Annotated in this window: 52 protein-coding genes (1 of these 52 running past the window's edge); 25 read left to right on the top strand and 27 right to left on the bottom strand. The window is 60.1% G+C overall.

What is annotated here, in order from left to right:
• Positions 1 to 839: the 5' portion of a plasmid partitioning protein RepA gene (gene repA / locus VL202_RS24710; protein ID WP_325466703.1), read on the bottom strand. 361 nt of this gene lie to the left of the window's left edge; only the first 839 of its 1,200 coding nucleotides appear in the window; its start codon is at positions 837 to 839; its stop codon lies off the left edge, out of view.
• A 198-nt stretch (positions 840 to 1,037) separates the two neighbouring features.
• A complete protein-coding gene (locus VL202_RS24705; protein WP_325466702.1) occupies positions 1,038 to 1,382 on the bottom strand; it encodes a WGR domain-containing protein in 345 nt (114 codons plus the stop codon).
• Positions 1,383 to 1,509: 127 nt separating this feature from the next.
• Here VL202_RS24705 and VL202_RS24700 point away from each other — a divergent pair, with 127 nt between their 5' ends.
• The 10 genes from VL202_RS24700 to VL202_RS24655 all read left to right on the top strand — a co-directional run bounded on the left by VL202_RS24700 (position 1,510) and on the right by VL202_RS24655 (position 12,098).
• Positions 1,510 to 1,740 carry a hypothetical protein gene (locus VL202_RS24700; RefSeq protein WP_325466701.1) on the top strand — a complete coding sequence of 77 codons (231 nt, stop codon included), beginning with the start codon at positions 1,510 to 1,512 and terminating at the stop codon, positions 1,738 to 1,740.
• A 372-nt stretch (positions 1,741 to 2,112) separates the two neighbouring features.
• Positions 2,113 to 3,465, top strand: a complete 1,353-nt coding sequence (locus VL202_RS24695) for a sugar ABC transporter substrate-binding protein (protein ID WP_325466700.1) — start codon at positions 2,113 to 2,115, stop codon at positions 3,463 to 3,465.
• Positions 3,466 to 3,635: 170 nt separating this feature from the next.
• Complete coding sequence (locus VL202_RS24690) at positions 3,636 to 4,862, top strand: mandelate racemase/muconate lactonizing enzyme family protein (protein ID WP_414692944.1); 1,227 nt, start codon at positions 3,636 to 3,638, stop codon at positions 4,860 to 4,862.
• Between the two features lie 42 nt (positions 4,863 to 4,904).
• Complete coding sequence (locus tag VL202_RS24685; RefSeq protein WP_325466698.1) at positions 4,905 to 6,503, top strand: GMC family oxidoreductase; 1,599 nt, start codon at positions 4,905 to 4,907, stop codon at positions 6,501 to 6,503.
• Between the two features lie 7 nt (positions 6,504 to 6,510).
• Entirely contained in the window at positions 6,511 to 6,963 is a 453-nt protein-coding gene (locus VL202_RS24680; RefSeq protein ID WP_325466697.1) for a hypothetical protein, read from the top strand.
• Between the two features lie 21 nt (positions 6,964 to 6,984).
• Positions 6,985 to 7,929, top strand: a complete 945-nt coding sequence (locus tag VL202_RS24675; RefSeq protein ID WP_325466696.1) for a sugar ABC transporter permease — start codon at positions 6,985 to 6,987, stop codon at positions 7,927 to 7,929.
• Positions 7,926 to 8,783: a carbohydrate ABC transporter permease gene (locus tag VL202_RS24670; protein ID WP_325466695.1), complete on the top strand. Its 858-nt coding sequence runs from the start codon at positions 7,926 to 7,928 to the stop codon at positions 8,781 to 8,783. The genes VL202_RS24675 and VL202_RS24670 overlap by 4 nt, the downstream gene beginning before the upstream one ends.
• Before the next feature lie 32 nt (positions 8,784 to 8,815).
• Positions 8,816 to 9,499, top strand: a complete 684-nt coding sequence (locus VL202_RS24665; protein WP_325466694.1) for a GntR family transcriptional regulator — start codon at positions 8,816 to 8,818, stop codon at positions 9,497 to 9,499.
• A gap of 69 nt (positions 9,500 to 9,568) precedes the next feature.
• Positions 9,569 to 10,639, top strand: a complete 1,071-nt coding sequence (locus VL202_RS24660; protein WP_325466693.1) for a sn-glycerol-3-phosphate ABC transporter ATP-binding protein UgpC — start codon at positions 9,569 to 9,571, stop codon at positions 10,637 to 10,639.
• 22 nt (positions 10,640 to 10,661) lie between these two features.
• Entirely contained in the window at positions 10,662 to 12,098 is a 1,437-nt protein-coding gene (locus VL202_RS24655; RefSeq protein WP_325466692.1) for an aldehyde dehydrogenase family protein, read from the top strand.
• A gap of 84 nt (positions 12,099 to 12,182) precedes the next feature.
• Here VL202_RS24655 and VL202_RS24650 read toward each other — a convergent pair whose 3' ends face one another.
• From VL202_RS24650 to lysA, 7 genes are all read right to left on the bottom strand, one after another.
• A complete protein-coding gene (locus tag VL202_RS24650) occupies positions 12,183 to 13,676 on the bottom strand; it encodes a M81 family metallopeptidase (RefSeq protein WP_325466691.1) in 1,494 nt (497 codons plus the stop codon).
• Positions 13,677 to 13,680: 4 nt separating this feature from the next.
• Complete coding sequence (locus VL202_RS24645; RefSeq protein WP_325466690.1) at positions 13,681 to 15,708, bottom strand: ABC transporter ATP-binding protein; 2,028 nt, start codon at positions 15,706 to 15,708, stop codon at positions 13,681 to 13,683.
• Between the two features lie 5 nt (positions 15,709 to 15,713).
• Positions 15,714 to 16,583 (bottom strand): ABC transporter permease subunit, encoded by an 870-nt coding sequence (locus tag VL202_RS24640; protein WP_325466689.1) that lies wholly within the window; start codon positions 16,581 to 16,583, stop codon positions 15,714 to 15,716.
• Positions 16,583 to 17,599: an ABC transporter permease gene (locus VL202_RS24635; protein ID WP_325466688.1), complete on the bottom strand. Its 1,017-nt coding sequence runs from the start codon at positions 17,597 to 17,599 to the stop codon at positions 16,583 to 16,585. The genes VL202_RS24640 and VL202_RS24635 overlap by 1 nt, the downstream gene beginning before the upstream one ends.
• Positions 17,600 to 17,694: 95 nt before the next feature.
• On the bottom strand, positions 17,695 to 19,266 hold the full coding sequence (locus tag VL202_RS24630; protein ID WP_325466687.1) for an ABC transporter substrate-binding protein: 1,572 nt from the start codon (positions 19,264 to 19,266) through the stop codon (positions 17,695 to 17,697).
• A gap of 150 nt (positions 19,267 to 19,416) precedes the next feature.
• Positions 19,417 to 20,301, bottom strand: coding sequence for a diaminopimelate epimerase (gene dapF, locus VL202_RS24625; protein WP_325466686.1), 885 nt, complete (start codon positions 20,299 to 20,301; stop codon positions 19,417 to 19,419).
• Complete coding sequence (gene lysA / locus VL202_RS24620) at positions 20,301 to 21,593, bottom strand: diaminopimelate decarboxylase (RefSeq protein WP_325466685.1); 1,293 nt, start codon at positions 21,591 to 21,593, stop codon at positions 20,301 to 20,303. The genes dapF and lysA overlap by 1 nt, the downstream gene beginning before the upstream one ends.
• A 143-nt stretch (positions 21,594 to 21,736) precedes the next feature.
• Here lysA and VL202_RS24615 point away from each other — a divergent pair, with 143 nt between their 5' ends.
• Positions 21,737 to 22,663: a LysR substrate-binding domain-containing protein gene (locus VL202_RS24615; RefSeq protein WP_325466684.1), complete on the top strand. Its 927-nt coding sequence runs from the start codon at positions 21,737 to 21,739 to the stop codon at positions 22,661 to 22,663.
• A 152-nt stretch (positions 22,664 to 22,815) separates the two neighbouring features.
• On the opposite strand, the gene VL202_RS24610 is transcribed toward VL202_RS24615, so the two are convergent.
• The 8 genes from VL202_RS24610 to VL202_RS24575 all read right to left on the bottom strand — a co-directional run bounded on the left by VL202_RS24610 (position 22,816) and on the right by VL202_RS24575 (position 30,855).
• The gene (locus tag VL202_RS24610; RefSeq protein ID WP_325466683.1) at positions 22,816 to 24,036 is read right to left on the bottom strand and encodes an NAD(P)/FAD-dependent oxidoreductase; all 1,221 of its coding nucleotides are present in this window, start codon (positions 24,034 to 24,036) and stop codon (positions 22,816 to 22,818) included.
• Between the two features lies 1 nt (position 24,037).
• Complete coding sequence (locus tag VL202_RS24605) at positions 24,038 to 24,955, bottom strand: DMT family transporter (protein WP_325466682.1); 918 nt, start codon at positions 24,953 to 24,955, stop codon at positions 24,038 to 24,040.
• A gap of 21 nt (positions 24,956 to 24,976) precedes the next feature.
• Positions 24,977 to 26,281, bottom strand: coding sequence for an FAD-binding oxidoreductase (locus tag VL202_RS24600; RefSeq protein WP_325466681.1), 1,305 nt, complete (start codon positions 26,279 to 26,281; stop codon positions 24,977 to 24,979).
• Between the two features lie 42 nt (positions 26,282 to 26,323).
• The gene (locus VL202_RS24595) at positions 26,324 to 26,677 is read right to left on the bottom strand and encodes a cupin domain-containing protein (protein ID WP_325466680.1); all 354 of its coding nucleotides are present in this window, start codon (positions 26,675 to 26,677) and stop codon (positions 26,324 to 26,326) included.
• A gap of 17 nt (positions 26,678 to 26,694) precedes the next feature.
• The gene (locus VL202_RS24590) at positions 26,695 to 27,747 is read right to left on the bottom strand and encodes an ABC transporter ATP-binding protein (RefSeq protein ID WP_325466679.1); all 1,053 of its coding nucleotides are present in this window, start codon (positions 27,745 to 27,747) and stop codon (positions 26,695 to 26,697) included.
• Positions 27,748 to 27,772: 25 nt separating this feature from the next.
• Complete coding sequence (locus VL202_RS24585) at positions 27,773 to 28,555, bottom strand: ABC transporter permease (protein ID WP_325466678.1); 783 nt, start codon at positions 28,553 to 28,555, stop codon at positions 27,773 to 27,775.
• Positions 28,555 to 29,733 carry an ABC transporter permease gene (locus VL202_RS24580; RefSeq protein WP_325466677.1) on the bottom strand — a complete coding sequence of 393 codons (1,179 nt, stop codon included), beginning with the start codon at positions 29,731 to 29,733 and terminating at the stop codon, positions 28,555 to 28,557. Before VL202_RS24580 ends, VL202_RS24585 begins: the two co-directional genes overlap by 1 nt.
• Before the next feature lie 87 nt (positions 29,734 to 29,820).
• On the bottom strand, positions 29,821 to 30,855 hold the full coding sequence (locus VL202_RS24575) for an ABC transporter substrate-binding protein (protein ID WP_325466676.1): 1,035 nt from the start codon (positions 30,853 to 30,855) through the stop codon (positions 29,821 to 29,823).
• Between the two features lie 350 nt (positions 30,856 to 31,205).
• Between VL202_RS24575 and VL202_RS24570 the strand changes: the two genes are divergently transcribed.
• On the top strand, positions 31,206 to 31,844 hold the full coding sequence (locus VL202_RS24570) for a helix-turn-helix domain-containing protein (RefSeq protein WP_325466675.1): 639 nt from the start codon (positions 31,206 to 31,208) through the stop codon (positions 31,842 to 31,844).
• A gap of 9 nt (positions 31,845 to 31,853) precedes the next feature.
• Here VL202_RS24570 and VL202_RS24565 read toward each other — a convergent pair whose 3' ends face one another.
• Positions 31,854 to 33,329, bottom strand: coding sequence for a serine hydrolase domain-containing protein (locus VL202_RS24565; RefSeq protein WP_325466674.1), 1,476 nt, complete (start codon positions 33,327 to 33,329; stop codon positions 31,854 to 31,856).
• Positions 33,330 to 33,920: 591 nt separating this feature from the next.
• On the opposite strand from VL202_RS24565, the gene VL202_RS24560 reads away from it, so the two are divergent.
• Genes VL202_RS24560 through VL202_RS24550 form a run of 3 tightly spaced genes read left to right on the top strand, consistent with a single transcriptional unit; the run spans position 33,921 to position 36,634 of the window.
• A complete protein-coding gene (locus tag VL202_RS24560; RefSeq protein ID WP_325466673.1) occupies positions 33,921 to 34,772 on the top strand; it encodes a D-amino-acid transaminase in 852 nt (283 codons plus the stop codon).
• Between the two features lie 27 nt (positions 34,773 to 34,799).
• Positions 34,800 to 35,837, top strand: a complete 1,038-nt coding sequence (locus VL202_RS24555; RefSeq protein ID WP_325466672.1) for a P1 family peptidase — start codon at positions 34,800 to 34,802, stop codon at positions 35,835 to 35,837.
• On the top strand, positions 35,834 to 36,634 hold the full coding sequence (locus VL202_RS24550) for a M55 family metallopeptidase (protein ID WP_325466671.1): 801 nt from the start codon (positions 35,834 to 35,836) through the stop codon (positions 36,632 to 36,634). Before VL202_RS24555 ends, VL202_RS24550 begins: the two co-directional genes overlap by 4 nt.
• On the opposite strand, the gene VL202_RS24545 is transcribed toward VL202_RS24550, so the two are convergent.
• Positions 36,635 to 37,579 (bottom strand): LysR family transcriptional regulator, encoded by a 945-nt coding sequence (locus VL202_RS24545; protein WP_325466670.1) that lies wholly within the window; start codon positions 37,577 to 37,579, stop codon positions 36,635 to 36,637. It lies immediately after the preceding gene.
• A 185-nt stretch (positions 37,580 to 37,764) separates the two neighbouring features.
• Between VL202_RS24545 and VL202_RS24540 the strand changes: the two genes are divergently transcribed.
• The 7 genes from VL202_RS24540 to VL202_RS24510 all read left to right on the top strand — a co-directional run bounded on the left by VL202_RS24540 (position 37,765) and on the right by VL202_RS24510 (position 45,565).
• Positions 37,765 to 39,390: an amidohydrolase gene (locus VL202_RS24540; RefSeq protein WP_325466669.1), complete on the top strand. Its 1,626-nt coding sequence runs from the start codon at positions 37,765 to 37,767 to the stop codon at positions 39,388 to 39,390.
• Between the two features lie 55 nt (positions 39,391 to 39,445).
• Positions 39,446 to 41,035, top strand: coding sequence for an ABC transporter substrate-binding protein (locus tag VL202_RS24535; protein WP_325466668.1), 1,590 nt, complete (start codon positions 39,446 to 39,448; stop codon positions 41,033 to 41,035).
• 90 nt (positions 41,036 to 41,125) lie between these two features.
• Positions 41,126 to 42,061, top strand: coding sequence for an ABC transporter permease (locus VL202_RS24530; RefSeq protein WP_325466667.1), 936 nt, complete (start codon positions 41,126 to 41,128; stop codon positions 42,059 to 42,061).
• A 5-nt stretch (positions 42,062 to 42,066) separates the two neighbouring features.
• On the top strand, positions 42,067 to 42,888 hold the full coding sequence (locus tag VL202_RS24525; protein WP_325466666.1) for an ABC transporter permease: 822 nt from the start codon (positions 42,067 to 42,069) through the stop codon (positions 42,886 to 42,888).
• A complete protein-coding gene (locus tag VL202_RS24520; protein ID WP_325466665.1) occupies positions 42,885 to 43,793 on the top strand; it encodes an ABC transporter ATP-binding protein in 909 nt (302 codons plus the stop codon). The genes VL202_RS24525 and VL202_RS24520 overlap by 4 nt, the downstream gene beginning before the upstream one ends.
• Positions 43,790 to 44,752: an ATP-binding cassette domain-containing protein gene (locus VL202_RS24515; protein ID WP_325466664.1), complete on the top strand. Its 963-nt coding sequence runs from the start codon at positions 43,790 to 43,792 to the stop codon at positions 44,750 to 44,752. Before VL202_RS24520 ends, VL202_RS24515 begins: the two co-directional genes overlap by 4 nt.
• Positions 44,753 to 44,869: 117 nt before the next feature.
• A complete protein-coding gene (locus VL202_RS24510; protein ID WP_325466663.1) occupies positions 44,870 to 45,565 on the top strand; it encodes a gamma-glutamyl-gamma-aminobutyrate hydrolase family protein in 696 nt (231 codons plus the stop codon).
• Positions 45,566 to 46,112: 547 nt separating this feature from the next.
• On the opposite strand, the gene dhaL is transcribed toward VL202_RS24510, so the two are convergent.
• The 8 genes from dhaL to VL202_RS24470 all read right to left on the bottom strand — a co-directional run bounded on the left by dhaL (position 46,113) and on the right by VL202_RS24470 (position 55,275).
• Positions 46,113 to 47,918: a dihydroxyacetone kinase subunit DhaL gene (gene dhaL, locus VL202_RS24505; protein WP_325466662.1), complete on the bottom strand. Its 1,806-nt coding sequence runs from the start codon at positions 47,916 to 47,918 to the stop codon at positions 46,113 to 46,115.
• A 72-nt stretch (positions 47,919 to 47,990) separates the two neighbouring features.
• Positions 47,991 to 48,875, bottom strand: a complete 885-nt coding sequence (locus tag VL202_RS24500; RefSeq protein ID WP_325466661.1) for a sugar phosphate isomerase/epimerase family protein — start codon at positions 48,873 to 48,875, stop codon at positions 47,991 to 47,993.
• Positions 48,876 to 48,973: 98 nt separating this feature from the next.
• A complete protein-coding gene (locus VL202_RS24495; RefSeq protein ID WP_325466660.1) occupies positions 48,974 to 49,936 on the bottom strand; it encodes an ABC transporter permease in 963 nt (320 codons plus the stop codon).
• Positions 49,926 to 51,434 (bottom strand): sugar ABC transporter ATP-binding protein, encoded by a 1,509-nt coding sequence (locus VL202_RS24490; RefSeq protein WP_325466659.1) that lies wholly within the window; start codon positions 51,432 to 51,434, stop codon positions 49,926 to 49,928. Before VL202_RS24490 ends, VL202_RS24495 begins: the two co-directional genes overlap by 11 nt.
• A 114-nt stretch (positions 51,435 to 51,548) precedes the next feature.
• Positions 51,549 to 52,496 carry a substrate-binding domain-containing protein gene (locus VL202_RS24485; protein WP_325466658.1) on the bottom strand — a complete coding sequence of 316 codons (948 nt, stop codon included), beginning with the start codon at positions 52,494 to 52,496 and terminating at the stop codon, positions 51,549 to 51,551.
• Between the two features lie 284 nt (positions 52,497 to 52,780).
• Positions 52,781 to 53,734, bottom strand: a complete 954-nt coding sequence (locus VL202_RS24480) for a sugar-binding transcriptional regulator (RefSeq protein ID WP_325466657.1) — start codon at positions 53,732 to 53,734, stop codon at positions 52,781 to 52,783.
• 39 nt (positions 53,735 to 53,773) lie between these two features.
• Complete coding sequence (locus tag VL202_RS24475) at positions 53,774 to 54,328, bottom strand: SIS domain-containing protein (RefSeq protein ID WP_325466656.1); 555 nt, start codon at positions 54,326 to 54,328, stop codon at positions 53,774 to 53,776.
• Positions 54,329 to 54,720: 392 nt separating this feature from the next.
• Positions 54,721 to 55,275 (bottom strand): helix-turn-helix domain-containing protein, encoded by a 555-nt coding sequence (locus VL202_RS24470; protein ID WP_325466655.1) that lies wholly within the window; start codon positions 55,273 to 55,275, stop codon positions 54,721 to 54,723.
• A gap of 159 nt (positions 55,276 to 55,434) precedes the next feature.
• On the opposite strand from VL202_RS24470, the gene VL202_RS24465 reads away from it, so the two are divergent.
• The 3 genes from VL202_RS24465 to VL202_RS24455 all read left to right on the top strand — a co-directional run.
• The gene (locus tag VL202_RS24465; protein ID WP_325466654.1) at positions 55,435 to 56,070 is read left to right on the top strand and encodes an NADPH-dependent F420 reductase; all 636 of its coding nucleotides are present in this window, start codon (positions 55,435 to 55,437) and stop codon (positions 56,068 to 56,070) included.
• Between the two features lie 53 nt (positions 56,071 to 56,123).
• The gene (locus VL202_RS24460; RefSeq protein ID WP_325466653.1) at positions 56,124 to 57,065 is read left to right on the top strand and encodes an SDR family oxidoreductase; all 942 of its coding nucleotides are present in this window, start codon (positions 56,124 to 56,126) and stop codon (positions 57,063 to 57,065) included.
• A gap of 12 nt (positions 57,066 to 57,077) precedes the next feature.
• Positions 57,078 to 57,671: NADPH-dependent F420 reductase (locus tag VL202_RS24455; RefSeq protein WP_325466715.1), on the top strand; the 594-nt coding region annotated here is incomplete at its 3' end.

Genomic DNA, 57,671 nt, shown 5'->3' with positions numbered 1-57,671 from the left:
AGCATTTGCGGATGAACGGTGATCAGCACGGCTGTTGCCGCGCAAAGGGCAGAAAGCGTCAGGAACCCCAGTTGCGGCGGGCAATCGATCACGACGACATCATAGGCGCTTTCGATATCCGCCAGACAATCGCCGATGCGCGCAAAGAACATCGTGTCGCCCTGCGCCCGGGCAGCCAGCGCCTTCGGCGTCTCATGCTCGAATTCCATCAATTCCAGATTTCCCGGAACGATATGCAGATTGGGCGTGTAAGTCGCACGCACGATTTCGGTAATGTCGCGCCGTGCGTCGTCATATCTGAGCGCGCCGTACAACGTCTCGTTTTCTCCTACGTCCAGTTCCGGCTGATGGCCGAACAGGGCGGATAATGATGCCTGAGGATCGAGATCGATGGCGAGGGTGCGATAGCCGCGAAGGGCCAGGAACTGCGCAAGATGCGCCGACGTCGTCGTCTTGCCGCTGCCTCCCTTGAAATTCATGACCGAGATCACCTGCAACTTTTCGCCATCACGCCGATGGCGAACATATTTGCGAGGCCCCTTCCCGCCTTCGTCGAGAAGCTTCCGAAGCGCCTCCAGATCATCTACGGAATAGGTGCGGCGGCCGTTTGCATTCGGCTGCGGCCCGCGGCCTTCAGCCACGATTTGCCGCAGATATCCCTGATGGATTCCGATAAAGTCCGCAGCTTCCGCCGGCGAAAATTGCCGGATGGTCTTGCGCGCAGTCGGCGGATAGGTACGTTGCTGATGCGCCTGAAGCTGACGCATCAGCTCATCGGCATCTGACGAAATCAACGAGCGCAGATTTCCGCTTGAAGGTTGCGTGACATTTGACAGCATCGAGAGCCTCGGTTTGCAGTTCTGCGCATTTTTGCATATTTTCTGCCGATATGCGCTGATAACGCTAGTCCGATTCTCTGAGTCGGGCAAACCGTTTTTACAAGCGAGATTTTTCACGGAATTTGCCGGTGTTGATGGCCTCACCGATTAGCGATCGTTGTACATGTACAACCAGTGTCGCGGCCGCATATGGAGGTATCATGCTCCCCGCCGAATGACGATATCTGCCCCCGTTGTACATGTACAACACGCTTGCCACGTGTTCCGAACCCCCGATTTTCCGGGGCCGCTGGACCATCGTCCTGACAGGCTCCCCCGTCTAGACTTCTGCTCCCGCCTACATTGGCACGGCCGGCGCCACCGGTACATACCCTCTTTTCCGCTTCCCAAGCGCGAGATGCAGGAAGTGAACGATGGCATCTTTCCGGGTTCGACACATGTCCCGCTTCTCCTACCCCGCCGCCCAATCCGCCCCCAACGTCTGACAGCCTCAACATCTCCGAAAGCGTTCTGCTCGTTCGCAAGCGAATAGTACCGTACCATGTTTCGGCCTTGTCGATGCGCTGGCAATGAAGATGAAACGGAGGAGGGGTCCAGGACCAGGACCAGGACCAGGACCAGGACAATGGCGCGGTGGTTCACCGGCATCCAATGAGACTTTGAATCGATCGTGGCGGTTCGATTCATGCCCGTGATGTGTCGTGTTGCGCAGGGCGATCATGTCCGTTCTTGCCTGTCAGGGAAAGACGGCGCAGGAGCCAAAGGTATTATTTTCATCGCCGCAAAACCCCGCCGGGCATTAACGTCACATCACGACATCCAGGCGGGGTTGATGACCCTCAAGGATGCGGCGGCACGTGGCCCGCAGGATATCGAAGCGGGCGAGGTGACGGCAAAGTGACAGAGGCCGGTCGTGCCGTCCGGTCGCAGCACGCCGGCCCTGCTGTGCCACGGGTTGATGCAAAGATCATGGTGGTAGCTGTGAAAGGTGAGGAAGGCTGCATCACGGTTTTTTGGCTGGCGTCTCTTCCAGGAAAATGCGGGCCAGATCGCTGACCGTACACACCCTGACATTTTCCATCATCCAGGCGGCATCCGTGTTGCCAAGCATCGCAGAGCGGCCGGCATGTCCCTTATGCGCGATTGAAACCTGCGAAGACAGTATCGCCAGCCGGTCAACTCCTGCCAAAATTCATCGTTATCTCTTGCAATCGGGTTGACGCGCGCATTTTCTATATTCTATAGAATATGGAAAGCAGAGGAGGAGACTGTTATGACGAGCAATGAAACGAGTTTGCCTGTACGCCGGCGGAATATCCTGAGGATCCTTGCCGGATCCTTGATGATGGTCGCGGTGCCGATCGGCGAGGCGGCGGCGGAAGGGCTTGGAACACCCGACGGGGCCGTCGAAATCAAGATCATGGCCAACGAGGCATTTGCCAACAATTGGCAGACCGTGCTCGTGCCGGAATTCAACAAGGCGTTTCCGAACGTAAAGGTCAGCATCGACGGCGTCCCTTACACCGAGCTTCTGGCCAAGATGATGCTGGACAGCACCAGCCCGCAGCCGGAATATGACGTTCTGATCAGCGATGACCCCTGGGTTCCCCAACTAGCACAGATCGGCGCTCTCATGGACCTGAAGGGTCCGGACGTAGCGCCGATCACCGACAAGGACTACGACTGGACAGACTTTAACGCAGCACCACTGGCGTCCGGCGAATGGGATGGAAAGCAATATGCCGTCCCGGTACGGTCGAACATGCTGCTGATGTTCTACAACCGCACGCTCTACAAGAAGGCCGGCGTTGCCGAGCCGACACCCGATCTGACCTGGGGCCAGTTCTTTGCCAATGCCCCGAAGCTGGTGCAGGACGCCAATGGCGACGGCACGCCGGACTCCTGGGCGATCGATACCTATTTCGTCCGTGAACCTTTGACGCCGACGATCTGGCAGTCGATCCTGAATTCAAACGGTGGATCGCTGCTCGATGAAGCGGGTGCCCCGGCCTTTGCCAATGAGACGGGCATCGCGTCGCTCGACATCCATAAGCGCCTGCTGGACTTCGCACCTCCCGGCGCGCTGGGCCACGGCTTCTCCGAATCCCTGCAGGCTTTCCGCCAGGGGATCGTTGCCAACATGATCACCTGGGGCAGTGTCTACAAGCCGACCGCCATCGACAAGCAGACCACCACGTTGACAGCCGACGAGGTTGGCATTCAGGTGCTTCCCGTCGGCAGCGCCCGTGCGGGAACCCATCGCGGAATCTGGAACGCTGGCGTCAGCAGCAAGACGGAAGAACTCGAGGCTTCCTGGGCTTTCGTTCAATGGTTGTCCTCGAAGCAGGGCGAAGCCGTCAATGCGTCCCTGGGTGGGTCTTTCCCGGCCCGCAAATCGACCCTTGCCAACGAGCCGAGCGCTCCTTGGCTGAAACCCGTCTACCAAACCCTGCAGAACGCCTATGACGTGGCGGCCGAGGGGAAGATGTGGCGCATCCGCAGCCCGAAATCCGATGCAGCTCAGCAAATTCTCGCCGATGAAATCGCCCGCGGACTTGCAGGACAGGCCACCAGCGCGGAAGTGCTGCAGACTGCATCCGACAAGATCGCCAAGGTCCTGAAATAGGCCTTTGCCGGCGTCGCTGGTCGCGACGCCCCGGCCGTCGGCTTTGTGGCCGACGGCACCTGATCCTTCCAGACCGCGGCCGCCACCAGCCATGCCGCGCAATCCGATCGATGCATTCGGCATCGCACGCATGGGTCGCTCTTTCAGCGCCCGAAATACCGAGGAATATGATGCCAACGAAAGCAATTGTAAGCGAAGTCAGGACGTTGTCCTGCAGCAACTCATGGCGCAACTACCATTTCCTGAAGATCACGACGGAGGATGGAATTGTCGGCTGGAGTGAATTCGACGAATATTTCGGTTCGCCTGGCGTGTCTGCCGCGATAAACGAGATTTCCGGCCGCATCATCGGTAAAAGCGCGATGCAGCATGAGCATATCCGCGAAGACTTGCGCAATGTCACACGTCCCGGCTCCGGCGGCGTGGTGGGGCAGGCGCTTGGCGCTATCGAGAATGCGCTTCTCGACATCAAGGCCAAGGCACTGGACGTTCCGTGCCATGTGCTGCTCGGCGGCAAAGTTCGCGACAAGATCCGTGTCTACTGGTCGCATTGCGTATCCTATCGCACACGCGCTCCGCATTACTCGCCTGCCATTACCGACATCGATGGCGTAAAGCAGATCTCCCGCGAGGTGGGGGAAAAGGGTTTCACCGCCCTCAAGACGAACATCTTCCATTACGACGACGAGGATCGCCTGCAGGGATGGTCGCCAGGCTTCGGACGTCCCTACGAAACCAACAGGAATGTCGAGCGCAAGACGCTCAAGGATCTGCGCCGTCATCTCGAGACGATGCGGGCCGAAGCCGGACCAGACATCGATATTCTGCTCGATCTCAACTACAATGCCAAGACGGACGGGTATCTGAAGATCCTGCGCGAGACGGCGGATCTCGACCTGTTCTGGGTCGAACTTGATACGCTCGATCCCAAGGCGCTCGCCTATATCCGCTCGCAGAGCAAGCATCCGATCGCGTCCTGCGAGACCCTGATCGGTCTGCAGCAGTTTCTGCCGTTCTTCCGCGAGCAGGCAGTCGATGTGGCGATTATCGACACGCCCTGGAACGGTGTGTGGCAATCGATGAAGATTGCAGCTGCGGCCGAAGCATACGAGACCAACGTCGCCTGTCACAATTTCTATGGTCACCTCTGCACCATGATGAATGCGCATTTCTGCGCATCGGTGCCGAACCTGACGATTATGGAAACCGATATCGATCGCATTTCGTGGGATGCCGAAATCTTCACCCACGTACCGGAATTCAAGGACGGACATCTGATCGTGCCGGACCGTCCGGGCTGGGGCACCGAACCGATCGAGGCAGCACTTGCCAAATATCCGCCCATCCCGGCTGCCGGCATGTGGAACCGTACAGAGCCATCCCGGCTCTCATTTTAAGACGTAATGCCTGAGCGCGGCGTGGAGACGTATGCTTTGACCATGAACGAACGAGTAGACGTTCTTATTATCGGAGCAGGCGCTTCCGGCGCGGCGGTGGCCTGGAGCCTTGCCGAGACGAAGATGCATATTCTTTGTCTGGAGCAGGGCGACTGGCAGCAAAGTTCTGCTTTTCCGAGTACGGGGAGGGACTGGGAAGCCAGGCTTTCCGAGGATTTTTCGATCAGCCCGAACCGGCGCGGGCTGGCGGCAGACTATCCCGTCAATGATGATGATTCACCCATCAAGATCGCCAACTTCAACGGCGTCGGAGGCGGCACGGTGCTCTATGCCGGCCACTACCCGCGCCTTCATCCGTCGGACTTCAAAGTCCGCAGCCTCGATGGCATCGCCGACGACTGGCCGATCGATTACAACACGCTTGAGCCTTTCTACGGCCTGAACGACCGGATGATGGGGATCTCGAGCCTTGAAGGCGACCCCGCATACCCGCCTAAGGACGCGGTGATGCCGCCGATTCCGCTTGGTCGCACCGGCCAGACGCTTGGCAAGGCGATGAACAAGCTGGGTTGGCATTGGTGGCCCTCGGATGCCGCGATCACCACACGCGAATACAAAGGACGTGCGCCATGCATCAATCTGGGCCAGTGCGGTTCCGGTTGTGCGCAAGGCGCCAAGGGCAGCACCGATGTCACCTACTGGCCGGAAGCGATCCGCGCCCGTATCGAACTCAGGACACGCTGCCGCGTCAGTCGTATCGAAACCAACGATGATGGCATGGCGACCGGCGCGCATTACTTCGATGCGGACGGAAATGAAGTTTTCCAGCCGGCGGAGATCGTCATTATTGCCTGCAACGGGATCGGTACCCCGCGGCTTCTTCTGAATTCCGCGTCAACGCGCTTTCCCAACGGTCTCGCCAATTCCAGTGGTCTTGTCGGCAAGAACCTGATGCTGCATCCCTATGCGCAAATCCGCGGGCATTTCGACGAACCGATGGATGCCCATCGCGGCCCGCCGATCTGCACCTGGAGCCATGAGTTCTATGAAACAGATGCCGCACGGGGCTTCCTGCGGGGGTACTGTTATCAGTTCTCGCGGGGCATGGGACCGGTGAGGACCGCCACGAACGGCATGATCGATGGGCTGATCCCTTGGGGAGAAGGCCATCATGCCGCGTTCCGCCGGATGTTTGGCCATAGTGCCGGGATGGTATCGGTCTGCGAAGACCTGCCGGAAGAAATCAACACGGTTACGCTTGATGCCGATCTCAAGGATGGAAACGGCATTCCAGCGCCGAAAATCACCTACCGCATTGGTGAAAACACACAGAAGATGCTCGATCACTCGTTGGCCCGCGGTATCGAAATCCTGCAGGCTGCAGGCGCGCGGGATATTACCACGAGATCGCCGCTTGCCTATGCCGGATGGCACCTGATGGGCACGGCCCGCATGGGAACCGACCCCGCACGCTCAGTGGTGAACGAATGGGGCCGCAGCCACGATGTGAAGAACCTCTTCATCGTCGATGGCAGCGTGTTCGTCACATCCGGCGGCGTCAACCCGACATCGACGATCCAGGCGGTGGCGCTCTACGTCGCCGACCAGATCAAATCCCGTCTCTATGACCTTTTTGATTGAAACAGCCATGACACCATCGGCAGGACCAGACCAAAATGAATTCGACGACGCCGGCGGCACATTGCTGGCCGTCGTGGGACATATGATACCGGCCAGTGCGGAATTCGGCTTGCCGGGTGCCGACGATCCGGCAATCTTCCGCGAGATCCTGCGCTCGACAGGGCGGGATCGCGCATTCCTTGAAGAAGCGCTCGGGATGATCGACGCCATGGCCGGCGGAAGCCTTGGATCATTGCCGCGTGACCGCCAAGTCACACTGCTGGCCGACTTTCGCGCAGCTGAACCTGAACGCGCCGCTATCCTCGAGGCCGTGGCGACGCGGTGTTACTACCGCGACGACCGCGTGATGACGGCAATCGGTATCGAGGTTCGCGCTCCGTTTCCGATCGGCTATGAGGTGGAGGAGGGCGACTGGTCGTTGCTCGAGCCGGTCAGATCGCGCGGAAGGATCTGGCGCTAGAAAATGACGGAGGAAGCAGAAATGGCTGTCACTAGAACATCAGACGGCGCCGTTCCGAACGGTCCCGGTCGTGCCCGGTCCGGCATCAGCAGGAAAGGCGCCGATCTTGCTGCGCGCTGGTCGTTCCTCATGCCGAGCATCGTCGTTCTGATCGTCATGCTTGCCTACCCGATCTACTACACGATCGAGATCAGTTTCGCCTCGTTCGATCTCGCCACCTTCAGTGCGGGCGAGTGGGTCGGCTGGGCCAATTACCAAGAGGCGATCGGCGATTATCGCTTCTGGGATTCCCTGAAGGTCACGCTGGTCTATCTGGTCATCGCGCTTCCCCTCCAGGTTACGCTCGGCTTTGGAATAGCCTTCCTGATCAACGCGGAATGGTGGGGCCGTAGCGCGTTGCGCGCGCTGTTCATCATCCCCATGGTCGTGGCCCCGGTCGTCGCAGGCGGCATGTGGCGCATGATCCTTGATCCGCTTTGGGGGGTCATGAATTACTGGCTTGGTCTTGTCGGCATCGGCCCGCTCGACTGGTTCGGCGACCCGACGCTTGCCATGGCTGCGGTGATCATGATCGACACCTGGCGCTGGACGCCGTTCATCGTCCTCATCGCGACCGCAGCCCTGCTGGCCTTGCCGAAGGATGTGTTCGAGGCCGCCAAGATCGACGGCGCCAACTGGTGGTCGACGCTCTGGTCCGTCGCGTTGCCGCTGCTCGTGCCGATCATCGCCGCCACTTTCGTCATCCGCTGGCTTGGTGCGGTCAAGATGTTCGACATCGTGCTTGCGGCCACCTATGGCGGACCCGGCAAGGCGACCAGCGTCGTCAATCTTTTCATCTACGAGGAAGCCTTCCGGTCGCTGCGCTTTGCCGAATCTGCCGCGATGGCTGTGATCGTTCTGGCGCTCACCATGATTCTGACGGGCATCTTCCTGTACGGCAGCCGCAAGCTGGAGGAACTGTTTTGAACGCCAGGTCTGGTCTTTCCCATAAAAACAAGAGCGTGCTGGGCCACAGGGTCCGCGTCCTCGCCGGCATTCTCGTCAGCATCGTTTTTCTCTTTCCGATCTACTGGATGGTGCTTACCTCCTTCAAGCAGCAGGTGGACATTTTCACCAATCCGCCCCGCTTCCTGTTCACGCCGACGATTGCGACCTATGTCGAGTACATGAAACGCGCCGATATCCTGGGGCGTATCGTCAACACGATCATTGTCGCGTCCTGCTCGGCGCTGTTCTCCATGGTGGTCGGGACCATGGCAGGCTACGCGCTGGCTCGCATCCGGCTGAAAGGCGCCCAGACGGTCGGTCTGTTGATCCTCCTCTCGCGGGGGGTGCCGCCGATCGCGCTTGCGGTGCCGATGTTCCTCGTTGCCCGGAAACTCGGGCTGACCGACAAGCACATCACGCTGATCCTCGCCTACAGCACCTTTCTCATTCCCTATGTCATGTGGCTGATGCGCAGCTTCTTCCTGTCCTTGCCGAAGGAGCTTGAAGAGTCCGCAATGATCGACGGCTGCTCACGCTACGGCGCCTTCTTCAAGATCATCCTGCCGATCTCGTTGCCGGGACTTCTATCGACCCTGATTTTCAGTATGATTCTTGCCTGGGAAGAACTCCTGTTCGCTCTCGTTCTCACCAACCGGCATGCCTCGACCATTCCTGTTGCCATTGCCGGGATCGCCGGTGACACCGTCAATGGCGCAAACTGGGGTGCGCTGACCGCTGTCGGCACCATTACCGTCTTGCCTGTCGTGGTCTTTGCCTTGCTTGTTCAGAAGTGGCTGATCAAAGGGTTGGCGGATGGTGCGACCAAGGGATAGATCGGGCCTTTAACTGAAACTGGATGAAATCGATGCCATCGCCGAAGACCTACATGACGAAAGCCGAGCACGCTCGGCAGCATATCCAATCGATGGTCCTCAGCGGCAGCGTGGGGCCGGGCGACCGTATCACCACGCGGGAGGTTTCCGACGCGCTCGGCATCAGCGAGACCCCGATCCGCGAAGCCATCCGCAGTCTGGCATCCGAGGGATGGCTCGAGGTTCAAAACCACATCGGAGCGGTCGTTCAGGGGCTGCGGGCACCCCAGATCCGCGAGATCAGCGCCTTGCGTGGCCTGATCTGCGGGCTGGCAGTGGAACTCGGCGCGGCAAATTTCGATACCAAACGACTGGCGAAGATCGATGAAAACATCGAGGTCTCCGCCGAGGCGCTGGACCGGGACGATTTTGCCGCCTTCGGCGATCGGAATCTGGAATTTCATCTGTTGCTTTGCGACAATCCGGAATCGCCCTGGTGCAAGCGGTTGCTCGAGAACATGCACGGTCTCATGTCCGCCCAGCGCCACGGAATCGCGCCGCAGCCGCAGCGTCTTCGGGACGCCCTGAAGGAACACATGGCGATCCGCGACAAGCTCCACGCGGGCGATTTTTCCGCCGCCGCCGCGTTGGTCAACCAGCACGAAAAGAATACCGGCGATTTCCTGATCAGGATGATTGGCGAGGTGCCGGAAGGTGGCGCCGCGCGAGCGACCTGACGATCTCCGTTACAAACACACGACGATGCACCGACCGGCAACCTGGTCGGTAAAGGGAGGATTTTCCAAATGGGTACGGTACAAATACGCGATGTCCGCAAATCCTATGGCGCGGTGCAGGTGTTGCACGGCGTATCGATCGACATCAAGGATGGTGAATTCGTCGCGTTGGTTGGTCCCTCCGGGTGCGGAAAATCGACACTTCTGCGGATGATCGCCGGGCTGGAAGACATCTCCGGCGGCGATATCGTGATCGGCGGCCGAGTGGTCAACGACGTCGCACCGAAGGACCGCGACATCGCCATGGTGTTTCAGAACTACGCGCTCTACCCCCATAAAAACGTGCGTGACAATATGAGCTTTGCCCTGCAGCAGCGCCGCGTGCCCAAGCCGGAGATCGCGACACGGGTAAACAACGCGGCACGCATTCTGGGGCTGGAACCGTTGCTGGACCGCAAGCCGCGCCAGCTTTCCGGCGGGCAGCGCCAGCGGGTGGCCATGGGGCGCGCCATCGTCCGCGATCCCGACGTCTTCCTGTTCGACGAACCGTTGTCCAATCTCGACGCCAAGCTCAGGGTGCAGATGCGTTCCGAACTCAAGGAACTGCACCAGCGGTTGGGCACCACGACAATCTACGTCACGCATGACCAGATCGAAGCGATGACGCTGGCAGACCGGGTTGTCGTGATGAATGGCGGCGTGATCGAGCAGGAAGGGCCGCCGCTCGAACTTTACGACAAGCCCGCCAGCCTTTTCGTTGCGGCTTTCATCGGTTCGCCGCCGATGAATTTTCTTCAGGGCGATATTGTTGACGGAAACTGTTTGAGGCTCGCCGACGGCGCCAGGCTCCCGCTCCCATGCGCCGATCCGAAACAACGCAACCGGTTAACCGTTGGCGTACGGCCGGAACATTTCACCATCGCCGAGACCGGATGGCCGGCGACGGTCTCCATCGTCGAACCGACCGGGTTGGAAACCCAGATAACCGCCCGGATCGCCGGACAGCTCATTCGCGTGCTCGTTCGCGGCCGCACGGCTTTCGCGCCCGGCGAAACCATCTATCTGGCTGTAGCATCGGGTGACATCCATTTCTTCGACGCGGCCCCCGTGCCCGAGCTGGCGCTGAACGATCCCAGCTAACCAGTCTATTCAGGAGAGACACATGCCGAATTTGCACGAATTCTACATCGATGGCCGCTGGACCCCTGCGGGATCGACGCAAGAGCACACGCTGATCGACGCCACCACGGAAAATGCGTTCGGCACGGTCCGGCTTGCCGGCCGGGACGACGTCGATGCCGCTATCATGGCCGCCAAACGGGCCTTTCCGGCGTGGAGCACGAGCGACCCGGCCGAGCGCATCGCGCTGATCAGGCGTATCCAGGAAATCTATGCGGCCCGCATGGAGGACATGGCGCGGGCGATCTCCCAGGAAATGGGCGCTCCGATCGAGCTCGCACGCACGCGACAGGCGCCTGCAGCGTTGCGCCACATGACCAACTTCCTGACCGCGATGGAGGATTTCGACTTTGTCCGGCCTCTCGGCCCCCATGCGCCCGACGACCGCATCCTGATGCAGCCGATCGGCGTCGTCGGCCTGATCACGCCTTGGAACTGGCCGATGAGCCAGGTTGCGCTCAAGGTCATTCCGGCGTTGCTTGCCGGCTGCACCATGGTGTTGAAGCCCTCGGAACTCGCCCCGCTTTCTTCCGCACTGCTGGCGGAGATCATCCACCAGGCTGGCGCACCTGCCGGTGTCTTCAACCTGATCCAGGGGGACGGCGTGACCGCTGGCGCCCGGATGGTAGAACATCCCGATGTTGCCATGATCAGTTTCACGGGCTCGACGCGGGCCGGCGCCAGCATCATCAAGGGTGCGGCCGATACGTTCAAGCGTGTCGCGCTTGAACTGGGTGGCAAGGGTGCGAACCTGATCTTCGCCGATGCGGACCAAGATGCCGTCGAGCGGGGCGTGCGCCAGTGCTTCATCAACAGCGGCCAGAACTGCAACGCGCCGACCCGGATGCTGGTCGAACGTTCGGTGTACGAGCAGGCTGTGGAAAGGGCAGGGGAGGCCGCCCGGTCGATTGCCGTGGGCGCCTCCACCGAAGAGGGGCCGCATATGGGGCCGGTGATCTCGGAGCGCCAGTTCGACCGCGTGCAATCGCTGATCGAGACGGGCCTGCGCGAAGGCGGGCGGCTCGTTGCTGGCGGCACGGGGCGATCCAAGGGATTGAACCGCGGCTATTTCGTGCAGCCGACCGTCTTTGCCGATGTTTCTAACGACATGACGATCGCACGGGACGAGATTTTCGGCCCGGTCCTTTCGATCATTCCGTTCAATGATGAGGAAGAGGCGATCGCCATTGCCAATGACACGGATTACGGCCTGACGAATTATGTGCAGAGTGCGGATGGCGCGCGGCGCAATCGAATGGCACGTCGGCTGCAGGCCGGCATGGTCGAGATGAACGGCATGGCTCGCGGCGCCGGCGCGCCCTTTGGTGGCGTACGCCACTCGGGCGGTGCACGTGAGGGCGGCGTTTGGGGGCTTGAGGAATTCCTGACCGTCAAATCGGTTTCGGGCTGGGGTGCCTGACCCTTCAGCAATGCGCTGTATCCAGGCAAAATGGAGCCGGGTCTTTCATGCACCCGGTTCCATCATCCAGACGACTGCGACGCCCTATGCTGTCGCAACAGGTTTCCATCTGACGCCCGGACGAATCCGCTGATACGGAAGTTCGGCCGGGTCGGCGGTATTGTAGCCGGGACTTTTTACCACAAGGATACGCTCGGCGATCGCTTGAAAGTCCGCCCGGAAATGTACCGAGCTTTTCAGGCCGATGATCTTGAAGGCGTTCGGATCGACGCCCAGATGGCGAAAAATCGCCTGCGTGCCTGCCTGTGACCGCCTGCTGCCGACAACGATATCGACCTTGGAGTCGGCAATGCGCAACAGCGCCAACGGACCGAAATCGACCGTGCTTCCGGCGTAGAATGCGCCGCTCCCCTGAAATTCGCCATTCGCCAATGCCAAAACCTCGAAGGTATCCGTCAGCGGCGTAACGCCAGCCGGACCACCCCGACCGCCGATGTCAGCAGTGAACGTAGCGCCAGTGCCACGATCATGCGCAAGCCTGGCAATTTCGGGATCGAAAACGACCGCCACCACCGCGCCCTTTGCCTGGCATGCGACAAGGCTCTTTATCAATCCTGTCGTATCACCGGACCCGCCAGCACCGGGATTGTCTTGCGTATCCACCAGGATCACCGGGCGTGTCGCAGTTTCAGCGAGTGACATCGCAAGGCGCACACCGGCTTCTTCGTCAAGGACTTCGTCCTGGGCATAGGCCTGCTCGGCTTGCTGAACCACCTCAGCGAGCACACCGGCGAGCCGCTCGGTTTCGCCCGGGGCGCCGTAGCCGAGAACCGTCGGGCCGCAGTCTGCCGTATCGGAAGGCGGAAAGCCCGGCGAGAAACTGAGATGGACCTCATTGTCCAGTTCGAGACCCTCCAGTTTCTCATAAATTGCCTTCGTGGGGCCGGAAAGCGTGCATTGAGCCGGGATTGGAATCAGGAAAGGAAGCTGGATCAGCGTCTTGGTAAAGCGCTTGTTCTCCCGCAGCATGTCGAACACAACCTGAGCCGTCCGGTGTCCGGTTTCGGCCATGTCGACATGCGGATAGGTGCGGTATGCCGACATGAAATCGCTGTTGTCCGCCATGGACTGACTGACATTGGCATGCAGATCAAGGCTGGCCGCAATCAGCACATCGGGCCCGACAGTTTCACGGATGCGGCGGAGAAAGTCGCCCTCGCCGTCGCCGATGCCCTCCACAACCATGGCGCCATGCAGATCGAGCAGGATGGCGTCGAATGGCCCTTTCTCGGCGATGCCTTCGAGGAAAAGCGCGACTATTTTCTCGTAGGCGTCGCGCTCGACCATGCCGCCCGGCTCCGCTTGCACCCAGACCAGCGGTTCGAACGGAATGGCTTGCGCGTTGGCTTCATCGATCATCCCTGCCGCGGGCAGGTTGCGTCCGGCCAGGACCGGGATGATCGCCGCACCGAGCGTCAGGGGTGGCCAGCCGCCCGGAATATTGAAGGCCACCCAGCCTGTCGTATCCGGCACGAAGGTATTGGTCTCGTGCTGGAAGCCACCGATTGCAATCTTCATTCCGTTACCTCGCATTCTCTACGTAAAATTCGCGCGGGCGTATGCAACGGACGTGTCGCCCGTCGTCCATCGCACGCAACATCTGCGGTTTCGAGCAGTCGCTGTCGGCCTGGTCGCATCGATCCTTGAAGAAACAACCCGTCGGAAGTTTGCGATTGCTGGGCAGTTCGGCATTGCGCAGCGGCTGATTCAGCGTCGCATCCTGTTCAAGCTTTGGCACCGCGGCCAGAAGCGCACGCGTATACGGATGCGCGGGCCGTTCCAGCACATCCCGCGCACTTCCGAGTTCAACGACCTGACCGAGATACATGACCGCAACACGGTCGGCGAAGTGCCGGATCACAGCGACATTGTGGGAGATAAACAGGTAGGTCAGGTTCATCTGCTGCTGCAGATCGGCCAGCAGGTTCAGGATCTGCGCCTGAACGGAGACATCGAGGGCTGACGTCGGCTCGTCGAGAACCACAAGATCCGGCTGAAGGGCCAGGGCGCGGGCAATCGCGATGCGCTGGCGCTGTCCACCGGAAAACTGATGCGGGTATCGCGACAACTGTTCGGGGCGAAAGCCCACCTTCTGCGCAAGGTCCAGAACCCGCTCGCTGATCTGTGCATTCGAAAGCTCGCCGGCGACAACCAGCGGCTCGCTGATCAATGCCTCGACCGACATTCTGGGGTCGAGCGAACCCTGCGGATCCTGAAAGACAATCTGGAAGTTCTGACGCAGTTTCTTGAGCGCCTTGGGCGATTGCGTGGACAGGTCGCTGCCATCGAACACGACATGTCCGGATGTCGCACGCTGCAGTCCCATGACAACCCGCGAAAGCGTACTCTTGCCGCAGCCGGATTCGCCGACGATCCCCAGCGTTTCGCCGCGCCGGATATCGAGGCTCACACCGTTCAACGCGTGGACATGGGATCTTGGACGGCCAAGCCAGGTCTGGCCAACCGGAAAGCGGACTTCGACATCGGTGAGACTGAGCAATGGCGCGGTATGGACGCTGGTGTCGGCAGTGGCATTCATCATTCTTGGCGGTGTCTTGCCGCCCTGGGAAGCTACGTCCTCGGAACGCCAACAGGCAACCTTGTGGCCATCGGACTGCTTGCTCGCAAGGAGCTGCGGCAGTGTCGAACAGTTTTCATGGCTCAGAGAACAGCGGGGACGGAAACTGCAGCCGCTTAGTCTATCGCCGGCACTTGCTGCCGTGCCGGGAATGGCCGCGAGATAGTGCTTGGGTTCGGTCGCCTCGGGGAGGGATTGCAGGAGGGCGCGCGTATAGGGATGAAGCGGTTGCTGCAACACCTCACGGGTCGTGCCCTGCTCGATGATGCGGCCAGCATACATCACGTAAGCGCGGTCGCACAATTGCGAAACCACCGCCAGATCATGGGTAATGAAGAGCACGGCCATGCCGCGCTCACGCGCGCGTTCGCGCAGAAGGCCCAGCACCTGCGCCTGCACCGTCACGTCAAGCGCGGTGGTCGGCTCATCGGCAATCAGCAGGGAAGGGTTGCAGGAAAACGCCATGGCGATCAGGACGCGCTGGCGCAAACCACCGGACAGCTCGAAAGGATAGGACAGCATGACGCGATCCACGTCCTGCACCTGCATTTCGATCAACAACTGGCGCGCGCGCAGTTCCGCCTCCGATTTGCTGACCTGTTTCTCATGGGTGCGTATCACCTGGGTGATTTGCCGCCCGATGCGGATGGTCGGGTTCAGGGCATTCATCGGCTCCTGGAAGATCATCGACGCGGTCGCGCCGCGCATCTTGCGCAACTGCCTCGGGTCGGCCTTCAGCACATCGTCTTTGAGAACGAGAATCTTGCCATCGCGGTACAGGGCCGAGCCCTCTGGCAGCAGCCGGAGCACCGACATGGCCGTCACGGATTTCCCGGAGCCGGATTCGCCGACGAGTCCGATGATCTCGCCGGGTTCGATGTGAAAGTTCACGCCCTCGAGCGCCGGAAACGCTTCCAGACGATGCGGAAATTCCAAGGAAAGATCTTCGACCTTCAATACAGGCTGGGTCATGTCGTTCATCGTCCCTGCATACGCGGATCGGTCATTTCACGCAGGCCGTCGCCAAAAAGGTTGAAGCCGATCGCGGTGATCAGGATGGCAAGGCCTGGAAAGGTCGGAAACCACCACTGGTCGAGCAGGAAGTTGCGGCCCGTTGCAACCATGGCGCCCCATTCCGCAGCCGGCTCCTGCGCACCAAGGCCGATAAAGCTCAGCGCCGAGGCCGTGAGGATCGCAGCACCGATATCCAGCATGGCCTGCACGAGAACCGGCGCCAGAGCATTGGGTACGATATGACGACACACAGTGCGGATTCTCGACGAGCCGAAGGTCTCCGCCGCCTTGACGTAAGACCGTTCACGCAGCGATAGCGCCTGCCCACGCGCAAGGCGGACATAGAACGGAATACGCAGGACAGCGATGGCGAACATGGCATTGGTCAGGCTGGGGCCGAGCGCGGCAGCCAGCGCGATGGCCATGACAAAGGCCGGGAAGGACAGCATGACATCCATGACGCGCATGATCGCCGTATCGACCTTTCCGCCCGCCAGACCCGAAAACGCGCCGACAACCGCCCCTATCGGCATGGCCAGCAGCACCACGCCCAGGCCAACCGACACCGAGATGCGGGAGCCGTAGACAACCCGTGAAAAGATATCGCGCCCGATCTGGTCGGTGCCGAACCAGTGCTTGGCGCTTGGCGCGGCAAGACGGTTGAGAATATCCAGCTTGGTGGGTTCGTAAGGCGCGATCCACGGCGCAAAGATCATGACGCACAGAACGATGGCGACGATGACATTCCCGATGATCATCTGCGGATGAAGGCTCAAACGATAGAAAAGTCCGCCCCAATCGAAACGGCTGGTCTTGTTCATGGCAATGCTCATCAGCCGATAGCCCGGATTTGCGGATCGAGTGCCGCGTAAATGAGATCGACCACCAGGTTCACCAGAACGTACACGGTGGATGCGACAATGGTGAAGCCCATGATTGCGGGGAAATCGAGCGCTGTAATCGACAGCACCACGTAATTTCCCATGCCTGGCCACGCGAAGATGGATTCCGTCAGGACGGCTCCGTAGAGAAGGTCGCCGAAGGCAAGCCCGACGATCGTCACCGACGGTATCAGCGCGTTTCGCAGCGCGTGATCGAGCACGATGCGCGCTGGAGACAGGCCGCTTGCACGCGCGGTACGGATATAATCCTCGCGCAGAACTTCCAGCATGGCAGAGCGGATTTGCCGCATCACGACGCCGACATGAATGAAGCCGAGGGTCAGGCTTGGCAGGAGCAGATATTTGAACGCGCTCTTGAAGGCTGTCCAGTCGCCGGCGATCAGGGAATCCACGAGGTAGAGGCCTGTGACATGGACCGGCGGCGCGAGGGAGCTGTCGATGCGACCGGAGGCTGGCAAGATGCCGAGCTTGCCATAGAAGAAATAGATCAGCAGCAGACCGAGCCAGAAAGCAGGCGTTGATATCCCGGTGACGGAGATCGTGTGGCCGATATGATCAATGGCCTTGCCCTTCCACAACGCGGAAAGACCGCCGAGCGGCACACCGAAGATCAGGGATATGCTCAGGGCCACAGCAGCAAGTTCGAGTGTTGCCGGAAAGAAGATCAGGATATCATCGAGAACCGGCCGCTGCGTACGGATGGATATGCCGAGGTCGCCCTGCAACAGGTTCGACATATATTTGAAATACTGGACAAGCACCGGGCGGTCGAGCCCCATGTCCTTGTAGATCTTCTCGACAAGTTCCTTGGGAGCCTTGTCGCCGGCAATCATCTCTGCCGGGTTACCGGGGATCATGTGGGAGATCACGAACGTGACCAGGGACACCCCGAAAACGACCAGGAACAAAAAGACGAAACGGCGCCGGATCGTGTTGATGAAAGACATGTCTAACTCGCTAAATTATCCAGACTTGATGGTATGGCGCTGGAAGCCATGGGAAAGCTGCCCGGGCCGTCCATGGCCCGGGCAGTTCGTTTCTCTTAGTTCTTTTTCATATCCGCGAAGTTGTACATCTGCAGCAGCATCGGGTTATAAACATAACCTTCCACATTCTTGCGCATGGCAACCTGGAAATTGCGCTGGAAGAGCATGACGTAAGGCGCTTCCTCGGCAGTAATTGCCTGCACCTTCTTGTAGGCTTCTTCGCGTGCGGTCTGGTCGGAGATCACGTCCGCATCCCGAATCAGCTTGTCGACGTCCGGATTGGAATAAAACGCGCGATTGCCCGACAGCCCCTGGTACTTCGAATCGAACCACCACTTGACGAATTCCGATGGGTCGGCCAGGTCTGGCGACCAGTTGCCGGCGGCGATATCGAAGTTGCCCTTGTCGATCTTGTCGCGCATGGTCGGATAGTCGTTTTCCTGCATGTCCAGCGTGATGCCGAGCGGGGCCAGCGCCTGCTGCAAGACAAGGCCGGTCACTTCCCAGTTCGGGTCGGTTTTGGCATACAGAAAACCCAGCTTGGCATTGGAAACGCCTGCTTCCGCCAGAAGCGCCTTCGCCTTTTCCGGATCGTATGTGTACTGCTTCACGGTCTCATCATGCGACCACATGCCGGACGGCACGGCACCGCGCATCTGCTTGGCCTTGCCGTGCAGGACGCCGTCGATAATGCCCTGATAATCCATGGCGTAGGAGATCGCCTGGCGAACCTTGACGTTGTCGAGGGGAGCGCTCTTGTTGTTCAAATAGAGATAGGTGACGAAAAAGCCGGGCTCATCGACGATGGCCACATCTTCGACGCTTGCCAGCGATTCCAGCTGGTCGGACGGAAGGTCTTCAACCAGATCGAGATCACCCTTTTCCAACTGCAAACGGCGTGCGGAGGCATCCTTGATGATGCGGATCACCACCTTTTTCAGAGCAGGCGTACCGGCATAATGCTGGTTCGGCTCCATAACGATCTGCTGACCCTTCTCCCAGCTTGTGACCTGATAGGCACCGCTGCCCATCGTATGATCAGCGAGATAGGCCTGGCCCATGTCGCCAGCGGCTTCATGCTGCATGACGGCCGGATTGACGATGCTGGCACCGGAGCCGGCGAGCAGCGACAGGAACGTTGCCGACGGGTTTTCGAGGGTGAAGCGGATCGAGTCGGCATCCACCAGTTCGATCTTGGTGATCTGGGTAAACTGCTTCGACTGGCTCTTCTCTACCTTGACGACGCGTTCGATGCTGAATTTGACGGCTTCATTGGTGACAGGCGTGCCGTCGGCGAATTTATGACCCTTGGCAATCTTGAAGGTCCAGACCTTGGCATCGGGACTTGCTTCCCAGCTTTCAGCAAGCTCCCCGATCATATCCGAAGCAGAACCGTTGTACTTCACCAGTCGCTCGTAAGCAGGATAGGTTACGGTGAAACTGTTGTTGGTGCCGGTTACAGCCGGATCGATGTTGTCTGGATCGCCAGCCTTGCCGAGCGTGAAAACATCCTGTTCGGCAGCGTAAGCCACGGTGTGCGGCAGATAGGCAGCACTGAACGCCAGGACGCCCACCATCAGTGCCCGTCGCGACAGTGCGAGCGTCGAGTTCGAAATCTTGTAGTTCATGTCATGTTCCCCATTGTTTATTCGTTATTGATACGGCGGCGAAATCGGCGTTGTAAAATATCAATTCAAAATTCTTTTCATTCAAAATTGATATGTAACAATGTTCACCCTTCGCCTTCCATTGGTTTGGCGGCAACCCGTTAAAAGTGCTCATTCCTGTGGAAAGAAACCGTGGAAAGAGACGGAGACCGATCCCGTCAATGCCAGCGTTTCATCGTCCAGAACCGTTACCTCAAGAAGACCGCCCGGCATGTCGACAGCGACCGTCCTGCTGGTAATCCGCCTTTCTCTCCAAGCAACCGAGACCGCAGCACACGCGCCACTTCCGCACGCAGCCGTCAGGATGCCCGGACGCTCGTACACCACCAGTTTGATCCGGTCTCCCGCTACGATCTCGGCCACCCCGATATTGGCCTGTTCGGGCAGGTAACTGCTCTTCTGTAACGGCTCGGCGAGGGCTCGCACGTCGAGAGCGTCACGATCCGGCACGAAATAGACCAGATGCGGGTTTCCCATGTTAATCGCGAACGGATTGGCAAGCGCACCGTTGTCGAGAAGGCCGTTTGCGGCGGCGAGCGGGCCGGCCAGCGGGATCGATTGCCAGTCCCGCGCTCCCATGCCGACCGTCAGACTGACGCGGTGATCCCCGGCGCGCCGGCCCGGAATGAGGCCGCCGATCGTCTCGATAACGACCGCATCGGTTTCCGTTTCCTCCATCAGCAGCCAGGCGGCACAGCGCGTGGCGTTCAGGCAGGTTTCGGCCTCGAGGCCGTCGATGTTATAGATCCGCAGTCGCGCTGTGGCCTCAGGATTTTGCGGCACTTCAAAGACCAGTAGCTGGTCGCCTCCAATCCCCAGATGCCGATCGCAGATCCACTGGATGCGGGCGGGCGACGGCTCGAACGGGGTTGCCCGTCCATCCACGACCACGAAGTCATTTCCCAGTCCGTGGCATTTGATAAACTGAACGCCCAGGGCATCCATGTCAGCGTGCAGGGGCGCCAACCCCTGACCGCTCAATTCTTCCGCCGACATCAAATGCTGCCCTCGGTATTCACACGTTCATACTGTAGAAGGTCAGCCACGGTCTGCTTGCGGCGAATGAGGAAGTAGTTGTTCCCTTCGACAAGCACTTCCTGCACAAGAGGACGGGCATTGTACGTCGAGGACATGGTCGAGCCGTATGCGCCTGCGACGCCAAGGGCGACAAAATCCGATTTTTCAAGCGGGGGCAGGGAGGTAAACCTGCCGAAGGTATCCGAGCTTTCACAGACCGGCCCGACCAGATGGCAGGGCACGGCGCTCTCCTGTTCCGTGGGCTCCTTGATCCGCCAGGCGGGATGCGTTGCCCCATAAAGCGCCGGACGCATCAGGTCGTTCATACCCGCATCGACAATCGTAAACGTCTCGCCGTCAGCCTCTTTGTTGTAAAGCACTTTCGTCACCAGCGCTCCGGCTTCCGCAACAATGAACCGTCCCGGTTCCATGGTCAGCGCACAGCCGCAATCGCCCAGGGTTTCCCGGATAGCATTGGCATAGGCATCGACATCGAACCGCGGCTCGGGGCTGTAAGCGACGCCCAATCCGCCACCGAGATCCAGCCGCTCGACCGTCAATCCTTCGGCCCGCAATACCTTGACCAGATCGGCGACACGCTCGAAGGACTTGCGGAACGGCGTGACGTCCGTGATCTGCGAACCGATATGGACGGCCAGCCCGACAAGGTTGATATGAGACAGGCGCGAGGCGAGAGCGTAGACCTCGGGTGCTTGCTGATAGCTGATACCGAACTTGTTCCCGCGGGTTCCGGTGGTGATCTTGGGATGCGTCCCGGCGTCGACATCGGGATTTATCCGAAGGACTACGGTCGCGACCTTGCCGAGCGCGCCGGCAATCTCGTCGATCGCCACCAACTCCTCGACGGATTCGACATTCAGCTGGTGGACGCCTGCATCAAGCGCGGCCACGATTTCCTCATGGGTTTTTCCAACGCCCGAAAACACCATTCGTGCACCTGGAAAACCCGCCGCCTGCGCGCGTTCCAGCTCGCCGCCGGATACCAGATCCACCCCGCACCCAAGGCCAGCCAAGATCCGCAGCAGCGACAGATTACTGTTGGCTTTCATCGCATAACAGATTTGCACATCGAGCGACGCCATTGCATCCACAAGCAATTTGACCCGCGCCCGTATGGCCGAGGCTGAATATATGTAGAACGGCGTCCCGACATCACGGGCGACCTCCCGCACGGAGACGTCTTCCACATGCAGCTCGCCCTTCTGATATACGAAATGCTCTACATGGGGGCGCAGTAAGTCCTTCGGCATCGTTCCTCGCAGCTCATGGCCATGTTTTTGCGGCCTTTCATGAGGTTTTACGCTAACAGATCGATACATGTCGTCAAATTCATAGTAATCCGGCTATAAACCATTTCTGATATGCCTCGGCTTCGATCTGCAAAGGTGACCCCATGCGACTGACCCATCGCCAGCTGGAAATTTTCCAATCGCTGATGCACACGCTCAACGTGACCGAGACGGCCAATCAGCTCTACTCGTCTCAACCGACGATTAGTCGGGAATTGAAGGGGCTTGAAGCCACGCTCGGCTTTATCCTTTTCCATCGGGAAAACCGACGGCTGGAGCCGACGCCGCAAGCGGCCGCGCTGAACGTGATCATTCAACGGTCATTTGTCAGCATGGGAGAAATCATGCGCGGCGCCCGCGAAATTCTCGGCGATCGACTGGATCGCGTAACGGTGGCCTGCCTGCCTGCATTCGCCCATGCTCTCCTGCCCTTGGCCATAAAGCAGTTTCACGAGGGCTCTCCGAACACCGCCATCAAGATACATTCGCTTGAAGAGACTGCCCTGACCCGCGACCTGCTGAGCAAGTTTTTCGATCTCGCCATTGTCGAGGGAAATTTCGACGGCAGTTCGAACTCCATCCTCAGCCTCTATACCGGCGATCTCCTTTGCATCATGCCGGCGTCGCATCCGTTGACACTGCATGATGTGCTTCAGCCCGAGCATTTCGACGGCCACAATTTTATTTATTATTCAGAGGAGGATTCCTATCGCCGTCAACTCGACGCCCAGTTCGAAGCCGGAAACACCGGCAGGCGGCTGCTGATCGAAACGACGACGGCAACGTCCATCGGCACCCTGGTCGGCGCCGGGCTGGGAGTTTCAATCGTCAATCCGTTGACGGCGCTGGCATTCGAGGGGCCGAACGTTGCGATCCGTCGCCTGGCCCAACCCATTCCCTATTACCTCAAGATCTGGCAGCCACAACCGATCAGGAAAAATCACCTGGGGCCCCAGTTTGTCGAGGCGATCATCAAAAGCACCGAGGAATTCGTGACGGCGCTCGCCGCTCGCAATCTGTGCGTCAGATGACGATCGCGGTAGTGCACCGGCGACTATGCGATGCTGCAGAGAGGGCACACGTCGTCGATTACACTGCGATTTCAGCGGCGTGGGACTCCACCGAGGTAAATCCCACGCCGTCGGCTGCACGCCTATCAAAAAACAGGTCGCCGAGTTGCAGGTTATATCAAGGTCAGGAGTTTCGCTGCGCGCGCACCTGATTCCAGCGCGCCGTTGAGCGACGCGAAATGGGTGTGCTCGCCGGCGAACGCAATCTTGCCGGCTGCCTGGTCGAAAATGCCGTCCTGTTCCGGATGCCAGTCTAGGCCGGGCATGGAATAGGCCCCTTGCGTATGCGGGTTGGTTTCCCAGTTGGTAAGGATGTAGTCATCGCTCACATCGAGGTCGGTGCGATAGTTGCGCGTCTGCTGCAACCAATGGCTCCCGCCGTCTTCGAGGTGCAAGCTGTCCATCGTCGCCTTGCCGCCGGCATAGACGGTCAGCGCGCCGCGAGCGACATAACCCTGCTTGGATTCCGTACTCCACGACCACCACGGGGCATTCGGCGCCTGCATACCTCTGGGCGGGGTCTCGCCGCTGACCACAACGTTGAGTTTCGCCGCAGCACCCATGACGCGCCCGTCAATCGCGGTGCGCATGAACGGCGGCAGCTCGAGCGAGCCAATCAGCTTTTTCAGCTTCGGCAACGGCACCGCGATCACCGCGCGGTCGCCGTGGAAAACATCTCCCGCGGCGGACGTGAATTGAACGCCCGCATCGGTCTGTGTGACATCGACGATCGGCGTGTCGAAGCGCACGATGTCGCCGATCCGGCGGTGGATTTCCTTGGCGACGGCATCGTTACCCGCCATCACCCGGCCCCGGTGTTCGATATAATCCTGCGAATGCCCCTGGAACATCCTGGCCACCGCAATGCCGTTGATCTTGTCCGGGTCGCAGGTCGTCGTGGCAAACAGCTTCTGGCAATAGGGGAGATCTGCATAGTCCGGCCCGTAGGCCTCCCGCGCAACCTCCCGGAGCGAAACGCGGTAACCGCGTGTCCCGACCAGTCGTTCCGCGGCCTCGGTCAGTTTGCGGATATTCTCGGCAAGCTCCGCCGGAGACATGATCGTGCCGTCGACCTGCCAGCGCCGGTCGAACATGATGCCGAGCGACACGATGGGGAGACCGAACTCGGCGCACAGCCGGCGGATGGTGTGATCGTTGACGTCGATGAACTCGCCGCCATGTTCGATGACTTCCCCATTCGAGAGCACTTCCGACCAGCATCGACCGCCGACGCGATTGTTCGATTCGAAAACCTCGACGGTATGCCCGGCCTTCGTCAGCTCCCACGCCGCATTCAGTCCGGCCAGACCCGCACCAGCCACAATAAATTTCATGTCAGTTCTCCTGGTTCAATGGAACGGTTGATCGCGATTTCGTGTGGTAGGAGGTGAAAAGGGCACAGCAGATCAGGATTGCCACGCCCAGAAATGTCGTCCTGTCGGGAAACTCACTGAAGAACCACAGGCCAGCCAGCGTCGAACTGATCATCTCCATGTAAGACAGGGGCGCGATCAGCGACGCTTCGCCGAATTCATACGCTTTGATCATCAGGAACTGCACGAGAAGTCCCACCAGAGCCATCGCCATGATGAGCAACCATTTCTCGAGGTTCATCGTCTCCCACAGGAAGAACATGAACGGCGCTGCCAGCGCAGTCGCCGACGCGTGGGTGTAGAATGTCGTGGTCAGGGCAGAGGCGACCTTGACGCCGGATCGCACGGTGATCACGTACAAGGCCATGAACGCGCCAGCCATCAGGGCGAAGATGCTGTTTGGTTCGAACGCGTCCGAGTTCGGACGGATGATCATCAAGGTTGCCGCGAACCCGATGACGAGCGCAGACCAGCGTGACGCGCCGACCTGTTCCTTGAGAACATATTTCGAGAGGATCGTGACGAAGAACGGCTGGACGAAGCTGATCGCCAGCGCATTGGCGATGGGCATGAACTCCAGCGCGATGAAGAAACAGGTCGTCGAGCCGACGATGGAAAGGCCGAGCATGAAGACCGGCAGTGGTTGCCGGATCCTTCCAAGCGATTGCGGACTGTAGATCCTGACCACCGGCACCAGCAGCAACGTTCCAGTCGCCATGCGCAGGAATACCGTCTGTAACGGCGGTATTCCCTGCTGCACCAGCATCTTGGCGAAGACATCGACGATCGGAACGACAAACATCGCGATACACATGAGGACAATGCCGAGGAGCGCCCGGGAACTGTCGCCCGGGCCGGCGGCGCCTTGCTGCGTGGTCATGGAAGGGTCCTTTCACACGGATCAGTCGCGCCACCGCGCCACCCTGTCGAGGAAGCGGTAGTAGGTGCCGACCATTGGCAGGAACCAAGGGTGCCCGTTGTAGAAATAGAGCCGTGGAAAGTGACTGTTGACGACGCCGCGGTCATGGCCGGGCACCCCGAGCAACATTTCAGCGCTGCGGTGTCCGAGATACGTCATCATCGAGATGCCGCCGCCATTGCAGCAGGACGTGTAATACGTGCCGTCCGGCATCCGCCCGACATGCGAGCAGAAATCGTAGGCAAAACAGACATTGCCGAACCATGAATGGGTAATCTTCGCGCGTTCCAGCGACGGGAAGGTGTGGAGCATGAAGTCTCTCAGCCCGACCGCGGATTCCTCGGCGGTCGACGTGCGGAATTTGGCGCGGCCGCCAAAGAGAATTCGCGTTCCGTCGGGCGAGCGCCGGAAATAATAGAGGATATGCTTGGTATCTCCGACGACGCGGTTGCCGGGAATAAGTTCTTCCATCTGTTCCAGAGGAAGCTGTTCGGTCGCGATCATGTAGCTCTGGATGGGAATGGTGCGCTTGCGCAGCCACGGAATCTCGGGGCCGACATAGCCATTCGCACCAATCAGCACCTTGTCCGATGAAATGGTGATCGTGTTCCGGCTTGTCACATCCTCGACAAGGGCGTGGTAACGCCCGGCATTGGTCGATACGCCCTGATAACGGTAGCCGGTAAAAATCCGGACACCCAGTTCGCGCGCGCGATTGGCAAGGGCGCGGACATATTTGGCTGGGTGGATCGAGCCGGTATGATGGCTGACCATCGCACCGCGGTAGATGTCTGTCTTCAGCACCCGGTGCATGTCCGTTTTGGGTATTATCTCCACCCGCTTCTGTTTTTCGGCAGGCAGCCCGTTGCGATAGGCGACCAGACCCTCCAGATCTTTTCGCGAATGGGCGCCGGCAACACTGCCGCACATGTTGAGGTCGAAGGGGTCCTTGAGCGTGCTTGCCCGTTCGAGCATGAAATCCATGGACCTGTCGTAGTCCTCGAGGATTTCGGCGGCGCGTTTGGCGCCGAAGCGGCGCGTGGCTTCCGCAAGGCTGAACTTGGCGCCGTTTCCGATCTGTCCACCGTTGCGCGAGCTCGCACCCTCACCAATCCTCTGGGAATCGATGACGAAGACGTCCTTCACGCCGGCTTCAGCCAGGGTGATGGCTGCGCTCAGACCGGAATAGCCCGCACCCACGATGAGGATCGAACATGTGTTGGTATTGAACTGACGTTCGCCGTGGGCAGGTTCGGCTTCCTCCCACCAGAAAGGTGTGGTCTTCATGAATATCCCCTGTGATGCTTGAGGTTGCGCAGGTGTGTGCCGCTAGAGTTCAACGTAGAAATAGATCTTCTTCACCGGAGAGATCGTGCGCCACGTACCGCGAAACTTCGGCTCGATAACCACGAGGTCGCCGGCGCTGAAGCGCTGCGGATCGCCACCGTCTTCGGTCAATTCGATCTCGCCCTCGAAGATGTAGAACTGTTCGAGGCCGCTTTCGTCGCGCTCGACCTTGTGCACGCCGGGCGTTGCCGCCCAGATGCCGGAGAGCACCTTGCCGGTGTCGCGACAGGGCCAGCTTCTGAACTCCGGATTTCCTTCAACCAATCGTTCGGGCGATGGCCGGTCGACAAGCGGGGTGCCGGCATCAGACGGACGGAAATATTTCAATTTCGACAAGGGATGTCCTTTCAAACTCAGTCAAATTTCACCATGTCCTGCGGCGCGAAGCTCACAGACACATCGGCACCGTTGGAATGCACGCCGGAGCGGGCATTGCCGTAGGCAATGAAATGCGCGCCATCGGCCAGCGTGAGCGTGTAAAGCGCGCGGTCTCCGGAATACGTGGAATTTACGACCCTGGCGGGCAGCGAAACGCGGCCATCGGCAACCGGTGAGGTCGTGATCTCGGCATCCTCCGGGCGCACCATCATGCAGGTATTGCCACCTTTCCCGGCCTCGGCCGGCAGGGTGAAGTTGGCACAGACAAAAGAGGACCCACCTCCGGGAGAGGCCGACACGACGCCCTGGAAGATGTTCGATTTACCAACGAATTCCGCAACAAAACGCGATATCGGATGGCGGTAAAGCGTATGGGCCGTGTCATATTGCTCGATGCATCCACCATTCATCACGGCAATGCGGTCGGACATATGCATCGCTTCTTCCTGGTCGTGGGTCACGTTGATGAAGGTCGTGCCGAGCGTGCTGTGGATCTGGCGCAGTTCTTCCTGCAGATCGTGACGAAGCTTCTTGTCCAGCGCCGACATCGGCTCGTCGAGCAGCAAAAGATCAGGCTTGAAGACGAGTGCCCTGGCCAGCGCCACGCGCTGTTGCTGTCCGCCGGACAGTTCCTGCGGTTTGCGGGCGGCAAGCGTGCCGAGCTGGACAAGATCCAGCAGAGCCCGGACGCTCTGGTCGATCTCTGCCTTCGACCGGCGCCGTACCCGCAGCGGGTAGGCGATATTGTCGTAGACCGACATGTGCGGAAACAGCGCGTATCCCTGAAACACGAGACCGAAGTTGCGTTTCTCCGGCGACAGCGCGGTGATGTTTCGTCCGTTCATCTCGACGGTGCCCGAGGTCACCGGCTCGAACCCGGCCAGGATCTTGAGCAAGGTTGTCTTGCCGGAGCCGGACGGCCCGAGCAAGGTCACGAATTCTCCCTTGCGGATGGACAGCGAGACATCGTCGAGCGCCTGGAACGCGCCGTAATGTTTGAAGATATTCTTGATTTCTAGCGAAGACATAACGGTCACTCCTGCGACGTCCGGGTCAAAACCGGGTTGCCGCGTTGCGCTTTTGCAGCCTGCTGATCAGTAGAAGGACCAGGAGGCTCACCAATGACAGAAGCAGGGCCACAACAACGATCGTCGGCTCGAGACGATCACGCAGGCCCGCGAACAGGGCGATTGGAAGGGTGGTCGAGGCGGGGTCCGCCAGGAACAGGGCCATCACGACTTCATCGAAAGACGTAATGAAGGCGAAGAGCGCGCCCGCGGCAAAACCGGGTGCTGCGAGAGGCAACGTGATGGTGGCGAAGCGGTAGAGGCGCGATGCCCCCATCGAGGCGCCGGCAAGATCGAGGTTGGGATCCAGCCCCCGCAGCGAGGTGAACACCGACAGGAAGACAAGGGGTGCCCCAAGGATCGAATGCGCCAGCACCAGCGAAAAGTACCCGCCGCCGATCCCCACCCGGCCAAAGGCATAGGTGAAAGCCACGCCGAGAACGACGGAAGGCACGACCATTGGCGAGACGAACAACGCGCTAAGCACCATCTGCATGCCGCCGCTCGTCAGGATCACCCCGGTTGCCGCGAGGCCGCCGATCAGGATGGCCAGGATCATCGAGCCGATGGCGACCTGGACGCTGTTCCAGAGCGCGTTAGTCCATGTGGGTTCCGTCAGGACTTTTACGAACCAGTCGAGCGTGAAGCCTTCCATCGGATAGGAGAGGAACGAGCTGTCATTGAAGGCAAGCGGCCAGACCAGCAGCAGTGGGAGAATAAGAAAACCGGCACAGAAGCAGATGGAAACCCAATATATGACCCGCGACATCAGGTGTCCCCCTGCCGTTTGGAAACCGCCCATTGGCCGATACGGGCCGTGGCGACCAGAATGACGACGATCAACAGCAGCAGCACCGAAAGCGCCGATGCCATTCCCCAGTTCAGTGTCTTGTTGACGAAATCGGCGATGAAATACGCCAGCATCTGGTCATTGGGACCGCCGGTGAGGGCAGGGGTGACGTAGAAGCCGAGCGCCAGGATAAAGACGGTGCCGCCGCCGACCAGAACGCCGCGCACGCTTTGCGGAAAATACACCCGCAGGAAGGTTTCAACGGCACCGGCACCCAAGTTGCGAGACGCGTCCGACTGGGATTTCGGAATGGTGCGCATGACATTGATCATCGGCAGGATGGCGAAGGGCAGCAGCACATGCGTCATGGCCACCAGTGCGCCAAACCTGTTGAAGATCAACTGGACAGGTTCGGATGTCAGTCTCAGCCCGATAAGGATATTGTTGATCAGTCCGTTGTTCTGCAACAGCACGACCCAGGCCGTGGTGCGCACCAGAACCGAAGTCCAGAAGCTCAAAAGGACGATCGCCATGATGATCGTGCTTGTCCGGCGGCTGCCGGTGGCGGCACCGTAAGCCAGCGGATAGCCGATGACGAGCGTGAGCAGCGTGACCTGTAGCGTCATATACAAGGTGCGACCCATGATCCGCAGGTAGATATCGCCACCTTTGGCGAAGGTCAGGTCGCCGTCCGCGCTCACGCTCAGGCCCGTCGCCTTCTGGTAATAGCGCCAGGTTGTCGTTCCGGCATTCTGGACAACGATGTCCCAATAACCCTGATCGCCCCATTTCTTGTCGAAGGCGACCAGGCCGTCCATGGTTGGATCGATGGATTTGGCGTCTTTTCCCGTGGTCAGGATCAAAGTGCGGAACCCGGTTTTCTCTACGTTGAGCAAACGCGCCGCCTCGCCCAACTGCTTCTTATCCATCGCACCAAGATCGGCAAGAAGCGCTGCGGCGCGCTGATCCGGATCACCGTCGGCATCGATCGCGTTCAGCCTTTCAAACCTGGCACCCAGCGCCGAGTTGTCCACGCTGAGGGATACGATCGACGCGAGAGGGGTGAGGAAAACGAGGGCATAGAGAACAATCGGGATCGACAGCAGCAACATGGCTGCCCCGCGACTGCCACGAGCATTGCTCAAAGCGTTCGACATGACGTGTCCTACTGTTTTGGAGAATGAGCGGCTCGCTGGCGCCGGCAAGCGAGCCGCAGGTCCGGATGTCACATGGTCGCAACCAGCTTACTGGACAACCCAGTTGCTCCAGCGCTCCTTGAGCGTATCGTAGTTTTCGACCCAGAAGGCATCGGAGTATGGAAGCGCTTCCGCGATATTGTCGCCGACAGGCAGATCCTTGGCATCCGCTTCCGACATCAACTTGATGGCGTTCACATTTGTCGGACCATAGGGCATGGCAGCAGAAAATTTCGCTTGCGCTTCCGCGTTGTTGGCAAACTTCATGAACTCCATGGCCTGCTCCTTGTAAGGCGCACCCTTCGGAACCGCCCACACATCGATGTTGTAGATGTGGTTCTTCCAGACGAACTCGAGCGGCTTGCCTTCATGCTTGGCGGTGATGATGCGGCCGTTATAGCCGCTGCTCATCGCAACGTTTTTTGCCACGAGCCATTCGACAGGCTGGGATCCAGCCTCCCAGAACTGCAATTGGGCCTTGATCGTGTCCATCTTCGCGAAAGCACGGTCTACGCCTTCGGGCGTCGAAAGCATCTCGTAGACTTTGTCGAGAGGAACACCGTCAGCCATGAGGGCATATTCGAGATTCATGTTGGGGTTGTTGATCATCCCCCGCTTGCCCGGGAATTTCTCCAGGTTGAAGAAATCGGCCCAGTCCTGTGGCGGGGCATTCGGGAACATTTCGGCATTGTATGCGAACCCGTTGCCGATCACCACATTACCAACCGCGCAAGGCTGCACGGCAGCCGGCAGCAGATCCTTGCCGCCGCCCAGCGCATCCCATGAGACTTCCTCCAGCAACCCTTCGTCGCAGGCCATCTGCGCATCCGTGCCGCCGGCCATGACGAGATCCCAGGTGACGTTGCCGGTGTCGGCCATGGCTTTCAGTTCAGCCAGGCCGCCAAGGTAGGTCGTCTCAACGAATTTCAGACCGTGTTCCTTCATGAACGGCTTGAAATACGCTTCGCGCTGGGCATCCTGATAATTTCCGCCCCAGGCCGCGATGGTGAAATCGCGCGCTGTCACCGGGGTGGCGCAGAGCGCAATGAGTGTGCAAATGCTGCCAATTTTCAGATAGTTCATAACCCCTCCTCCTCAGGTTCCGCCGAGGCTCCTCCCGCCGGCGGCTTGATACCGGATTTTGTCACGTCCTCTGGCTGTCGTCTTGATCAACTCCGCCAGCGCTTTTCACTCCAGCACACCATTACGATATTTCCACTAAAAAAAATGTAAAGTTTTTTTAGTATTTCTTTTGAGAATTAATGTTTATAGATTGTGGACACCCATCACGACAACCATCTCTGTCGGATACAATGGGCGAATAAATGCCGGGCACGTTATCGGCTCATTTTTCGATGAGCCGGCGGCAACTGGAAATAGACATCTGCGAAACGGCCGGCCTTTGCGCCGACCGGATATTTTGAATTTAATGCATGCTGCGCAAGGTTGCAGAGATCTCTCAGAACGGGGAATTCGGTTTGGATCCTTTGACGAAGGCCGCTCATGGCGACGACAAACGTCGCATCGGGGAGCGATTGAGGCTGCGCCGCAAATTGCGCGGTATGGCATTGAAAATTGTGGCAGAGCGATCCGGACTTTCGGTTGGCATGCTCAGCCAGGTCGAGCGCGGGCTGATAACGCCATCGATCAAGTCGATGCGCGCGATCTGCGATGCCTTGGAAATGCCCGTCAAATGGTTGTTCGAAGGTTCGTCCACCCAGTCGGACGACGACATAGAATTCGTGGTGCGCCGATCATCCCGTCGCGACATTTCGTATGAGGATGGCGCGATCCTGAAGGAAATCCTCACGCCGGACACCCAGCCCAAAATTCAGATGCTTCGCTTTGTTCTCGAGCCTGGTGCTGATTCCGGTGAACCATACTCGAACGCCGAGGGCGGCAAGTGTGGCCTTGTCCTGCGGGGAACGCTGGAACTGCAGCTGAACGGTCGCAAGATGACCATTCGCGAAGGCGACAGCTTCGCGTTCCCGGCACAGGCAATGGTGAGGTTCTGGAACGAGGGCCAGCAACCCTGCGAGGTCATCTGGGTCGTTGCTCCCGCAACGGTGTGACGGCTCGGTTCAGGCTGAACCGAGCGTCGTCTGGAGCGGATGCTTCCCGGCCAAACTGAAACTGACGGACTGGATTTTCAAAGGCTCCGGAGGGCCGCAGAAAGCCTTCAAGATGATTTCACCCGCTGCACAGGGCAGGTGAACCTCGAAGCGTCCGAAACCGCTATCGGTTCCGCCCGGATCACGTGGCACCACTGTCATGAGGCCTTCGTCCATTGCACCCGCCCGTGCGCGCAGGTCTGCAAGGTCGGCGGCGCGCTCCGCGTAAGGTTGATCCAAAGCGACGTTTTCCAGGAAGATCGCATCGGCGACAGCATCGTCCCAGCCATCCAGAAGCAGGCGCCGCAGCCCCGCGACAAGCTCATGGATTGCGGCTGGCGGTGTTGCTGCCGGGACATGGGCGGAGAAGGCTGCATTGAGAAGCTGGTTGAGCGCTGCGCTTGCAGGCTCCCAGGCGCCGGAATAGGTGGCGTTTTCGAAGACAACAACGCCAAGGCCGGTCTGCGCGTTCCAACGCATATGGGAACTGAACCCGGGATAACCGCCGGAATGGCTGATGATCGGGCCAAACCGTGCGTGCTGCTCGACGACAAGGCCATAGCCGTAGCCTTTGAGACCGACATCCTTGCCGGGCTCGGGCGCGATGGCGCATTGGATGCTCTGCATTTCCCGGCGGGTTGCGGCAGACAGAGGGCCATCCCGCGCGCCTTCGGGCCGGAAGGCGACAGACAACCAGTCAGCCCAGCGGACGAGATCGCCCACAGTCGTCACACAGCCCCCGATGGCCGAAAAAGCCCCCGGCCCGGTGAATGGCAAGGGCTGCCAGCCATCGCCGATTTTGCGGAAACCTGTCGCCATCCTGTCAACTGGCACGGTAGCCGGATCGAAACCCGTCTCATGGAGACCGAGCGGGGCCAGCAGGTTGTCCGCCACGAAAGCGGGATAGGATTGTCCGCCGACAACTTCAATGACCCGGCCGAGCAAGGCGTATCCGAGGTTTGCATATTCGTACCGTGTGCCGGGTGTCGTCGCAAAGCGCACGCCTTCGTCAAGGATTGCGTCGAAGGCGGCGCTGGAGAGCGATTCCTGCCGGTCGGCCCAAGGGTCATCGGTTGGCAGCCCGCCCGCCATCGACAGAAGCATCCGCAGCGTTGGCGCCGTTGGTTGGCCGATCGGCAGCGTCGGGCGCAAGGCGGGAACATAGCGCGTGACGGGTTCGTCAAGGGAAAGCCGGCCCCGATCGCGAAGCAGCAACATGGCCGCAGCGGTGAAACTCTTGGTGCAGGACGCAATCCGGAACCGCGTATGGGACCGCTGAGGATGCGCACCCACATCACCAAACCCGTTTTCGAGCACTGTTCCGGAGCGGTCGAACAGCGCGAACCGGATGCCGGGCGTTGCCTTCTGTTGAACGCGCTGCGAGAAAATTTCGGCGATCGTCGTGGCGAGGATATCCGATTGCGGGAGGTGACTGAACAGGTGCATGGTATGTCCTTGGACGTTAGGGCAGGTCTGACGCGGTCGCGATCAATTGGCGAGTGTGTCGTGCTGCGGCACGTCAAAAATCGCAGTTGACTCCGCCATCTCGACGATCTCGCCCGATAGATGACAGCAACGCGGTCGCAAAGCGATCGCGCCACGGCAAGATTATGGGATATGAACAGTTTCGGCGGCAGGTGAAGCCAGCCGCCGTTCCGTTCGATATCACAATCCTTCGCCTGCGCCTGTATGCCCAGGCGGAGGAACGGTGTACGGCGTTTTTCGCAGCGATCATCTGCGACTGGGTGTGCAATCTTGGCGTGGCGCCCGAGACCGTCGCCGTCTTCCCACGTCTCGCGCCAGATGCCGGGGATGCTGAACCCGGCCAACCCCGCGTGATCGAAGTGCCAACCTTGCTCGCACCTTCGGAAATCGGGGCCTAGATAACCCGGCTTGTGATCCGATGGGGTCTAATTCATTGATTTATCTGGCGTTAGGCCAATTTTGCATGAGATTTTGCCCAAGTTGAATTGGTCAGCCGTTGTAAATCGCTCTTATGTGCTGCGTCGAAGCTTATAGGCATAGCAAGGGAAACAGATGGGCAGGATCGTTTACATACACGGTCAATTCGTACCCGAGCAGGACGCCCGGATAAGCCTCTTTGACCGCGGGTTCCTGTTCGGCGATGCCGTCTACGAAGTGACCGCGGTCATTAACGGACGGATGATCGACAACGATCTTCACCTTGACCGGCTGGAGCGCTCGCTGAAGGAACTCGCCATTCCGCAGACCTTTTCCCGCGCTGACATCGCGATGGTTCAGGCGGAACTGATTGCGCGCAATGCGTTGCGGAACGGCACCGTCTATCTTCAGATCTCGCGCGGAGATGCCGATCGCGATTTCTTCTATTCGGATACGCTGGCGCCATGCCTCGTCGGCTTCACCCAGCAAAAGATGCTGACCGGTACGAAAGCGCAGCAGCACGGTATCGCCGTCGATCTCGTGGACGATCCGCGCTGGCACCGGCGGGATATCAAGACGGTCATGCTGCTCGGTCAGGTCATGGCCAAGCAGGCGGCCCGCTCCGGCGGCTTCGACGACGTCTGGATGGTGGAAAACGGGCAGGTGACAGAGGGGGCGTCCTCGACAGCGCATATCATCACGACAAAGGGCCGTATTCTGACCCGTCCCGCCTCGCAGGCGACCCTGCCGGGCTGCACCCAGCGCGCCATTGCACGGCTTTGTGCGGCAGAGGGGCTGGAGATCGAGGAGCGCGTGTTCACGCCCGCGGAAGCTCAGCGTGCTGCGGAAGCGTTCCAGACCTCCGCCTCGAGCCTGGTTACACCCGTCGTGCGAATCGGCAGCCAAGTGATTGCAGACGGCAAGCCCGGCGCGATGACGCAAAAGCTCCAGGCTCTTTATCTGGAAATGGCCGGCGTTCCGGTTTAAAGCGCGTCGGTGGCAAAAGGGGCGAATATGAAAACGGCACGCGAACTGGGACTGATCCCGCAAGGCAGACTGGAGCCGGGCTCCGGCAACACGATTACAGACGTACCGGGCATCTCGGTCGGTCATTGCTCGCTGCGCCGCGACGGAATTTTCACGGGCGTCACCGCCATCCTGCCACACGACGGCGACCTTTTTCGCGTCAAACCGCGCGCTGCGGTCGAGGTTATCAACGGCTTCGGCAAGTCGGCCGGCCTGATGCAGGTTGCCGAACTGGGAACGATCGAGACACCGATCCTGCTCACCAACACGTTCGGCGTGGCGGCCTGCAGCGAAGCATTGATCCGCCGCGCCATTGCCGCCAATCCGGCGATCGGCCGGAAGACCTCGACTGTCAACGCGCTGGTTTGCGAATGCAACGATGGCAGCATCAACGATATCCAGGCACTGGCCGTGACACCGGCAGATGCCGAGGCTGCACTTGAAGCTGCGAGCACAGGCCCTGTGGAGCAGGGCGCGGTGGGTGCCGGTTCCGGCATGACCGCTTTCGGCTTCAAGGCCGGTATCGGCACGGCGTCGCGACGCCTTTTCGTCGACGATCGCAGCTTCATATTCGGCACACTGGTGCTCGCCAATTTCGGCGGGGCGGGCGATCTTGTTCTCCCGGACGGACGCCGTCCCGATCCGCGTGTGCCAGCCAGTCCCGAACGGGGATCGGTAATCGTCGTCATGGCCACCGATCTGCCCCTCGGTGACCGGCAACTGCAGCGTGTGGCAAGACGTGGCGGTGCAGGTCTTGCCCGGCTCGGTGCCTTCTGGGGACATGGCAGCGGCGACGTCGTTCTCTGTTTTACCACAGCCGATCCGGTGGAACATGATCCGGCCAAGGCGTTTGCCACGCAGGAGCGGCTTGCCGACGACCATATCGACACCGTTTTCCGCGCCGCAGCCGAAACCACGCAGGAAGCCGTGCTGAATGCCCTTTGCATCGCCCCCACCACCCCCGGCCGCAACGGCCGGATCTATCCCTGTCTCGCCGACTGGCTAAAAGAGAACCCTACACCATGAAAGTCTTCATCTCAGCCGATATCGAAGGTACCGCCGGTATTGCTCACTGGAACGAGGCTGATCGCGCCCATCCTGATTGGGCCGAATTCCGCGCGTTGATGACGGCGGAGGTCGTCGCGGCTTGCGAAGGCGCGCGATCTGCCGGCGCGACCGAAGTGGTCATCAAGGATGCCCACGAAAGCGGCCGAAATCTCATCCTCGACAAACTGCCTGACTATGCACGGATCGTGCGCGGCTGGTCGGGCCATCCGGACGAGATGATGTTCGGGATCGACGATGGTTTTGCAGCGGCTGTTTACATCGGCTACCATTCGAAAGCCGGCTCCGAGGTCAACCCGCTCGCCCACACGTCCAACCTGCGCATTTCGCGGCTTCTGCTCAACGGCGAGGTTGCGTCAGAGTTCACCATAAACGCCCTGTGTGCCGCCCAGTACGGCGTGCCCTCGGTTTTCCTTGCGGGCGATGTCGGCATCTGTACGGAAGCACGCGCGATGGTGCCAGGCCTTGCGGCCGTGGAAACGCTGGACGGCAGGGGCAAGGCCTCGACGTCAATCTCCCCGGCATGGTCGCGCCGCCTCATCCGCGAAGGTGTTGCAGCGGCGCTCTCCGGTGACTTTTCGCAGGCACTGCCAGCAAAGGCAGAGCACTACGAGGTGGTGATCGAGTTCAGCACGCCGACAGAGGCCTATCGCGCTGGCTGGTATCCGGGCGCAAAGTCGTACGGCCCCCGTGCCATCGCTTTCGAGCACCGGGATTTCTCCGAAATCCTTCGCGCGCTGCTATTTCTCAAGGTCTGATCAGGTCGGCACGCCCTGCAGGAGCTGTCCGGCGGTGCGCCAGAGATCCTCGACCTTCCTGTTTCGGCTCGCAGCCGCGTGCCGGTAGAGCCGGATTTCCAGGTCGAGGTTCCAGCCCTCGTCGATCGAGGCAGGCACCAGACGGCCAGTACCGAGTTCGTCACGCGCCAGGCTTTCGGGCAGCCAGCACACCCCCGCGCCGGTCACCGCCATGTTCATTTGTCCGGCACTGATGGTATTTTCGTGTGTGGTGCGCCGCCGGAAGGGCGGGCGACGCAGCCAGAGGCGCGACAGGGCCACCCCGAAAAACGAATTGAAGCCATAACTGAGACACGGAATAGCCAGCCGCGGCTGCGCGACGGCGCGGTCGATCAGATTCCGGCCCGGCTGGACAGTGCCGGACAGCACGATCTCCGGCGAAACCAGCGGAATCAGCCGGTCATGGGCCACCGTCAGCGAGGCGAATTGACCACGGTCGAGGTGAAACGGCACCTCCGGATGGGCATAGGTCAGAAAGAAATCCGCCTCATCGTTGACGAGGGCATCGAGGTTGGCTTCGATACCGCCGCGGTCGGGAATGAGCGAGGTGCTGAACGTGCCACCGACCTTCTCCAGCGACTTCAACCAGTGCGGAAAGAACGTCACCGTCAGCGTATGCAACGCGGCAAAGCGGATCAGGCCCGGCTCATAAGACGGGCGCAACGCCTCGCGCGCCGCATAGAAGGTGCGGATCGATTCCTGCGCCACCGGGAGAAAATTCCGTCCCGCCGGGGTCAGCTCGGCCGGCATGGTGGCGCGGCTGATCAGCGTGGCCCCCAGCCAGCTTTCCAGTTGCTTGATCCTGCGGCTGAAGGCCGGTTGCGTGACATTGCGAAATTCCGCCGCCCGCGAAAAGCTGGACGTGTCGGCAAGCGTCACGAAGTCCTCAAGCCATTTGATTTCCATGAACAGTTCCCCCTCCCGATCCAGTTCAGCCGAGAAAACCATCATAAGTCATTCAATCAAAATGGGTATGCCGATTTCGCATGGAGTTGTGCGCAAACCGAATTGGCCAAGCCAGCCACAAACTTTCACGTTGCACCTGGAGCAAAATAGGTACCGGCCTGCCGGTGCCCATGGGGGAGCTGTGAATGCCATTTGCAATTGAAGCCGATCTTATCTTGCACAACGGACGCATCTGGTGCGGCCGGGAGGAGGGCATCAGCAACGCTGTTGCCGTGTGGCAGGGCAAGGTTCTTGCAACAGGCAGCAATGCCGACATACTGAGCCTGAAGGGTTCGGCAACCGAGGTCATCGATCTGGAAGGCCGCTTTGCCAGCCCCGGGCTCATCGACAACCACCTGCACCTGATTGCAACCGGCATCGCCATGGGCTTCGTCGATGCAACACCGGCTGCCGCCCCGACGCTTGCCGCCCTGATGAAGGGCATTTCGGAGCGCGCCGCGACCACCCCGAAGGGCGGCTGGGTCCGCGCCCGTGGATATGACCAGGTCAAGCTCGACACCGGCCGTCATCCGACGCGCGAGGATCTCGATCGCGCAGCGCCGGATCATCCGGTCATGCTGACACGGGCCTGCGGCCATGTCTCGGTGGCCAATTCGCGGGCGCTGGCTCTTGCCGGCATCAGCGAACAAACCCCGGTGCCTGACGGCGGCGTCATCGGTCTGACCGACGGCAAGCTGAATGGATTTCTCGCGGAAAACGCCCAGAACCTCGTCAAGGCCGTTATGCCCGAGGCGACAACCGAAGAACTGATCGAGGGTATCGAGCGTGCGGGACAGCATCTGCTCTCTTTCGGCATCACCAGTTGCATGGATGCCGCAGTCGGGCATGTTGCCGGTTTCCCGGAAATCCAGGCCTATGAAATGGCCAAGGTCGCCGGCCGGTTGCCGGTGCGCGTCTGGCTGACGCTGCTGGGCGACCCCGGTGTTTCCATCGTCGAGGAATCGTGGCGCGCCGGGCTTGTCTGCGGGGCCGGCGACGACATGCTGCGTGTCGGCGGCGTTAAAATCTTCCTCGATGGCTCGGCCGGTGGCCGCACCGCATGGATGACCAGGCCCTATCAGGGCGAACCGGACAATATCGGCGTACAGATGCTGTCGGACGCGGTGGTCGAGCAGGTCGTCAAGGACTGCCACGACCGGGGCTACCAGATGGTTTGCCACGCCATTGGCGACGGGGCGATCGAGCAGTTGATCACGGCATACGAGAAGGCGCTTGCCGCCAATCCCGATTCTGATCGCCGCCACCGCATCGAGCATTGCGGCTTTCCGACGGCGGAGCAGAATGCGCGCATGAAGACAGCCGGCATTCTACCCGCGCCGCAGATGGCCTTCATCCACGATTTTGGCGACAGCTATATTTCCGTGCTTGGCGAAGAGCGCGGCGTCGCATCCTACCCGATCGGCACCTGGATGCGGATGGGCCTGAAGCCTTCGACGGGCTCGGATTCGCCGGTCTGCTCGCCAGATCCGTTTCCGAACCTGCACGCCATGATCACCCGCCAGACCGGCAAGGGCACGGTGATGGACGCCGCAGAGAAGCTCGGCCGCGCGGAAGCCTTGCAGGCCTATACGGAATACGGCGCCTGGTCGCAGAAGGCCGAGGCGGTGAAAGGCCGGCTCGTGCCCGGTCAATGGGCGGATATTGCCGTCTTCGACAACGACCTTCTGGAAGCTCCGGCCGCAACCGTTCTGTCAGGCACCCGCTGCCTGCTGACCTTGCTTGCCGGCCGCATCGTGTACGACGCCCGCTAAACGCCTGACGAATGATTGAAGCGATGCCGAAAAACGGCACGAAAGGGAGAACGAAATGCTCAAAAGACTGACACTGACCGCGATGCTCAGCCTTAGCGTTGCGACCGGAGCCCTGGCTGCGGGCGAACGCTCCGGCGGAACGCTCGTCTTCACTGCGCCTTACGGCTCCAGCTTCGCCACACTTGATACGCAGTCGAGCCCGAACACGCAGGAAGAGTTCATCACCCAGGCCATCCACCGTGCGCTCTACAGCTGGGATTCCATCCAGAACAAGCCGGTGCTGGAATTGGCGACATCCGAGGATGTGTCTGCCGACGGCACAGTGCGGACCTACCACCTGCGGGAAAATGCCGTTTTCCACAATGGCAAGCCACTGACCGCCGATGACATCATCTATAGCTACAAGCGCATCGCCAATCCGAAGAATGCCTTCCCCGGCGCCAGCTACATCGCCAATATCAAGGGCGCCGACGATTATATCGCCGGCAAGGCCGAAGAGATCAGCGGCCTGAAGAAGATCGATGACCACACGCTGGAAATCACCTTCACCGGCCCGTTCAACCCCGGCTTTCCGCTGATGCAGAATACGACGGTGATCTATCCATCCAATGTCGCGGATGAGGCAAGCTTCGCCACATCTCCTGTCGGCCTCGGTGCCTTCGTCTTCAAGAAACATGTGCCCGGTTCGCAGGTCGTCGTCGAAAAATTCGACAAGTACTACGAAGAGGGCAAGCCGTATCTCGATCGCATCAACATCGTGCTGATGGGTGAAGATGCAGCGCGCGACGTTGCTTTCCGCAACAAGGAAATCGACGTTTCGATCCTCGGCCCGACCCAGTACCAGGCCTATCAGGGCGAGGATGGCCTGAAGGACCATCTGCTTGAAGTTGCCGAAGTGTATACCCGCAACATCGGCTTCAATCCCGCCTTCGAACCTTTCAAGGACAAGCGGGTTCGCCAAGCGATCAACCACGCGATCAATGCGCCGCTGATCATCGAACGCCTCGTCAAGAACAAGGCCTATCCGGCCTCCGGCTGGCTACCGCTGTCATCGCCCGCCTTCGACAAGGATCAGGCGCCATACGCGTTTGATCCGGAAAAGGCCAAGGCGCTGCTCGCCGAAGCCGGTTATGCCGACGGCTTTGAATTCGAAGTGACCGCAAGCCCGAACGAAAGCTGGGGCGTGCCGATCGTCGAGGCCATCCTGCCGATGCTGAAGAAGGTCGGCGTGACGGTAAAGCCGAAGCCGGTTGAAAGCGCGGCGCTTGGTGATGCGGTCAGCTCGAATAACTTCCAGGCCTTCATCTGGTCCAACCTTTCCGGTCCCGATCCGCTAAACGCACTGCGTTGCTTCCATTCCAAGACCCCGCAATCGGCCTGCAACTATACGAGCTATGCGAGCCCGGAATTCGACAAGCTCTATGAGGCTGCCGAGCAGGAACGCGATCCGGTCAAGCAGAGCGATCTCCTGCGCCAGGCCAACAGCATCGTTCAGGAAGACGCCCCGGTCTGGTTCTTCAACTACAACAAGGCGGTCATGGCCTACCAGCCCTGGATCCATGGCCTCGTCCCGAACGCAACGGAACTGGCGATCCAGCCTTATGACGATATCTGGATCGATGAAACGGCACCGGCGCGTCAATAAGCCCTGGAAAATACGGGGCGGCCATGGAGTATCATGGTCGCCTCGGTATCGATTGCCGCACCGCCACAGGCGGCCAAAACGGAACCGCCGATGCTTCGTTTCACCCTGCGCCGTATCCTGCAGATCATACCCACGCTGATTGTGGTGGCGCTGCTGATCTTCGTTATCTTTTCCGTGGTGCCCGGCACCTTTGCCGCCAGTCTTTTCGCCGATGGCAAACGCGCGGCCGACCCGCAGATGATTGCCCGTCTGAACGAGGAATTCGGTCTCAACAAGCCGCTGGTCGAGCGCTTCGTGTCCTATGTCACGGACCTTGCGCAGTTCGATCTGGGCACCAGTTTCCGCACCCGCCAGCCGGTGATCGATCTGATCAACGACCGGATGGGCGCGTCCTTGAAGCTGGCGATCGCCGCCATGGTCTTTGCCCTTGTCGTCGGCGTGCCGCTCGGTTTCCTCGCCGCGATGCGGCCGGGATCGGTGCTCGATACTGTCACGATGATCGGCGCGGTTTCGGGCCTCTCCGTGCCGCAATTCTGGCTCGGCCTGCTGATGATGTATCTCTTCGCGCTGCAACTGAACTGGCTGCCGAGTTTCGGCTATGGCAACGGGTCGTTCCAGAACCTCATCCTTCCGGCCGTCACGCTCGGCGTCACGCCGCTCGCATTGCTGGCGCGCACGACGCGGGCGGGCGTGCTCGACGTGCTCAGCGCCGATTTCATCCGCACCGCGCATTCCAAGGGCATGAGCGAGATCAAGGTGGTCCGCTGGCATGTGGCGCGCAATGCGCTGGTGCTGATCGTCACCACGGTCGGCCTGCAGTTCGGTTCGCTGATCGGCCAGGCTGTCGTCATTGAAAAACTCTTCGCCTGGCCCGGCATCGGATCGCTGCTGGTGGACAGCGTTTCGATCCGCGACATTCCCGTGGTCCAAGGCACGATCCTGGTCATCGTGCTCTGGTTCCTCGTCATCAATACGGCCGTCGATCTGATCTATGCCGCGATCGATCCGCGCATCAAGCAGGAGTGACGCCCATGCGTTTCGGCTTCAACGTCTGGCTCGGCGCGGGCCTGACGGCGCTGGTGATCTTTGCGGGCGTGCTCGCCCCCTGGCTTGCCCATTTCGATCCGGTGCTTGACGCCGACCTGATGAGTTCGGAACTCCCGCCCGACGCCACTTTCTGGTTTGGCACCGATGCGCAGGGACGCGACGTCTACACCCGCATCCTCTATGGCGCGCAGATCTCGCTGACCGTCGGCATCGTTTCGCAGGTGATCAATTCGATTATCGGCATCACCCTTGGCATGACCGCCGGCTACTGGGGTGGCTGGTGGGACGACCTGGTGAACGGCCTCACCAATGTCATGCTCGCCATTCCTTCCCTGATCTTCGCGCTCGCCGTCATGGCCGTGCTGGGACCGGGCCTGCCGTCGCTCCTCGTCGCGCTGGGCTTCACCAACTGGAGTTGGACGTGCCGCATCGCCCGCTCCTCGACACTGTCGCTGAAATCGCAGGGCTACGTGCAGGCGGCGCAAACGCTCGGCTACGGAGACCTGCGCATCATGTTCACGCAGATCCTGCCCAACATGATGGGCCCGATCCTCGTCATGGCAACGCTGGGCATGGGCTCGGCGGTGCTGTCCGAAGCGGCTCTTTCCTTCCTTGGCCTTGGCATTCAGCCACCGTTCCCGAGCTGGGGCTCGATGCTGACGGATGCGCGCCAGCTCATCCAGCTTGCACCGTGGGTCGCCATCTTTCCCGGCTTGGCCATCTTCCTGTCGGTACTCGGCTTCAACCTTCTCGGCGACGGGCTGCGCGACAGCCTTGATCCGCACATGAGGACGCGCAAGCCATGACCGCGCCGCTGCTCGACATCAGAAACCTGCAATTGGGCGTGGCGATCGGCCGCTCCGTTCACCCGCTTCTCAAGAGCGTGTCCTTTCAGATCATGCCCGGAGAAGCCTATGGTCTCGTCGGTGAATCCGGTTCCGGCAAATCGGTAACGTCGCTTGCCGTGATGGGCCTGCTGAAGAAGCCGCTTGCCGTCTCCAGCGGCGAAATCCTGTTCAAGGAACAGAACCTGCTGGCGATGCCGAAGCGGGCGATGCGACGCCTGCGTGGCAACCGCATCGCCATGATCTTTCAGGAACCGATGACCGCGCTGAACCCGTTGTCCACCGTCGGCCGGCAGATTGCCGAAATGTTCGTGCTGCATCAGGGCAAGAGCTGGAGCGAAGCGCATAGGCTCGCCGTCGAGGCACTGGCCAGCGTGCGGGTGCCCAATCCAGACCGGCGCGCGAAAAACTATCCGCATCAGATGTCGGGCGGCCTGCGCCAGCGCGTGATGATCGCCATGGCTCTTGCCTGCAATCCCGACCTGCTGATCGCCGACGAACCGACGACGGCCCTCGACGTAACCGTACAGGCCGAAGTGCTGCGCCTGATCAAGGAACTGTGCGCCGAACGCGGTACGGCGGTGCTTCTCATCAGCCACGATCTCGGAGTGATCGCCAGCGTCTGCCAGCGCGTGGGCGTCATGTACTCTGGCTGTCTGGTCGAAGAAAACGAGACGCGCGCGCTGTTTGATACGCCTCGGCACGATTACACCCGCGGACTGCTCGGAGCCCTGCCACGCCTTGGCAGCCGCAGTCAGCATGGCCGAAAGCGATTGGTCGATATCGATAGCATCATCGCGGATCGCTCGAAGCTGACCGAAACCCGCTTTATCGCGCCGCGCATCGCCGGAGGAAGCCAGCCATGACCGTCCCGCTGTTGCAGGTGGACGACCTGCATGTCCAGTTCCCGATTTCCGGGGGTGGCCTGCTTGGCAGAGGCAGGCGCATGCTGCACGCGGTGAACGGCATCAGTTTTTCGCTCTCCAAAGGCGAATGCCTCTCCATCGTCGGCGAATCCGGCTGCGGCAAGTCTACAACCGCGTTATCGATCCTCGGCCTGCAGGAGCCGACAAAGGGTACGATCCGCTACCGCGGCCAGCCGCTCGCGGGAGATGGCGCACCGGGGCGGATGCAGCGCGCCAAGGCGGTGCAGATGGTGTTCCAGGATCCTTACGCTTCGCTCAACCCGCGCCAGTCCGTTCGCACGTCGCTCGCCGCACCGCTTCGGCTGCACGGCGTAACCGCAGCGTCGGAGATTTCCGATCGCATTGAGGCCATGCTGGCCAATGTCGGCCTGACGCCCGAACATGCCGGCCGCTATCCGCATGAATTTTCCGGTGGCCAGCGCCAGCGCATCGGGATCGCCCGTGCCCTCATTCTCGAGCCCGAGATCGTCGTACTCGACGAGCCTGTATCGGCACTCGACGTGTCGATCCGGGCGCAGATCATCAATCTGCTGCTCGATCTGCAGGAGAAACTCGGCCTGTCCTATCTGATGATCAGCCACGATCTCAGTGTCGTGGAGCATATGAGTGACCGTGTCCTGGTGATGTATTTTGGCCAGATCGTGGAGGAGGGCGGCTGGCGCGATATCTTCGAGGCGCCCACGCATCCCTATACGCGCCGGCTGATTGCCGCCATTCCCGATCCGGATGCCACGCTCGACACAGCGATGTTAGAGGATCGATTTGCAGGCAAGCCGCCGCTTGCCGCTCGCAGCTTCGTGTCGGACGGCACCACATCTGCTGACGTCTTCACCCCGCCCGCATCTTCCGAGCTTATCGAGATTGCCCCGCATCACCGGGTCCGCGTGGCGTTGCCATGATACGGTCGAGCAAAATCGTTTGAGATTGCAGAAGCATCTTCGAACTCGATACGTATAAATCGCAGGTCCCGTCGCAGCTGCGGAAAGCCCGTGCGCTGAACAACAGGTTGGAACACAATGCACCGCAAGCCGAAAATCGCCGTCATCATGGACGAGAACACAAGCGCCGGTGGCGGCGGTTATGAAATCTCGAAAGATTACTTTCGCGCCATCAGCCGGGCAGGCGCCTACGCTTTCGGAATACCTTTTGCGCCCGAGATGGTCGGTCACACCGTCGAAGAGTTCGACGGATTTCTGAGTGTCGGGGGACGCATCCATTTCCCCATGGAATGGTACGTCGAAGGCGATCAGTCCCGTTATCCGGCATCCGATCGGCTTGATGTCGAAATGGCATTGATGAAAGGTTTTCTCGAGCGCGACAAACCCGTCCTCGGCATCTGCAACGGCATGCAGATGCTCGGCTGCCTGAACGGCTGCCGGATGATGTCGGACGTACAGTCTTCATGGGCCGGAGCTATCGTGCACGACCGGGAAGGGATGCGCCATGACGTCGAAATCCGGCAGGGCACCAGAATGGCGGATATTTTCAAAGCCGAAACATTCAGCGTCAATACGTTTCACCGCGAAGCCATCGTCGAGGTCTCCGATGCGGTGGTCGTTACCGCCCGCGGCCCGGACGGCGTTGTCGAAGCGATAGAAGTCCCGTCGTCGTCTTTTGCCATGGGCCTGCAATGGCACCCTGAAAGGCTTGCCGCCGAAAGCCACCCCGGAACTCGCATCTTCGATGCCTTCGTGGAAGCGGCAAGCAGGTAAAGATGGGGCAGAGAGCAAGCGAGTTGTCGCCCGGACTACGTACGCATTCGCGATCGTAAGCCAGGCTCTCAAACAAATGTGCGACGCGGCTAAACCGTGGAAGCAGACTGCGATCGCGGCTGAGTGAAGTGCCCTTGCCGCCGCGCAACAGCCCTCCACCACCACTCTAACAAGGTGTCGGTCGGTCGAAACAGATTGCGTCCGTTCGATTCTCATCTTCCAGATGTTGAGTTGCTATCAGCAGCCTACGCGCCGTTCGGGATAGGAATCACGAGCGGGCGAGGGGACATTGGCGTGACCGGGGAATCGAAAGCCGGGCGAAACAGGAAACAGCCTGATCGGCAGCGTGTCCTGCGCACCAAACAGAGGACCGAGCGGCGACCAAGCCGCGACGATGTCGCGTAGGGGTGCTGTCCCGTTGTTTGAAAAGGTCATCATTGAGCATCGGGCCTTGGTTCAGGCCTTCTGACAACGTGGATGTGAAGCAGGCCCCCAACAAAACGCCACCGCATATGATTGACGCGGTGGCGTTTGCATGCCGTTCCATTCAAGATATGCGAGAGGGGCGCTGGGCGCGGCTGACCGGGTCGAGCGTCTGGGTCTCGAAAGACTGGCGCATGGCATCGATCATCAGAAAAGTTGAGGCCGAGCCGGGATCGATGTGACCGAGCGAGCGCTCGCCAAGCTTGGCGGAGCGTCCGCGGCGGGCCGCGATGTTGGCCGTCGCCTTCATACCGCGTTCGGCACCGGCGGCCGCTGCCCGCAGGCAATCGACGATATCGCCGCCCTCGGCCAGCGCTCTCTGTGCCTGCTCGACAGCAGGAACCCAGGCGTCGACCATGGTCTTGTCGCCGGGTTCGGCCTTGCCACGCTCGCGCACACCATTCGAGGCTCCGTTCAGAAACGCCACCACGCCTGCAGGGTCTAGGCGTTGGCGTCCGCCCGTCGTTTCGCCGGCGCGCAGGAATGCGCTGGCGTAGAGCGGACCAGAAGAGGCGCCGACTGCATCGAGAAACGCCTTCGCGATGCGGCGGCAGATTTCCTCAATGCTTTCCCGAGCGCCGATTTCAGCGATTTCGGTGCGAACGGCACGCCAGCCGATACCCATGGTCACGCCGTGGTCACCGTCACCGATGACGCCGTCCAGTTCCGATAGCCAGTCCGCACGGTCTTCGATCGCGAACGAAACCTTGCGCACCATCTCGGCAAATATCGCTGCCGTAAGATCGCCTTCCCCGTCGACTGCGCCGGTGGAGGCAGCCTGCACCTTGGCTTCGGTCGGGTGTTCGGCTGCGATGCGCTTCAGCCGGTCGGAAAACTGTTGAGATACCGGAACTGGCGGCGGGCCGACGCGCAGGGCCGGTGCGAGACAGGGATGATCGAGCAGGGAGGTCAACTCGTCATCGAGCTTGAGCAGGGTGATCGATGCGCCTGCCATTTCCAGCGAGGTCACATATTCGCCGACGAAAGAACGATGGATGCCGACGCCGAGATCGTCGAGAATGAGCTTGGCCCGGCGATGCAGCAGATAGAGCTCCATCGGTGAAGTGGAGCCAAGACCGTTGACGAGAAGCGCCACCTTGTCGCCCTTGACGAGCTTCAACTCACCCTGGATATGCTCCATCAGTTCGGCGGTCACCTCATCGGCGGTTTCCACGGCCGCACGGCGGATGCCGGGCTCGCCATGCACGCCCATGCCGATTTCCATCTGGTCGTCACCGATCTCGAAATTCGGCTTTAGGGTCTGCGGCAAGGAGCAGGCGCCAAGCGCCACGCCCATGGTGGCGGTGAGCCGGTTGGCCTTGCGGGTGACCGCTTCGACTTCGTCCAGCGTGCCCATCCGGTCTGCCGCAGCGCCCGCGATCTTGAACACGAAGAAGTCACCTGCGATACCGCGGCGGTCACCGGTCCGTTCAGAGGTTGCCGAGGCGACGTCGTCGGTCACGGGGATCGAGCGGACCTCGATGCCCTCGCGCTTGGCGTGCTCTGCCGCCATGTCGAAGTTCATCACGTCGCCCGAGTAGTTGCCATAGAGGTAAAGTACGCCTGCGCCACCGTTGGCCGCGCGCGTAGCTTCAAGGATCGGCTCCGGGGAGGGGGAGGCAAAGACGTTGCCGATAGCTGAGGCATCCGCCAAGCCGCGTCCGACATAGCCCGAAAAGGCTGGCTCGTGGCCCGAGCCGCCGCCGACGACGATGCCGACCTTGCCGTCGCGCGGCCCGTCGATCGCCACCAGAACCCGGCCTGTCGCGCCGAAGGAAGTGAGGATATCGGAATGCGCACCCAGCATGCCCTCGATCATTTCAGGAATGATCGTTTCGGGGGAATTCATCAGTTTCTTTGTCTTCGTCACGGCAGGATTCCTTGGAGTTGGCGCAGGCGGGGCGTTGGCATAGGTCAGCGGACCGCCGCGTCGGTCGTCATTTCAGGCAGCCTGCTTGAGCAGCGCCACAGCTTTCTTCATGTCTTCGAGAACGAATTCATCCGTTTCCTCGAAGGCGTAGATGATTTCCATCAGGTAGGTCTGGTCCGTCAAAGCATGCTTCTTCCAGAAGTCCCGCAGCCGCTCGGGCGTCACGATGCCCTCATGGGTGAAATTCCAGTGACGGTCGAGCAGGCCGTCCGTCTGCTGGATGTGATAGGCGTCGATATAATCGCCGCACGTACGCATCCAGTGCTCCATGTCCGCATCTTCCTTGAATAGCGGTGTGAACAGAGCATGGCCCCAATCCACCAGCAGCCTCACAGGCACGTCGGTCGCGCCGTCGAGATCTTTCATAAGACGCAACGAATCCGCCGCGGAGGAGGGGAATTCCGTTGCCAGCGGTACCGGCTCGATCATCAGCTTCGACAATCCCCGCGCCTTGGCATGACGCGACAGATCGACAATCGACTGCAGCGCCAGCTTGTAGATTTCCTCACGGCGGGCCGGGTTGACGGCATCGTCGGCGGAGTAGGAACCGAACGGCATGCCGGCAGCCGGCACCTGCATCTCGCCGGTCATATCGATGGCGCGCCTCAGGTGTTCCTTGCCCATCGCCCGCAGATCCTCATTGGGTGACAGGAAATGGTTGTAGGTGTAGGAGGCCAGCCCGCCGAAGGTGCTCTCGACCGTGACACCGGCCTCGGCAAAGCCCTTGGCATAATCGCGCGCCAGACGGTCGCGCTGGGTTTCCGGCCACCACGGATCGACGAGATCCCAGGTAAACTGAACGTAATCCATGCCGAGATCGTTCTTCACGACGGATGCCAGGCGTTGGCCGCCGAGCCAGCGCTTGATCGCAAAAGACAGGTTCAAACCGAGTTTCATATCTTTCCTCCACACACGGGTCCGGCAACCTCGCCATAACGGGCGCAGGAACAGCCGGGTCATTCAAGATCGAGGTCGGCGGGAAATCCGCCGGGCCGCTACAGTTCCTTGCGGATGTACCGCCGGGAGATCGCATCGAACGAGATGGCGAGCACGACGATCACGCCGCTGACGACACCCTGCCAATAGGGCGAGACGCCGAAGAGCACGATGATATTCTCGATGATGGCGATGATGCCGGCACCGAGGATCGCGCCAAGTGGCGTGCCGATGCCGCCGGTCGTTGCCACGCCGCCGATGACGGAGGCGGCGATAGGCGGCAGCACCCAGGTCTCGCCGATCGAGGGCTGTGCCGTGCCGAGACGCGCCACCATCAGCAGGCCGGCAAGCGCCGAAAGGAAGCCGGCAATGGTGAAGACCAATACCCGGATACGGTCGACCCGGATGCCGAGCATGCGCGCGGCGGCCTTGTTGTTGCCGATTGCGTACATGTAACGACCGAACGGCGTCTTCAGCGTAATGAAGGTTGCGATGGCAAGCACCACGATCATGATGACGAAGGGAACCGGCACGCCGAGCAAGTCGCCCCGGCCGAGAAACTGGATTTCCTTGGGCAGGTTGGTGATTGCCACGCCCTTGGTCAGGACCAGGTTGATACCACCGAAAATGCCGGCGGTTCCGATGGTCAGGACCAGCGAATGCAGGCGCATGGATGTGACCATGAAGCCGTTGAAGAAACCGAGTGCCGCACCCATGGCAAGTCCGCCTGCAAAGGCGACCGCCGGGTTGATACCGAAATTCACCATCAGCATGCCGGCAATGACGCCGCAGAGGCCGCCGATGACGCCGAGCGACAGATCGAGCTCCCCGAGGATGAGCAGCATTGCCTGGCCGATCGTAACGAGACCGACGAAAGCCAGCGAGCGGGCGATGACCGACATGTTGTACGACGTTAGGAAGTACGGCGACAGGATCGCGGAAACGACGAAGATGATGACAAGTGCCACGAAAACGCCGGCAAGCGGGTTCGTCACGAGAAGGGAGAGGGGTTTACGCTGCATTGTTTTTGGTCTCCGAACCGAAGATCGCTCCCACGAGCTGTTCATTGCTCGTCGTCGCGGTCTCGAAGCTTCCGGTAAGTCTGCCGGTGTACATTGTGATGATGCGGTTGGCGCATTTGCGCAGCTCATCCATTTCCGATGAAACGAGGATGATGCCGACGCCGCTTTCAGCCAGTGTCTTCATGATGCGGTAGATTTCCGCCTTTGTGCGAACGTCGATACCCTTGGTCGGCTCGTCGAAAATCAGCACGTCCGGCTTGGTGGCCATGGCGCGACCGATGATTGCCTTCTGCTGGTTGCCGCCCGAGAGAAACGCGATCTTCTTGTTCATGCTCTCGGTTTTGATGTCATAGGTGCGGATGATATCCGCGACCGCAGATTTTTCCTTCGGCGCAGAAATACCAAGCCAGCTGGCCGTCTGGGCAAGGATGGAAATGCCGACATTCTCGCGCACGCTGAGCATCGGCAGAATGCCGTGATGCTTGCGCTCTTCGGACAGGTAAAGCATGCCGTTGCGGACGCTGTAGTTCGTATCGCCCAGGGTCCAGGGCTTGCCCTTGACGGTGACGCTGCCCGCCTTGGCATTGAGGAACCCGAACAGGGTCTGCATGATTTCGGAGCGCCCGGCGCCGACGAGACCCGCGAAGCCAAGAATCTCTCCCCGCTTCAGGGTGAAGGACACATCCTGAAAACGGTGACCGGAGAGGCTCTTGACGTCGATGATGGTCTCGTCGGGGGCTGCCGGCTGGGCGACCGGCCAGAAATTTTCGCTGAAAGCCAGCTCGGATCCCGACATGCCCCGGATAAGGTCGGTTTCCGTGATATCGGCGATCTTGCCGTCTTCGACCTTTTCGCCGTTGCGCAGGATCGTGTAGTCGTCGCCGATCGTAAAGACCTCGTCCATCTTGTGCGAGATGAAGACGATGGCGTGATCGGCGCTGCGGAAATCGTTGATGACCTTGAACACCCGGTCGACTTCCGTTCGTGTCAGCGCCGATGTCGGCTCGTCAAGGATCAGCACCTTCATCTGCTTGTTGGTGGATGCGCGCGCAATCTGCAGGAGCTGCTGGTCGGAGACGGAAATGTTGCGTACCAGATCGGACGGGCGCGCCTCGATGGCGAAGCGGTCGAGATAGATCTGCGCTTCCTTCTCGATCGCCTTGAAATCGACGATGCGTGGGGAAAAGCCGGAGACGGCATAAGGGATGAAGAGGTTTTCCGCGACGCTCAGATGCGGGAACAGATTGAGTTCTTGCGGCACGTAGCCGACATATTTGAACAGGTCCGGCGTTTCGGCGGCATTCTTGCCGTCAATGAAAATTGTTCCGCGGCTCGGCGTGTCGGAGCCGGTGACAATCTTGACGAGAGTGGATTTACCCGCGCCATTTTCGCCGGCGAGAATGTGCACCCGGCCGAGTTCAAGCTTCAGGTCGACGCCATCGAGCGCCGTGACGCCGGGAAAGTCGCGTCCTATTCCCTTGATTTCAAGAAATGCCATGTCTGGATCCTGGTCTTGAACTGCCGGTTGCGGCGGCCACCAGCCGTCGTCGGGTTGCACCCCTGGTCGAGGATGCAGGGTCACCGGCCGTGAGAGCCGGTGACCGCGCGTAGCTTATTGGCCGACATTGTCCTTGTTCAGGATGGCGATGCCGGTGTCGATGTATTTCGGTGTGTCGAGGCCGATCGCCTTCTGCCACATGGTCATGACAGCCCAGTAGCCCTGCATTTCAGGCTTCGTCGAGGACGAGCTGTCGGCAACGCCGTCTCGGATCAGCTGCAGCATTTCCGGCAAGTCGTCGAGGCCGACGAGGGTGACCTGACCGACCTTGCCGGCTTCCTGGATGGCCTGACCGATACCGATCGGGCCAGCAGCGTCCGAGGCAACCCAGCCCTTTAGGTTGGGGTTGGCCTGCATGATCGCAGCGGCTTGCTTCTGCGCGGTCTCGATGTCGTCATTGTCGATGCCGGTCGCGACGACCTTCATGTTCGGATACTGGTCGAAGATCTTTTGGTGGCACTCAGCGCGGATGGCGTGGTTTGGCGCGCTCGGCACGCCCATCATGATCGCGACTTCACCCTTTTCACCAAGCAGCTCGACGAGGCGGCGAGCGGCGATGTTGGCCTGTTCGCAGAAGTCGTTGCCGATGCTCGTCAGGTTCATGTCTGCAGGCGGAACGGAATCGAAGATTGTGACCGGAATTTCCTGGCCGATCGCTTCCTCGAGGGAGGCGCGGTTGCCGCTGGCATCGAGAAGGTCGATGGCGATGCCATCGGGACGGGTGGCGATGGAGCTTTCGAGGATCTGGTTCTGCTGGACAACGTCGGCCTGCTGCGGCGCGCTGTAGTCGATCTGAACGTCGGAACCCGTCTGCGCTTTGATGACGGCGGCAGCCTGTTTGGCGCCATCGTTCACCTTGTCGAACCACGGATGGACGACCTTCGGTATGATGACGAAGCGGTAACTTTCCTTCTTGACCATGCCGGGGGCGTCCTGTGCCATGACGGCGCCGGGGACGATGAGTGCTGCTGCGGCAAGCAGCGAAAGCGTAATTCTCTTCATGATTTCCTCCACTTTAAAAGGGCTATGGCGTTTTAAACCAGAAAAACCATCCGTGACCGTGCCTTACGCATGCAGGCGGTCGCGGACCTCCTCCCGATCCACATCCACTCAGTCACTGTATCAGATGTAAATTACAAAATACAAGTATGTGTAATTTTAAATTTACATCTATATCGCAACGCAAGAAATCGATGTCAAAACCTGTGCAAATGCAAAAAGCCGCCCCACATTTGCAATGCGGACGGCTTGAAAGAGTTGAGAAAAATCGATTTGAGCGGGTTCGGTCAGGATTCGTAAATTAGCGCGCGCGCGACGACATCGTCGGTAACGAGCCGGTTTACATATCTACCCCGCAGCACGGCACGGATGATTGGCAATTTGTGGCGGCCGCCGGAGGCCAGGATGGAAACCGGCTTTGCCTTGAGTTTGCTCAGCGGCAGCGCCATGATTGACTGGTTGATCGGGTGGGGCAGGATGCATCCTTCCGGATCGAGGAAACAACCGAGAATCTCACCGACAGCGCCCATTTCCAGAAGCGACGGCAGGTTCTCCCGGATGATGCCAAGCGGCATGACGCGCGAGCGGTGGGACAGGTCGCCGCAGGCAACAAGGGCGATCTCCGCTTCTTCTGCCTTGGCCATGACCGCCGCGATCTCGTCATGCGCAAGCAGCACTTCCCGGCTTTCACGGGTGGGACAATAGATCGGCGCCGTCAGATAGTGACACTCGACATCCAGCGACTGGGCCAGTGCGGTCGAAAGTTCGAACGTGTTGGTGCCGGAGCCGCGCGTGACCGCCCCCATCATGCCCACGACCCAGGAACTCTTGAGGCGCCGTTCGGAAATGCGACGTACCGCGTAGCTCAGCGTCTGGCCGCCGCTGACACCGATGCCGTGGCGACGGGAAACATGCGAATCGAGCATGATGCCTGCCGCCTCGCCTATGGTGCGCTGGGACCCGAGCGGATCCTGCACCGCCGGTACCACCATTGCATCTTCCAGCCCGAAACGCAGCTTCAGCTCTTCCTCAAGCTTGATACAGTCGATCATCGGCATGCGCAGATCGACCACGACAGCGCCCTCGGCGCGAACGGCGCCAATGATCTTGTTGACGCGCAGCCGGGTGATTTCGAGCTGGTCGGCAATTTCCTGCTGGGTCAGACCGGCAACGAAATAGAACCAGGCAATGCGTGCCTTGAGATGATCGCTCTCCGCTTCCAGTGAAAATCCGTTGTTCACGCCTGCTCCATTGCTCGAAACCGTCTTGGGAGATCGCCGTTATTCCAGGTTGGTGTGGTTCCCGCGCATCGCTTCCGCGGTGACGCCGAGCCGTTCTTTCAACTTGAGGATCATTCCCTCGTACAGGATGTATTGGGCACCCTCGTAAAGCGAGCCCATCGGTAGTACCGAGGTCGCGGCAACGCCGACGTCATCAGCCATCGTCTGCGCCGGGATGTGAACCACGCAATCCGCCATTTTTGGGCAGGCACCGTCAGGCTGGGCAGTGAAGCACAGGGTCTTAGCACCGTCCTTATGCGCGGTCGTCATCAGGGCTGCGACTGTGGAAAAATCGCCGGGACCGGCCGACACGATCAAGAGATCGCCCTTGCCGACATGGGCGACGGTCATATCGCCGACAACGGCAACGTCGAGGCCAAGATGGTATAGGCGCATTGCTAAGCCTTTGATCTGTAGCCCTTCGCGACCGACACCATAAAGCATGATACGGCGCGCATTGACGATTACATTCACCGCCGCATCGATCTGAGCGTGGTCGAGCTGATCGAAAACGGAGGCCAGTTCGTTGAGTGCGTTGTGGTAAAGCGAGGACAAGGCAAACTCCTGATCAAATCATCGTTGGTGTCCAATAACCTGATTATCCTCGACCCTCCAATAGGCGAGTTCGCCTCAGCCGTGAAATATGAGAAGAGGGATGCAGGGAGGCGTTGGGGCGGGAAGCAGCAAACGTGCGTAATTTTGGTCTTTGATGACGCCGCTTATTTGGTTGTTCCCGTCGAGGCTTGACAACGAGGCAATGTTGCACGGATCGGACTGTGGGGCGATATACCCCCTACCTCCATCAGTCGGCGCCTGAGGCCGTCGATTTGCTCTTCGGGCATCTCGATCTTGAAGGGGCGCACGGTTTATCTCCGGTAATGCGGCTCTACTAACATTGTCCGTCGGTCAAGAGCACGTAACCCACCCAACTGCCCCGAGTCTTTGGTTCAGCCGACGCGACCTAAAAGGACGGTGCTCGTGATGAGGTGAACGAGATGATCCGCTCTCGGCGCGAACGATGGCTGATCGACCGCCCAGCCGAGCGCCGTCATCAGCGCGAAAAGGTCGTCTCCGTTCATGTCGGGGCGTGCCGTGCCTTCTGCTTGGGAATTCGACAGCAGCCGCGCGCTCGTCGAGTGCACTGCCGCGCACGATGCGTAAAGCGCTGAGGCCGGGTTCGTGTGGGCCGCCGCCATCATGGTCACGACACCTCTATAGCTCCGGGCGAACTCCACCCATTCCCGAATCCATGACCTGAGCGCTACGTCAGGCGGATTCGACGATTCCAGCGCGACGGCTTTCTGGGTCAGCGCATCCAGGTTCGTGCACAGCAAGGCTTCGAACATCGCCTCTCGTGTCGGGAAATGACGAAGCAGAGTGGCTAATCCAACGTCGGCCCGACGGGCAATATCGCGCATCGACGCGTCGGATCCATGCTCGGCGATCACCGTGCGCGCGACCTCCAGAATGCGGCCGTAATTTTTTTTCGCGTCTGCTCGCATAGTTTTGCCTTGATAAATGGATCAGTGAACCGTATATGTGGAGCACTGATCCATATAAATGGATCGCTGATCCGTTAGATACAGTGCCTCCCCGTTATTGGCAACCGGGCGCTACCCACGACGCGAAGAAAATCCTCGAAAAAGGCAAGGAGCAGGAACATGGGTACAATCAGTATAATCGGCTCCGGCGGGATGGCAGCCTCTATCGGCGGCTTAGCCGCCAAGGGTGGACACGCTGTCGAAGTGACCAGTCGTGATGCCGCCAAGGCGGGGGCGCTTGCTCTTGAAATCGGAGCTGATGCGACGGCGGGAGGGTTCGGCGAGGCCCCATCCGGGGACATCGTCATCCTGGCCGTTCCTTACTCAGCCGCTCTCGATGTTGTGAGGCAGTACGGCGAAAAGCTGGCGGGCAAGATACTTGTCGACATCACCAACCCCATCAAATCCGACCTTTCGGGTTTTCTGACCCCTCCGGACAGTTTCGGAGCAAAGGAGATCGCCAAGGTTGCCCCCGCGAATACGATAGTCGTCAAGGCCTTCAACACCCAGAACGCCCGCGTCTTGGCGTCCGGTCCAGTCCAGGGCCATCCCCTGGACGTGTTTATTGCCGGAGACGACGCGCAAGCGAAGGCACGCGTTTCGGCGTTCATTGAGAGCCTCGGACTGCGCGCGATGGATACCGGTCCGCTGACCATGGCCAGGACGCTGGAGCATGCCTGCATGTTGTGGCTGGGCCTCATGGCCCATTCCGTCAAACACGGCAACTTCGCAATCGGCGTCAGCCTTCCTGGTTGAGCCCACCGACAACGTAATTTCTCAAATCCCCATCACTCACAAGGAACAGTATCATGCACGTTTTCGTCACAGGTGGGACCGGCCATTCCGGTCCGTATATTATCTCCGACCTCATCGCGGCCGGACACGAAGTCACCGGACTGGCCCGATCGGACGCAGCCGCTTCATCGATATCCGCGCTCGGCGCAAAGGTTCGTCGCGGTGATATTTCCGACCTCGACGGCCTCAAGGCGGCGGCCGCGGAGGCCGATGGCGTTATCCACGTAGCGCACAGACAAGACCTGCTGCCTTCCGGCGGGCTCGACGCCGTAGCCGGCGCGGAGGTCTCGATCATGCTCGCGTACGGTGAGGCTCTGGAGGGCACAGGAAAGCCGCTGGTCGTCTCGGGAAGCATCGGCTCGCCCGGTTGGGACGGCCTTGGTAGGCCGGCCACTGAGGAGGACCCTGCTCTTCCGGGAGGCGACGTTTATAAAGGGACCCTACGGGCTCGCAATATCGTAGAAACGACCGTGATCGGCCTGGCGGAGCGGGGAGTGCGGTCTTCGGTCGTGCGGATTCCACCGGTCATGCACAGCACGACAGACAATGCAGGCTTTATCCCGCTGCTGATCGGGCTTGCCAAGGAAAAGGGCGTCATCGGCTATCCCGGCGACGGCAACAATCGTTGGCCGGCCGTGCATGCTCAAGACCTTGCTTCCCTGTTCCGTCTGGCCCTTGAGAAGGGCGAAGCTGGAAAAGCCTGGCACGGAATCGAGAGTGAGGGCATCCGCTTCCGCGAGATCGCAGAGGCTATCGGCGGCCGTCTGGGCTTGCCCGCGGTGAGCATTCCCGCGGATGTGTTAATGTTGCCAGGATACTTCGGGTTCCTCGCGAATCTGGTCACCCTGGACGTCCCCGCGTCGAACGCCATCACGCGCCAGGCTTTGGGATGGGAACCCGTGCAGCCCGGCCTGCTCGAAGACTTCGATAACGGCCATTACGTCCCGGCTGCCTGACGCCCTTTAGAAATCACTGACAAATTCAACTCTTTCAGGAGACTAGACATGAGCACGATCAGCATCATCGGCTCGGGAACCATGGCCGCTGCGATCGGCGACCGTATTGCCAAGGCAGGACATAATGTAGAAGTCATCAGCCGTGACCCGGCCAAAGCAAAGGCGCTTGCCGAGCGGCTGGCAACCGGAGCGACCACAGGGGCATACGGAGCCGCGCCTTCGGGCCACATCGTAATCCTCGCCGTACCGTATAGCGGTGCTGCGGCTGTGGTGTCCGATTTCGGAGAAACGCTCGCTGGCAAGGTGATCATTGACGTCGCTAACCCGGTCAATGCCGATCTGTCGGGCCTCGTGACACCACATGGCAGTTCGGGCGCAGAGGAGACTGCCAAAGGTCTGCCCGCCGATGCACATCTCGTGAAGGCATTCAACACGATCTTCGGTCACGTCCTGGCGAAGGGAGGCCGTCTCGATGCTTTCTTTGCTGCCGACGATCCGCAGGTCAAAGCGCGTGTGTCGACTTTTCTCGAGAGCCTGGGCCTGCGTCCATTCGATGTCGGCGGCCTGCAGATGGCCCAGACGCTCGAAGCACTCGGCCTGATGATG

Source organism: Pararhizobium sp. (assembly GCF_035497515.1).
Taxonomy (GTDB): Bacteria; Pseudomonadota; Alphaproteobacteria; order Rhizobiales; family Rhizobiaceae; genus Pararhizobium.
The sequence above is the reverse complement of the archived record's forward strand: the minus strand, read 5'-3'. Positions and strand labels throughout refer to the sequence as shown.

Bases quoted from the DNA above. Each gene is read 5' to 3' on its own strand.
- VL202_RS24705 (WP_325466702.1), bottom strand. From the start codon at position 1,382: ATGGTACGGTACTATTCGCTTGCGAACGAGCAGAACGCTTTCGGAGAT.
- VL202_RS24695 (WP_325466700.1), top strand. From the start codon at position 2,113: ATGACGAGCAATGAAACGAGTTTGCCTGTACGCCGGCGGAATATCCTG.
- VL202_RS24690 (WP_414692944.1), top strand. From the start codon at position 3,636: ATGCCAACGAAAGCAATTGTAAGCGAAGTCAGGACGTTGTCCTGCAGC.
- VL202_RS24685 (WP_325466698.1), top strand. From the start codon at position 4,905: ATGAACGAACGAGTAGACGTTCTTATTATCGGAGCAGGCGCTTCCGGC.
- VL202_RS24680 (WP_325466697.1), top strand. From the start codon at position 6,511: ATGACACCATCGGCAGGACCAGACCAAAATGAATTCGACGACGCCGGC.
- VL202_RS24675 (WP_325466696.1), top strand. From the start codon at position 6,985: ATGGCTGTCACTAGAACATCAGACGGCGCCGTTCCGAACGGTCCCGGT.
- VL202_RS24665 (WP_325466694.1), top strand. From the start codon at position 8,816: ATGCCATCGCCGAAGACCTACATGACGAAAGCCGAGCACGCTCGGCAG.
- VL202_RS24660 (WP_325466693.1), top strand. From the start codon at position 9,569: ATGGGTACGGTACAAATACGCGATGTCCGCAAATCCTATGGCGCGGTG.
- VL202_RS24655 (WP_325466692.1), top strand. From the start codon at position 10,662: ATGCCGAATTTGCACGAATTCTACATCGATGGCCGCTGGACCCCTGCG.
- VL202_RS24650 (WP_325466691.1), bottom strand. From the start codon at position 13,676: ATGAAGATTGCAATCGGTGGCTTCCAGCACGAGACCAATACCTTCGTG.
- VL202_RS24645 (WP_325466690.1), bottom strand. From the start codon at position 15,708: ATGACCCAGCCTGTATTGAAGGTCGAAGATCTTTCCTTGGAATTTCCG.
- VL202_RS24640 (WP_325466689.1), bottom strand. From the start codon at position 16,583: ATGAGCATTGCCATGAACAAGACCAGCCGTTTCGATTGGGGCGGACTT.
- VL202_RS24635 (WP_325466688.1), bottom strand. From the start codon at position 17,599: ATGTCTTTCATCAACACGATCCGGCGCCGTTTCGTCTTTTTGTTCCTG.
- VL202_RS24630 (WP_325466687.1), bottom strand. From the start codon at position 19,266: ATGAACTACAAGATTTCGAACTCGACGCTCGCACTGTCGCGACGGGCA.
- dapF (WP_325466686.1), bottom strand. From the start codon at position 20,301: ATGTCGGCGGAAGAATTGAGCGGTCAGGGGTTGGCGCCCCTGCACGCT.
- lysA (WP_325466685.1), bottom strand. From the start codon at position 21,593: ATGCCGAAGGACTTACTGCGCCCCCATGTAGAGCATTTCGTATATCAG.
- VL202_RS24615 (WP_325466684.1), top strand. From the start codon at position 21,737: ATGCGACTGACCCATCGCCAGCTGGAAATTTTCCAATCGCTGATGCAC.
- VL202_RS24610 (WP_325466683.1), bottom strand. From the start codon at position 24,036: ATGAAATTTATTGTGGCTGGTGCGGGTCTGGCCGGACTGAATGCGGCG.
- VL202_RS24605 (WP_325466682.1), bottom strand. From the start codon at position 24,955: ATGACCACGCAGCAAGGCGCCGCCGGCCCGGGCGACAGTTCCCGGGCG.
- VL202_RS24600 (WP_325466681.1), bottom strand. From the start codon at position 26,281: ATGAAGACCACACCTTTCTGGTGGGAGGAAGCCGAACCTGCCCACGGC.
- VL202_RS24590 (WP_325466679.1), bottom strand. From the start codon at position 27,747: ATGTCTTCGCTAGAAATCAAGAATATCTTCAAACATTACGGCGCGTTC.
- VL202_RS24585 (WP_325466678.1), bottom strand. From the start codon at position 28,555: ATGTCGCGGGTCATATATTGGGTTTCCATCTGCTTCTGTGCCGGTTTT.
- VL202_RS24580 (WP_325466677.1), bottom strand. From the start codon at position 29,733: ATGTCGAACGCTTTGAGCAATGCTCGTGGCAGTCGCGGGGCAGCCATG.
- VL202_RS24575 (WP_325466676.1), bottom strand. From the start codon at position 30,855: ATGAACTATCTGAAAATTGGCAGCATTTGCACACTCATTGCGCTCTGC.
- VL202_RS24570 (WP_325466675.1), top strand. From the start codon at position 31,206: ATGCTGCGCAAGGTTGCAGAGATCTCTCAGAACGGGGAATTCGGTTTG.
- VL202_RS24565 (WP_325466674.1), bottom strand. From the start codon at position 33,329: ATGCACCTGTTCAGTCACCTCCCGCAATCGGATATCCTCGCCACGACG.
- VL202_RS24560 (WP_325466673.1), top strand. From the start codon at position 33,921: ATGGGCAGGATCGTTTACATACACGGTCAATTCGTACCCGAGCAGGAC.
- VL202_RS24555 (WP_325466672.1), top strand. From the start codon at position 34,800: ATGAAAACGGCACGCGAACTGGGACTGATCCCGCAAGGCAGACTGGAG.
- VL202_RS24550 (WP_325466671.1), top strand. From the start codon at position 35,834: ATGAAAGTCTTCATCTCAGCCGATATCGAAGGTACCGCCGGTATTGCT.
- VL202_RS24545 (WP_325466670.1), bottom strand. From the start codon at position 37,579: ATGGAAATCAAATGGCTTGAGGACTTCGTGACGCTTGCCGACACGTCC.
- VL202_RS24540 (WP_325466669.1), top strand. From the start codon at position 37,765: ATGCCATTTGCAATTGAAGCCGATCTTATCTTGCACAACGGACGCATC.
- VL202_RS24535 (WP_325466668.1), top strand. From the start codon at position 39,446: ATGCTCAAAAGACTGACACTGACCGCGATGCTCAGCCTTAGCGTTGCG.
- VL202_RS24530 (WP_325466667.1), top strand. From the start codon at position 41,126: ATGCTTCGTTTCACCCTGCGCCGTATCCTGCAGATCATACCCACGCTG.
- VL202_RS24525 (WP_325466666.1), top strand. From the start codon at position 42,067: ATGCGTTTCGGCTTCAACGTCTGGCTCGGCGCGGGCCTGACGGCGCTG.
- VL202_RS24520 (WP_325466665.1), top strand. From the start codon at position 42,885: ATGACCGCGCCGCTGCTCGACATCAGAAACCTGCAATTGGGCGTGGCG.
- VL202_RS24515 (WP_325466664.1), top strand. From the start codon at position 43,790: ATGACCGTCCCGCTGTTGCAGGTGGACGACCTGCATGTCCAGTTCCCG.
- VL202_RS24510 (WP_325466663.1), top strand. From the start codon at position 44,870: ATGCACCGCAAGCCGAAAATCGCCGTCATCATGGACGAGAACACAAGC.
- VL202_RS24500 (WP_325466661.1), bottom strand. From the start codon at position 48,875: ATGAAACTCGGTTTGAACCTGTCTTTTGCGATCAAGCGCTGGCTCGGC.
- VL202_RS24495 (WP_325466660.1), bottom strand. From the start codon at position 49,936: ATGCAGCGTAAACCCCTCTCCCTTCTCGTGACGAACCCGCTTGCCGGC.
- VL202_RS24490 (WP_325466659.1), bottom strand. From the start codon at position 51,434: ATGGCATTTCTTGAAATCAAGGGAATAGGACGCGACTTTCCCGGCGTC.
- VL202_RS24485 (WP_325466658.1), bottom strand. From the start codon at position 52,496: ATGAAGAGAATTACGCTTTCGCTGCTTGCCGCAGCAGCACTCATCGTC.
- VL202_RS24470 (WP_325466655.1), bottom strand. From the start codon at position 55,275: ATGCGAGCAGACGCGAAAAAAAATTACGGCCGCATTCTGGAGGTCGCG.
- VL202_RS24465 (WP_325466654.1), top strand. From the start codon at position 55,435: ATGGGTACAATCAGTATAATCGGCTCCGGCGGGATGGCAGCCTCTATC.
- VL202_RS24460 (WP_325466653.1), top strand. From the start codon at position 56,124: ATGCACGTTTTCGTCACAGGTGGGACCGGCCATTCCGGTCCGTATATT.